Source organism: Gluconobacter sp. DsW_056, from assembly GCF_002153595.1.
GTDB lineage: Bacteria > Pseudomonadota > Alphaproteobacteria > Acetobacterales > Acetobacteraceae > Gluconobacter > Gluconobacter albidus.
The window spans coordinates 1-57303 of the sequence record NZ_JOPF01000006.1 but is presented as its reverse complement, the minus strand read 5'-3'; the positions used below and the strand labels follow the sequence as shown (position 1 = coordinate 57303).

51 protein-coding genes, 3 tRNA genes and 1 pseudogene (1 of these 55 only partly in view) are annotated in these 57303 nt (G+C 62.5%); 31 read left to right on the top strand and 24 right to left on the bottom strand.

Annotated features, from left to right (window positions below):
* Together parE and HK22_RS05415 are read right to left on the bottom strand one after the other, a co-directional pair.
* Positions 1-52 carry the 5' portion of a DNA topoisomerase IV subunit B gene (gene parE, locus HK22_RS05420; protein WP_086648589.1) on the bottom strand. Its footprint begins 1964 nt before the window's first position, so 52 of the gene's 2016 nt are visible here — the first part of the coding sequence; it begins with the start codon at positions 50-52; its stop codon lies beyond the left edge, outside the window.
* Between the two features lie 80 nt (positions 53-132).
* Positions 133-693, bottom strand: coding sequence for a hypothetical protein (locus HK22_RS05415; RefSeq protein WP_062030726.1), 561 nt, complete (start codon positions 691-693; stop codon positions 133-135).
* 216 nt (positions 694-909) lie between these two features.
* Between HK22_RS05415 and HK22_RS05410 the strand changes: the two genes are divergently transcribed.
* Entirely contained in the window at positions 910-1551 is a 642-nt protein-coding gene (locus tag HK22_RS05410) for an Ig-like domain-containing protein (protein ID WP_233142424.1), read from the top strand.
* A 137-nt stretch (positions 1552-1688) separates the two neighbouring features.
* Here the strand turns inward: HK22_RS05410 and HK22_RS05405 are convergent, their stop codons facing one another.
* From HK22_RS05405 to gltX, 9 genes are all read right to left on the bottom strand, one after another.
* Positions 1689-2849 (bottom strand): OmpA family protein, encoded by a 1161-nt coding sequence (locus HK22_RS05405; RefSeq protein WP_062108378.1) that lies wholly within the window; start codon positions 2847-2849, stop codon positions 1689-1691.
* Positions 2850-3004: 155 nt separating this feature from the next.
* Positions 3005-3346 carry a DUF1491 family protein gene (locus tag HK22_RS05400; protein ID WP_062030730.1) on the bottom strand — a complete coding sequence of 114 codons (342 nt, stop codon included), beginning with the start codon at positions 3344-3346 and terminating at the stop codon, positions 3005-3007.
* A 25-nt stretch (positions 3347-3371) separates the two neighbouring features.
* Positions 3372-5144: a S41 family peptidase gene (locus tag HK22_RS05395; protein ID WP_086648634.1), complete on the bottom strand. Its 1773-nt coding sequence runs from the start codon at positions 5142-5144 to the stop codon at positions 3372-3374.
* A gap of 176 nt (positions 5145-5320) precedes the next feature.
* Complete coding sequence (gene topA / locus HK22_RS05390; protein ID WP_086648588.1) at positions 5321-8017, bottom strand: type I DNA topoisomerase; 2697 nt, start codon at positions 8015-8017, stop codon at positions 5321-5323.
* A gap of 25 nt (positions 8018-8042) precedes the next feature.
* Complete coding sequence (gene dprA, locus HK22_RS05385) at positions 8043-9227, bottom strand: DNA-processing protein DprA (RefSeq protein ID WP_086648587.1); 1185 nt, start codon at positions 9225-9227, stop codon at positions 8043-8045.
* Positions 9228-9273: 46 nt separating this feature from the next.
* Positions 9274-9906, bottom strand: a complete 633-nt coding sequence (gene plsY, locus HK22_RS05380) for a glycerol-3-phosphate 1-O-acyltransferase PlsY (RefSeq protein WP_077803725.1) — start codon at positions 9904-9906, stop codon at positions 9274-9276.
* Complete coding sequence (locus HK22_RS05375) at positions 9903-11189, bottom strand: dihydroorotase family protein (protein ID WP_086648586.1); 1287 nt, start codon at positions 11187-11189, stop codon at positions 9903-9905. Before HK22_RS05375 ends, plsY begins: the two co-directional genes overlap by 4 nt.
* Positions 11186-12127, bottom strand: coding sequence for an aspartate carbamoyltransferase catalytic subunit (locus tag HK22_RS05370; protein WP_086648633.1), 942 nt, complete (start codon positions 12125-12127; stop codon positions 11186-11188). Before HK22_RS05370 ends, HK22_RS05375 begins: the two co-directional genes overlap by 4 nt.
* Positions 12120-13538: a glutamate--tRNA ligase gene (gene gltX / locus HK22_RS05365; protein ID WP_086648585.1), complete on the bottom strand. Its 1419-nt coding sequence runs from the start codon at positions 13536-13538 to the stop codon at positions 12120-12122. Before gltX ends, HK22_RS05370 begins: the two co-directional genes overlap by 8 nt.
* 178 nt (positions 13539-13716) lie before the next feature.
* On the opposite strand from gltX, the gene HK22_RS05360 reads away from it, so the two are divergent.
* The 4 genes from HK22_RS05360 to HK22_RS05345 all read left to right on the top strand — a co-directional run bounded on the left by HK22_RS05360 (position 13717) and on the right by HK22_RS05345 (position 17872).
* Entirely contained in the window at positions 13717-14304 is a 588-nt protein-coding gene (locus tag HK22_RS05360) for a cupin (protein WP_086648632.1), read from the top strand.
* Positions 14301-15026, top strand: a complete 726-nt coding sequence (locus tag HK22_RS05355) for an NADPH-dependent F420 reductase (protein WP_086648584.1) — start codon at positions 14301-14303, stop codon at positions 15024-15026. The genes HK22_RS05360 and HK22_RS05355 overlap by 4 nt, the downstream gene beginning before the upstream one ends.
* A gap of 72 nt (positions 15027-15098) precedes the next feature.
* Positions 15099-17297: a ComEC/Rec2 family competence protein gene (locus tag HK22_RS05350; RefSeq protein WP_233142422.1), complete on the top strand. Its 2199-nt coding sequence runs from the start codon at positions 15099-15101 to the stop codon at positions 17295-17297.
* A gap of 65 nt (positions 17298-17362) precedes the next feature.
* Complete coding sequence (locus HK22_RS05345) at positions 17363-17872, top strand: hypothetical protein (RefSeq protein WP_086648583.1); 510 nt, start codon at positions 17363-17365, stop codon at positions 17870-17872.
* Between the two features lie 8 nt (positions 17873-17880).
* On the opposite strand, the gene nth is transcribed toward HK22_RS05345, so the two are convergent.
* Positions 17881-18579 carry an endonuclease III gene (nth, locus tag HK22_RS05340; protein ID WP_198945485.1) on the bottom strand — a complete coding sequence of 233 codons (699 nt, stop codon included), beginning with the start codon at positions 18577-18579 and terminating at the stop codon, positions 17881-17883.
* Between the two features lie 198 nt (positions 18580-18777).
* Here nth and HK22_RS05335 point away from each other — a divergent pair, with 198 nt between their 5' ends.
* Both HK22_RS05335 and HK22_RS05330 read left to right on the top strand, forming a co-directional pair.
* Entirely contained in the window at positions 18778-20595 is a 1818-nt protein-coding gene (locus HK22_RS05335; RefSeq protein ID WP_086648629.1) for an ABC transporter ATP-binding protein, read from the top strand.
* A 133-nt stretch (positions 20596-20728) separates the two neighbouring features.
* Positions 20729-22108 (top strand): amidohydrolase family protein, encoded by a 1380-nt coding sequence (locus HK22_RS05330; RefSeq protein WP_086648582.1) that lies wholly within the window; start codon positions 20729-20731, stop codon positions 22106-22108.
* On the opposite strand, the gene HK22_RS05325 is transcribed toward HK22_RS05330, so the two are convergent.
* From HK22_RS05325 to rph, 3 genes are all read right to left on the bottom strand, one after another.
* Positions 22109-23332 (bottom strand): cation:proton antiporter, encoded by a 1224-nt coding sequence (locus tag HK22_RS05325; protein WP_086648581.1) that lies wholly within the window; start codon positions 23330-23332, stop codon positions 22109-22111.
* 172 nt (positions 23333-23504) lie between these two features.
* Positions 23505-24101, bottom strand: a complete 597-nt coding sequence (gene rdgB, locus HK22_RS05320) for an RdgB/HAM1 family non-canonical purine NTP pyrophosphatase (RefSeq protein ID WP_086648628.1) — start codon at positions 24099-24101, stop codon at positions 23505-23507.
* Positions 24101-24823, bottom strand: a complete 723-nt coding sequence (rph, locus tag HK22_RS05315) for a ribonuclease PH (protein WP_086648580.1) — start codon at positions 24821-24823, stop codon at positions 24101-24103. The genes rdgB and rph overlap by 1 nt, the downstream gene beginning before the upstream one ends.
* Positions 24824-24906: 83 nt before the next feature.
* Here rph and hrcA point away from each other — a divergent pair, with 83 nt between their 5' ends.
* The 8 genes from hrcA (at position 24907) to HK22_RS05270 (ending at position 34407) form a co-directional block, all read left to right on the top strand.
* Positions 24907-25977, top strand: a complete 1071-nt coding sequence (gene hrcA / locus HK22_RS05310) for a heat-inducible transcriptional repressor HrcA (protein WP_077803731.1) — start codon at positions 24907-24909, stop codon at positions 25975-25977.
* Between the two features lie 107 nt (positions 25978-26084).
* Positions 26085-28748 (top strand): penicillin-binding protein 1A, encoded by a 2664-nt coding sequence (locus HK22_RS05305; protein ID WP_086648579.1) that lies wholly within the window; start codon positions 26085-26087, stop codon positions 28746-28748.
* A 39-nt stretch (positions 28749-28787) separates the two neighbouring features.
* A protein-coding gene (prfB, locus tag HK22_RS05295) for a peptide chain release factor 2 (RefSeq protein ID WP_099253242.1) occupies positions 28788-29919 on the top strand; the annotation gives its coding sequence in 2 pieces (ribosomal slippage) (positions 28788-28856 and positions 28858-29919; 1131 coding nt in all).
* 390 nt (positions 29920-30309) lie between these two features.
* Positions 30310-30978, top strand: coding sequence for an energy transducer TonB (locus tag HK22_RS05290; protein WP_062028224.1), 669 nt, complete (start codon positions 30310-30312; stop codon positions 30976-30978).
* A 140-nt stretch (positions 30979-31118) separates the two neighbouring features.
* The gene (locus HK22_RS05285; RefSeq protein ID WP_082780146.1) at positions 31119-32225 is read left to right on the top strand and encodes a MotA/TolQ/ExbB proton channel family protein; all 1107 of its coding nucleotides are present in this window, start codon (positions 31119-31121) and stop codon (positions 32223-32225) included.
* A gap of 4 nt (positions 32226-32229) precedes the next feature.
* Positions 32230-32655 (top strand): biopolymer transporter ExbD, encoded by a 426-nt coding sequence (locus tag HK22_RS05280; RefSeq protein ID WP_062028222.1) that lies wholly within the window; start codon positions 32230-32232, stop codon positions 32653-32655.
* Between the two features lie 72 nt (positions 32656-32727).
* Positions 32728-33162: a biopolymer transporter ExbD gene (locus HK22_RS05275; RefSeq protein WP_062028219.1), complete on the top strand. Its 435-nt coding sequence runs from the start codon at positions 32728-32730 to the stop codon at positions 33160-33162.
* A 3-nt stretch (positions 33163-33165) separates the two neighbouring features.
* The gene (locus tag HK22_RS05270; protein ID WP_062108358.1) at positions 33166-34407 is read left to right on the top strand and encodes a lipopolysaccharide assembly protein LapB; all 1242 of its coding nucleotides are present in this window, start codon (positions 33166-33168) and stop codon (positions 34405-34407) included.
* 54 nt (positions 34408-34461) lie between these two features.
* Here the strand turns inward: HK22_RS05270 and flgH are convergent, their stop codons facing one another.
* Positions 34462-35208 (bottom strand): flagellar basal body L-ring protein FlgH, encoded by a 747-nt coding sequence (flgH, locus tag HK22_RS05265; protein WP_086648626.1) that lies wholly within the window; start codon positions 35206-35208, stop codon positions 34462-34464.
* Positions 35209-35451: 243 nt separating this feature from the next.
* Between flgH and HK22_RS05255 the strand changes: the two genes are divergently transcribed.
* From HK22_RS05255 to HK22_RS05245, 3 genes are read left to right on the top strand one after another with little or no spacing between them, the layout of a single operon-like run.
* Complete coding sequence (locus tag HK22_RS05255) at positions 35452-36414, top strand: GDP-mannose 4,6-dehydratase (RefSeq protein ID WP_233142420.1); 963 nt, start codon at positions 35452-35454, stop codon at positions 36412-36414.
* A gap of 53 nt (positions 36415-36467) precedes the next feature.
* Positions 36468-36650, top strand: coding sequence for a DUF4089 domain-containing protein (locus HK22_RS05250; RefSeq protein ID WP_228125549.1), 183 nt, complete (start codon positions 36468-36470; stop codon positions 36648-36650).
* Positions 36647-37981, top strand: a complete 1335-nt coding sequence (locus tag HK22_RS05245; RefSeq protein ID WP_062108356.1) for an AtzE family amidohydrolase — start codon at positions 36647-36649, stop codon at positions 37979-37981. Before HK22_RS05250 ends, HK22_RS05245 begins: the two co-directional genes overlap by 4 nt.
* 1 nt (position 37982) lies before the next feature.
* Here the strand turns inward: HK22_RS05245 and HK22_RS05240 are convergent, their stop codons facing one another.
* Genes HK22_RS05240 through HK22_RS05230 form a run of 3 tightly spaced genes read right to left on the bottom strand, consistent with a single transcriptional unit; the run spans position 37983 to position 41726 of the window.
* The gene (locus tag HK22_RS05240; protein ID WP_086648577.1) at positions 37983-39245 is read right to left on the bottom strand and encodes a cation:dicarboxylate symporter family transporter; all 1263 of its coding nucleotides are present in this window, start codon (positions 39243-39245) and stop codon (positions 37983-37985) included.
* The gene (locus HK22_RS05235; protein WP_198945484.1) at positions 39239-40831 is read right to left on the bottom strand and encodes a gamma-glutamyltransferase family protein; all 1593 of its coding nucleotides are present in this window, start codon (positions 40829-40831) and stop codon (positions 39239-39241) included. The genes HK22_RS05240 and HK22_RS05235 overlap by 7 nt, the downstream gene beginning before the upstream one ends.
* A 10-nt stretch (positions 40832-40841) precedes the next feature.
* Positions 40842-41726 (bottom strand): LysR family transcriptional regulator, encoded by an 885-nt coding sequence (locus tag HK22_RS05230; RefSeq protein ID WP_077804019.1) that lies wholly within the window; start codon positions 41724-41726, stop codon positions 40842-40844.
* A gap of 102 nt (positions 41727-41828) precedes the next feature.
* Between HK22_RS05230 and HK22_RS05225 the strand changes: the two genes are divergently transcribed.
* Together HK22_RS05225 and HK22_RS05220 are read left to right on the top strand one after the other, a co-directional pair.
* A complete protein-coding gene (locus HK22_RS05225) occupies positions 41829-43064 on the top strand; it encodes an allantoate amidohydrolase (RefSeq protein WP_086648576.1) in 1236 nt (411 codons plus the stop codon).
* The gene (locus HK22_RS05220; RefSeq protein WP_086648575.1) at positions 43061-44293 is read left to right on the top strand and encodes an alanine--glyoxylate aminotransferase family protein; all 1233 of its coding nucleotides are present in this window, start codon (positions 43061-43063) and stop codon (positions 44291-44293) included. The genes HK22_RS05225 and HK22_RS05220 overlap by 4 nt, the downstream gene beginning before the upstream one ends.
* A gap of 52 nt (positions 44294-44345) precedes the next feature.
* Here HK22_RS05220 and HK22_RS05215 read toward each other — a convergent pair.
* Positions 44346-44513: pseudogene (locus tag HK22_RS05215) on the bottom strand (plasmid stabilization protein); the annotation flags it as partial.
* 170 nt (positions 44514-44683) lie between these two features.
* On the opposite strand from HK22_RS05215, the gene HK22_RS05210 reads away from it, so the two are divergent.
* From HK22_RS05210 to HK22_RS05190, 5 genes are all read left to right on the top strand, one after another.
* Entirely contained in the window at positions 44684-45610 is a 927-nt protein-coding gene (locus HK22_RS05210) for a glyoxylate/hydroxypyruvate reductase A (RefSeq protein WP_086648574.1), read from the top strand.
* A gap of 79 nt (positions 45611-45689) precedes the next feature.
* Positions 45690-45765 (top strand) — tRNA-Thr (locus HK22_RS05205).
* 243 nt (positions 45766-46008) lie between these two features.
* On the top strand, positions 46009-47493 hold the full coding sequence (locus HK22_RS05200) for a paraquat-inducible protein A (RefSeq protein ID WP_062028201.1): 1485 nt from the start codon (positions 46009-46011) through the stop codon (positions 47491-47493).
* Positions 47490-49172, top strand: coding sequence for an intermembrane transport protein PqiB (locus HK22_RS05195; RefSeq protein WP_086648573.1), 1683 nt, complete (start codon positions 47490-47492; stop codon positions 49170-49172). Before HK22_RS05200 ends, HK22_RS05195 begins: the two co-directional genes overlap by 4 nt.
* Positions 49173-49175: 3 nt before the next feature.
* On the top strand, positions 49176-49793 hold the full coding sequence (locus HK22_RS05190; protein WP_086648572.1) for a membrane integrity-associated transporter subunit PqiC: 618 nt from the start codon (positions 49176-49178) through the stop codon (positions 49791-49793).
* An 83-nt stretch (positions 49794-49876) separates the two neighbouring features.
* On the opposite strand, the gene nusG is transcribed toward HK22_RS05190, so the two are convergent.
* The 3 genes from nusG to HK22_RS05175 form a co-directional block, all read right to left on the bottom strand.
* On the bottom strand, positions 49877-50407 hold the full coding sequence (gene nusG, locus HK22_RS05185; protein WP_062028195.1) for a transcription termination/antitermination protein NusG: 531 nt from the start codon (positions 50405-50407) through the stop codon (positions 49877-49879).
* A 9-nt stretch (positions 50408-50416) separates the two neighbouring features.
* Positions 50417-50671, bottom strand: coding sequence for a preprotein translocase subunit SecE (gene secE, locus HK22_RS15185; protein ID WP_208611655.1), 255 nt, complete (start codon positions 50669-50671; stop codon positions 50417-50419).
* Positions 50672-50733: 62 nt separating this feature from the next.
* Positions 50734-50810 (bottom strand) — tRNA-Trp (locus HK22_RS05175).
* A gap of 171 nt (positions 50811-50981) precedes the next feature.
* Between HK22_RS05175 and HK22_RS05170 the strand changes: the two genes are divergently transcribed.
* Positions 50982-51055 (top strand) — tRNA-Gly (locus HK22_RS05170).
* Positions 51056-51083: 28 nt separating this feature from the next.
* Here HK22_RS05170 and HK22_RS05165 read toward each other — a convergent pair.
* Positions 51084-51620: a hypothetical protein gene (locus tag HK22_RS05165; RefSeq protein WP_086648571.1), complete on the bottom strand. Its 537-nt coding sequence runs from the start codon at positions 51618-51620 to the stop codon at positions 51084-51086.
* A 351-nt stretch (positions 51621-51971) separates the two neighbouring features.
* Here HK22_RS05165 and atpH point away from each other — a divergent pair, with 351 nt between their 5' ends.
* The 5 genes from atpH to atpC are packed head-to-tail and all read left to right on the top strand — an operon-like array spanning position 51972 to position 56886.
* Positions 51972-52544: an ATP synthase F1 subunit delta gene (gene atpH / locus HK22_RS05160; RefSeq protein WP_086648570.1), complete on the top strand. Its 573-nt coding sequence runs from the start codon at positions 51972-51974 to the stop codon at positions 52542-52544.
* Positions 52544-54079 carry a F0F1 ATP synthase subunit alpha gene (gene atpA, locus HK22_RS05155; protein ID WP_062028188.1) on the top strand — a complete coding sequence of 512 codons (1536 nt, stop codon included), beginning with the start codon at positions 52544-52546 and terminating at the stop codon, positions 54077-54079. The genes atpH and atpA overlap by 1 nt, the downstream gene beginning before the upstream one ends.
* 9 nt (positions 54080-54088) lie before the next feature.
* Positions 54089-54979 (top strand): F0F1 ATP synthase subunit gamma, encoded by an 891-nt coding sequence (locus tag HK22_RS05150; protein ID WP_086648569.1) that lies wholly within the window; start codon positions 54089-54091, stop codon positions 54977-54979.
* Positions 54980-55001: 22 nt separating this feature from the next.
* Positions 55002-56465: a F0F1 ATP synthase subunit beta gene (gene atpD, locus HK22_RS05145; RefSeq protein ID WP_062028184.1), complete on the top strand. Its 1464-nt coding sequence runs from the start codon at positions 55002-55004 to the stop codon at positions 56463-56465.
* A gap of 4 nt (positions 56466-56469) precedes the next feature.
* Positions 56470-56886 (top strand): ATP synthase F1 subunit epsilon, encoded by a 417-nt coding sequence (atpC, locus tag HK22_RS05140; protein WP_086648568.1) that lies wholly within the window; start codon positions 56470-56472, stop codon positions 56884-56886.
* Positions 56887-57303: the final 417 nt, after the last annotated feature.

The following is a 57303-nucleotide window of genomic DNA, read 5'->3' as shown; positions in this document are numbered from 1 at the left end:
ACGTTCCGGTCTTGGGTTTGCCTGTCTTGCCTGACTCGAACAGATCGCTCATGTCTGCGTTGTCGCCGCCCCGCTACGGAACGTCAAGCAAACGCTTCGGGGCAGGGCGACCGCCGGCTTCAGAACAGGCTCTCAGGCGCGGTTCGTACGGCGTGTTGCGGTATTTTTCGTCACGCCCTTGCGGGAATGGCGATCCACTGTCGCAGGGGCTTCACAGCTCTCATAGGAGGCAGGCTGGGCCACATCCTTGGCTTCGGCGTAATGGGCCAGGTCGGCAGAGCTTTCGAGAGCATTGATCTCGTCGAACATCGCCTCGCGCTGCTGACAGAACACCGTGCCGGATTTCAGTCCGCCGAGCGACTGGATGTCGGCAAGCTGCGTGATGTAGTCGTCATGCTCGACCTGCGCGCGACGGCCATAGGTCGTGCGGAAATAGCTGTTCAGGCGCTCGTCCGCATTCAGCAGGGCAGGACGGAACTTGTTGACGAAGGCATTGTAGCGGTCCTGCGCCTTGCACGACAGCGCCGTCACCATCAGTTCGGACTTCAGGCCGGCCACATCGAAAGCCTCATGGGCAGGCGAGTTGCCGCAGTCCGCAGCGCGGGCGGACAGGGGATGGACGGCAGCAAGCGTAGCGCAGGAAAGCCCGGCAGCAAGCAGGCCCTTGACGGAACGACGGAAGATCGACGGCATTGACAGACTCCACAAGACCGGATCGACCGGCCACAACCACTGGAACAGACTACCTGCGGTCGACCCCCGGCGAAAGCTGATTCTGCGTCTGAGGAACGTGCGGCAAGCCCTTCATCCGAAACATGATTTCATGGCAGAAAAGGGGCGCCATGCCTCTCGGCGCCAATTTATCGGCCCTGCGGCACAAAATACCGTCAAAAAGGCCGGAGCATCAGGATGCAGCCTTTCGCGCCGTGCCGTCCTGCTCTACATGCGAACGTCTGTCTGCTGCGGAAACGCGGCCTGTCCTGTCACGATGCGTTGGAGTTGACCGTGCGTCTGCGAGGTTCTGCCATTACCCTGGGTTCGGCACTTGCCGTGTCCCTGCTTCTCTCCGGCTGTGCCCAGCAGCCGATCGTTCAGCGTTCCGTGGCTCCGAATCCTTTCGGTTACCAGCGGGCATCCGCCGTCTGCCACGTCTCCGCCGTCAAGAAGGCTGCCGATGGCACGATGAGTGTGGACATGACGGTCCGCAGCGATGACGGACTGTGCTCCATCGCCATCCAGAAGCCGATGGGAGGCAATTATGCGTCCTTCGGCGTCAATCCCCCGCCGACACATGGCAAGGCTTTCCTCTACAATTATGACGGCAAGACCTACGTGGACTACACGCCCGCCACGGCTTATGCCGGAACGGATTCGTTCACGGCCGAGCTGATCCCCGGTGGCGGTCAGAAGCGCGAGCATCTGACGATCCACGCCACGGTCGATGCAACCGGTGTGGTTGTCGCAAAGCCGCCCGCAGTCGTTGCCCCCACACCGACGAAGGCCACAGCAAAGAAGACCCCCGTCCGTCACACGACGCGCCGTAAGAAATAAGAGATCCATTTCTGGATGGACCGGAACAGGGCGGGGAGAATTCTCTCCGCCCTTTTTCATGCCTGACAGACACAAAAAAACCGGCGGCTCCACAGGAAGCCGCCGGTTGACTGGAAAGCAGGACCTGTTCGCAGGTCTTACTTGAAGTCGATTTCCACGCGCCGGTTCTGCGGCTCGCGCGTATTGGCTGCCGTGACCACCAGCGGATGACTCTCGCCAAAACCCTGTGTCGTGATCATGCCCGCAGCCACGCCGTCCCGGACCAGCTCTTCCTTGACGGCGCTGGCACGACGCTGGGACAGCGCCATGTTGTAGGCTTCGCCCCGATGTCCCGGATGGGCCGCCGAACTGTCGGTATAGCCACTGACTTCGATATGGGTGACCTGAACGGACGTGGAATTGCGGGCCGCTGCCGCGACCACAGCCTTCGCCCGTGCGCTCAGCGTGGCCGAATCCCAGTCGAAGAACACCAGATAGGTGCGGGTGGGCGCCGGTCCCGGAATCGGCATTGGCGCTTCAACAGGCTTCGGCGGCGGCGGAGCCGGATTGAACTCGTAACGCAGACCCAGCATCAGCGAATGGTTGAAGTCTGTTCTTGTGTCGCGGTTGCCGCTGGACACGCCGAATTCCTTCGTCTTGTCCCAGCCCCCATAAATCCCGGTCGCCGTGGCATGGTGCCCGTTCGGCCCCATCAGCGTGTAAAAGCGGTATTCCGCTGTGGCCGACAGACCCACGACCCAGGGAACGGGAAAGGATAGGCCGAAAATGCCCTGATAGGCAAAGTTTCCGGCCGTGCCGCCCACATGCTGGTCGAAGGCACCGTTCGGAGCATGAACATAGGTGTTCATCGCCTGCCAGCCATAGCCGATACCAGCGCCGAAATACGGGAAGACCCAGGACTTGCCGATATCCATGTCGAACAGCGCATTGGCCATGACGCCATAGCCCTGCTGACGCCCGCCGACAGAAGACGGGAAGGTGCTGGAGCGGAACTGCTGCAGACGGTTGTTGCGGTAGTTGCCCTCGACCTCAACACGGAATCCGTTCCCGAGGCCGTATCCCAGACTGCCGATTCCGGTCACGCCAGCCTGATAGTGGTCACGTCCACTCGGAAAGACAGGTGACAGGCGTGCTGTCTGGTCCTGGTTGAAGCTCGCGCCGCCCTCACCTGCAACATACAGCCCTTTGACGGGCTGTGCGGTTGCGGCTTCCATGACAAGCCCGGTGACAAGCATCGAAACGCCTGCAGTGAACCCGGCACGGGTCAGCCAGGTCCTGACAACGGATCGGTGCGTCATGTCCATTTTTCTCCAACCAGCCAAATCTGCCAACCTTACCGTGTGTGTTCTTGCCGAAAGCTCGGACGATGGCAACGCATCACACGGCACAATGCCGCATCATGCAGTTTTCTTTATGGCAGGTTCGCCATGTGCTGTGTCTTCACTCCCACAGTTTACGCCTCTTCGTCCAGATCGAGCCTGCGCGATCCGAGGGTCCGCTCAATGGGCTGGGAAACATCGCGCATCTCAAGCTCGATGATCCACAGATCAGGATCATACTGTTTCTGCCGCTCCAGATAGGCGTCCACGCTGGCGGCATCAGTGGCATCCACGCGGGTCCAGCCCGATCCGTCCTCCCGCAGCACGCCGGTCCCGCCCGAACGGTCCGTCAGGACGATCAGGACCGCACCGGCATCCTCGTCTCCCTTTTTCAGAACCATGGCAGAGGTTCCATCCGAGGAAATACGGCGCAGGACAGCTCGTATCCAAAGCCCTGTTTTCAATCGTGCGCCCATGACCGTTTCCGTTCGTCCTGCAAGGTTAGTGGAGGGGCGCGCTGTTCTCGTCGGGAACAGACTCCAGAGCCGCCTTGTAAGCGGCAGGGGAAGACAGCAGCGCCTTTGCTGCGTCCATATCGGCGTCCGAGCCGATGGCGGCCGGACAGTGCTTGCGGATCTCGAGGATTTTCGCGACCGGGACCGGATAGCGTGCGGCCCGTGCCATCTGTACGGCCTCGCCCTGAAGGCTGTTTCCCGCTTTCAGGGCGGAAAGCTGCGCCTGAAGCGCCTCCGCCCCAAGGGACGTGCAGATCTGCGGCATCACGCCCAGCCCCTGGATTGGCCAGCCCAGCGGAGCCTGGTTGCGACTCCACGTCACGAACAGTTCGCCGCCATTCGGCATCTGGCCGATCACCTGCACGAGCCCCTTGCCCAGCGTCTCGCTCCCGATCACGACGGCGCGCCGGTGATCCGCCAGTGCGGAAGCGAGAATCTCGGCCGCGCTGGCCGTCCGTCCGTCCACGAGGACGACCACGGGGGTTCCGTTGGTCATGTCCCCGCCCTGAACGGCCCAGATATGGTTGGCCAGAGGATTCCGGCCCTGCGTGGTGACGGCGACGCCATGATCCAGCAGGAGGGCCGCAGTGGTCACGGCCTGTTGCAGGACGCCACCGCGATCGCCGCGCAGATCGAGAATGATGCCCGCAGCCTTGCCTTTCCCCGGCGCTGGAGTGGGGGCGTCCGGGGTCGGTTCGTCCACGACCTGGTCGATATACTGGCTGATTTCCTCGGCCGTCTGGGTCGAGAAGGACGAGACACGCAGAACGGTGAAGGGGCCCTCGGTGGATGCAAACACGGTTTCCGGTGGAACCTGCACCCGTTGCAGCCTGTAGGCCGTGGGACGGTGTCCCTTCGCCGCGATCCCCAGCGTGACGGAGCTGTGCTCGTCTCCCTCCAGCCAGTCCTGAACAGTTGCGGCATCCTGACCATGCGTGGAGCGTCCATTGACGGAGACCAGATGCTCGCCCGTATCAACACCCGCTTCCCAGGCGGGACCGTTGGCGTTGACGGCCGTAATCACGATGGTTCGTCCACTTTGCCCGAGGCTCAGCCCTACCGTTCCCGTGCTGCCCGTGCGCCGTGTCCGGTCCGACGTCGCGGGAGAGGGGCCAAGATAGCGGGAATAGGGGTCGAGATGATTGAACAGCTCGTCAAAGAACCCCTGCAACAGCGCATCTGACCCCGCGTCCCGCAATGTGGAGGAATGCTGCCAGGCCGCCTGCATCGCTGCGGTAACCAGATCCGCCCAGGCGGAGTGACTGCCCGCAGCAGGCAGGGCCCGGCTGAAGAGCACTGTCTGCCCCTGAAGAACGCTCAGTGTCGCAGGGAGGGGCGCATCGACGGGTTTTTCAGCTGCGGTGGCCGTTCCGGGGGCATGGACGGCCGCAGGCGCCGCGGTCGTGGGCTGTGTGACCGTGACGGACAGGGTCGGGTCGATGGCGGTCAGGCCATCCAGTCCCCAGACGCAGAAATCCCGCGCGGAATGGGCTTCCAGCGTTCGCGGCTCCAGAAAACCGAGAGCTGCGATCAGAACGTCCCGCGTGATGGATGTCGAAAAAACGGGAGGTGCTGGTGCAGCAGGAGGCACGGCCGTTGCCGTGGCGGGAGCAGGGGTGGCTTCGACAGGACGGGCGGCATCCGGTCCGGCCCCGGTTGGTGCCTGAGCTTCCGCCCGACGGCTGTGGAGGGCAAGGACGAAGATGCAGAACACCAGACACAGCGCCACACGACATGCCGCCTTGCGGCTGCGCGGCATGAAAAAGGTCACAGGGCGGGCGGCATGACGCAAGACGGGGTCCTTGGAGACGGGACGGCAAAAGAAGGCTGCTCCCGTAACGCGACCACGCCACAAACTTCAGCCACGGTAAAGACTTGCCAGATCAAATCTGGGGTCGGCAGTGCCATCTGGCAACACTGCCGACCAATCTGTTTTCAGTCTTCCGACGACGTGTCGGAAACAGTCTTACGCTTCCGCGGCGTTGTGGTTTTCGTCTTTGTGGCAGATTTGGCCGGGATACGCTTCGTTACCGTCTTCAGAGCGGCCTCGCCTTCTTCCGAAGACGCAACGGCTTTCTTGGCCTTTGCCGTTTTCGGAGCCGCTTTTTTCGCGGAAGTTTTTTTTGCGCCGCCTTTCAGGGGTTTGCCCTTTTCCGCCAGAAGCGCCACCGCTTCATCGAGCGTGACCTCCTCCATGTCCTGCCCCTTCGGCAGGTTGGCGATCAGCTGACCATGCTGGGCGTAGGGGCCGAACCGCCCCTTGCGGATCATGACCGCTTCGCCGTCCTTGGGGTGTGGTCCCAGATTGCGGATGGAGGCGAGCTTTTTTGCCAGCGAATCCACGGCCCGGTTCAGCCCGACGGTCAGGACGTCGTCGTCCTTGTCGAGCGTGCCATAGATGGCCCCCATCTTCACATAGGGTCCGAACCGCCCGAGGCCGGCCTCGATCTTTTCGCCCGTTTCGGGGTGAAGGCCGACCAGACGGGGCAGGGACAGCAGGCCCAGCGCCTGTTCCATGGTCATGGTGTTGCCGTCGAGGCCTTTGGGAATGGTCGTCCGCTTGGGCTTGGCCTTCTTGTCCTCGGGATTGGGTTCGCCGCGCTGGATGTAGAGCCCGTACGGCCCGCGACGGATCGAGATATCCTCGCCGGTGTCCGGGTCCTGTCCCAGAACTTTCGGGCCGTCATTCAGTCCTTCGGTATCGCCTTCCTCGGCCACCAGACGGCGGGTGAACTGGCAGGTCGGATAATTCGAACAGCCGATGAAGGCGCCGAACTTGCCAAGCCGCAGGCCCAGCCGCCCAGTTCCGCAGGACGTGCAGACGCGCGGATCGCCGCCATCAGGGCGGGGCGGGAAGAAATGCGGCCCGAGGTCCTCGTCCAGAGCGTCGATGACGTCCGAGATCTTCAGGTCCTTGGTCTGCGCCACGGCAGCGGAGAAATCATGCCAGAACGCTGCCATGACGTCGTGCCAGTCGGCACGGCCGCCCGAAATGTCGTCAAGCTGTTCTTCAAGTGAGGCCGTGAAGCCCGAATCCACATAGCGCTCGAAGAAGGACGTCAGGAACGCCGTGACCAGCCGTCCACGGTCTTCGGGAATAAAGCGCCGTGCATCCAGCCGCACGTAATTGCGGTCCCGCAGCACGCCCAGAATGGAGGCATAGGTTGAAGGACGGCCAATGCCGATCTCTTCCATTTTCTTGACGAGCGAGGCTTCCGAATAACGCGGAGGCGGCTGGGTGAAATGCTGTTCGGCATCCACGGCGCTGGTCGTCAGGCGATCGCCTTCCTTCATCGGTGGCAGGAGCTTACCGTCTTCGTCCTCGACCTTGGTGTCGTCCCGGCCTTCGATATAGAGCTTGAGAAAGCCGTCGAATGCGATGGTCGAGCCCGTGGCGCGCAGAAGCGTCTGACCGCTGGCATCAGCCAGCGTCACTGCGACCTGATCCAGTTCCGCCGACTGCATCTGCGAGGCGACGGAGCGCTTCCAGATCAGGTCGTACAGCTTTTTCTGTTCGGGTGTCAGCGCATGAGCGACGTCCTGGGGCGTCAGGAAAACATCCGTCGGGCGGATGGCCTCATGGGCCTCCTGCGCATTCTTGGCCTTGGTGGAATAGGCCCGCGGGGAATCCGGCACATAGTCGCCCCCGAACGCCTTGCCGATATGCCCGCGGATGGATCCGATGGCTTCCTTTGCCATCGTCACACCGTCGGTTCGCATATAGGTGATCAGACCGGTGGTTTCGCCGCGCAGATCCACACCTTCGTAAAGCTGCTGCGCCGTGCGCATCGTCGTTTGTGCGCTCATGCCGAGCTTGCGGGAGGCCTCCTGCTGGAGGGTCGACGTCGTGAAGGGGGGCGGCGGATTGCGCTTGGTGCGCTTGCGCTCGACAGAGCGGACCGTGAACTGGCCGCCCAGAACCGTATCGCGCGCTCCGAATGCCAACTGTTCGTTGTTCAGGTCGAACTGGTCGAGTTTTTCACCCTTCAGATGCGTCAGACGGGCCTGAAAAGCGGCCTTGCCGGGCGTCGTGAAGCCGCCGGTGACGGTCCAGTATTCCTTGGGGCGGAAAACCTCGATTTCGGCTTCGCGCTCACAGATCAGACGCAGCGCCACTGACTGCACACGCCCGGCACTCCGGCTGCCCGGCAGCTTGCGCCACAGGACGGGAGACAGCGTGAAGCCCACCAGATAATCCAGCGCGCGGCGGGCCAGATAGGCGTCAATCAGCGGGCGGTCCAGCTCACGCGGGGCCGCCATCGCCGCCGTGACGGCCGATTTGGTGATTTCGTTGAAGGTGACGCGATGGACGTCCACGTTCTTCAGAAGCTTCTTTTCTTCCAGAACGCTGCGGACATGCCACGAAATCGCTTCGCCTTCGCGATCCGGGTCAGTGGCGAGATAGAGGTTTTTCGCCCCCTTCAGCGCCTTTGTGATGGCGGAGATCTGCTTTGCGCCGCGTTCATCCGTCTGCCAGCTCATGGCAAAGTTCTCGTCCGGGCGCACGCTTCCGTCCTTGGGCGGCAGATCCCGCACATGTCCGAATGAAGCGAGCACGGTATATCCGCTTCCCAGATACTTGTTGATCGTCTTGGCCTTTGCCGGGCTCTCGACCACCACAACGTCCGTCATCGCCACTCCGGTATTCCGCGTCACTTCAGTTCGGCAGCAACGCCACGCGTCCGCCGGGCACAAACTCCACAACCCCGCCGAGCTCCAGCTCGGCCAGCGTCGCAAGCACTGCCGACACGGAGAACTGGCAGCGGCGCACCACATCGTCAACTGCTACAGGCGTCACGGAGAGAAGAGGCCGCACGCTCTGCTGCACCAGATCGGGGTCAATCCAGCCGGCATCGGGGATGTCGCCCCATGCGGACGATGGTTCGGAAAACCCGGTCAAAGGCGGGGTGTGGCCTGCTGAACGCTGCCAGGGCACGGGGTCGCGTGCGGGAAGTTCCAGCGGCAAGGCCTGAAGAATATCGTTAATATTTTCTGTCAGGGTCGCCTGGCTCGTTTTCAGCAGATGATTGCCGCCCCGTGACCGCGGATCGAGCGGCGAACCCGGCACGACCAGAAGTTCGCGGCTGTAGGACTGGGCCAGATCAGCCGTGATCAGCGTGCCGGAGTCCAGCGCGGCCTCAATGATGAGGCAGCCCAGCGAAATCCCGGCAATCAGGCGGTTTCGTCGTGGGAAATGGCGGGCCAGCGGCACGGTTCCCAGCAGGGCTTCCGTCACCAGACAGCCCTTTTCGGCAATCTGCTCCTGAAGGGATGCATTCTCCGGCGGATAGACATGATCCAGCCCTCCGGCGATTGCGGCCACCGTCAGGCCCGGATAAAGGGCAGCGGCATGCGCGGCCGAGTCGATGCCCCGCGCCAGCCCTGAAACCACGCAGATTCCGGCATGGGCCATTTCGGCCGCAAGGCTTTCGGCAATCCGGATTCCCGCAGCCGAAGCATTGCGTGCTCCCACAACCCCCACGGACCGCATCGACAGTTTGTCGACATTCCCGAGCGTGAACAGGACAGGAGGCGCATCCGGCACCCGCGACAGCAGGAGCGGATAGTCCGCATCCCCCCGCAGCAGCATTTTCCCACCCAGTTTTTCAAGGCGCTCCAGTTCGTCTGCCATGCGGGAGACGGACGGAATGGCAGGATCATCCTGACGTCCCGCCTTGCGCATCCGTCCCGGCAGGGCCGCCAGAGCGGCTCCCGCGCTGCCATACTGCGTCATCAGTCGCGCAAAGTTGACCGGACCGACGCCCGGCGTCTGCGACAGGCGTAGCGTGTCGATTCGGTTTGTGGTGGATATGACGGGAGAGGGGGCTGCGGAAGCTGTCATAAGGTCTTTCTCCTTAAGGCAGATTCCTTAACAGGCACTTAAAATCTTAGGAACGAGGCGCTTGGTCCACGTTCACGCGCGGCTCTTGGCCCGTTAGAAGGCGCGCAATATTGCTCCAGTGCCGGGCCCAGATCAGCAGCGAGACGAGCAGCGTCGCCACAGGAATGGGGGAGTGCAGCGTGCGTCCGGACAGCAGCACCATCAGCACCGGCGCGAGCAGAAACGCCGCCAGAGCGCCGGCTGAGGAAATCCGGCTCAGGCGTGCGACCAGCAGCCAGACCACACAGCAGCCCAGCCCGACCGGCCAGGACAGGACCCAGATCGTTCCGAGCCCTGTCGCGACGCCTTTGCCGCCCCTGAAGCCGAGCCAGACCGGAAAACAGTGCCCGAGAACGACGGCGACGGTTGCCACAGCCATGGTCATCTCGCCCGCACCGGGGAAGAAAAACCGTGCGATCAGGACCGCTGCAGCTCCCTTGAGCGCATCCAGCAGCAGCGTGGCCGCAGCCAGACCGCGTCGTCCCGTGCGCAGGACGTTGGTTGCGCCGATATTGCCCGAACCGATCTTGCGGATGTCCCCGCCGCCAGAAAGCGCCGTCAGCAGAAGCCCGAACGGGATGCTTCCGATGACGTAGGACACGAGAAACAGCAGAATGAGCTGTGCCTGAAAACCGCTCAAGACCGTGCCTCCGCCAGTCCGTCAGCGGTGAAGACTTCCACGCCCCGCTTGAACGTCCGCAGGACACGGCCTTTCAGATTCCGGCCGTCAAACGGTGTGTTCTGTGCGCGTCCCGGCAGGTCTCCGGCGACCACTGTCCATGATCCTTCCGGATCGAACAGGCACAGATCGGCATCGCTCCCGATGGCCAGCGTTCCGGCATCAAGGCCCAGCAGGGCAGCCGGAGCGGACGTCACCAGCCGCAACGCATCCACAAGCGGCAGTCCCGCGCCCAGTGTCACACCCAGCAGCGTGACCAGTCCGGTGCCCCCGGCGCGGGCCTGTGCAAAAGGAAGCCGCTTGTCATCCGCATCCGCCGGAGCATGGTCCGAGGCTACGGCGTCAATCGTTCCGTCCGCCAGCGCGGCACAGACGGCCTGCCGGTCGGCGTCGTTGCGCAGGGGGGGCGAGAGTTTCGCGTAGGTGCGGAAGTCGCCGATATCGTCTTCGGTCATGGCAAAATAGGGCGGCGCCGTATCGCAGGTCACGCGTACGCCCCGGCTCTTGGCCGCACGGATCAGGTCCAATCCCTCTGCCGTCGAGACATGCGCGAAATGCAGCCGCGCCCCGGTCATGGCCGCCAGACGCAGATCGCGGGCGATCATGATGGCCTCGGCTTCGGCCGGAACCTGCGGCAGACCCATTCGCACCGCGCGGGCTCCGGCCGTGGCACACGCGCCTTTGGCCAGAGACGGATCTTCCGGATGCTGCACCACGATGGCGTCGAGAAAGCGCGAATAGGACAGCAGGTTGCGCATCTGCTTGGCGTCTGAAATCGCGCGGGTTCCGTCCGTGAACGCCACGGCTCCGGCGTTACGCAACAGCCCGAGTTCGGCCATTTCGCCGCCCTCGCAGCCGCGCGTCAGCGCGCCGTAAGGATGGATCGAGACCATACCCGTCTCTTCGCCCCGGACCCGCAGCAGATGCACGAGGGCCGGATTGTCGATCGGTGGCGAGGTGTTGGGCAGGACCGCCATGGTGGTAATGCCACCCGCGACGGCAGCCCGCGCCCCGGAAGACACGCTCTCACGGTATTCCGACCCCGGCTCCCCGAGTGCGACGCGCATGTCCACCAGGCCGGGACACAGCACGGCTCCTGCGCCATCAATGATCTGCGCGCCTTCGGGAACCGACCCGTCTTCGCAGGCGACGATCTTCCCCTGGCGCACCACAAGTCGCCCGGTCTCATCGCGGCCCGAAGCCGGGTCGATCAGTCGGACATTTTCAAAAACGATATCGCTCATACCGGCATCCGTGCCCGGGACAGACGGTCCAGAACCGCCATCCGCACAGCCACGCCCATCTCAACCTGTTCGGAAATCACGCTCTGATCCGAATCCGCCACGTCCGAAGCGATTTCTACCCCGCGGTTCATCGGGCCCGGATGCATGACGAGCGCGCCAGGATTGGCCAGCGCCAGACGGCGGCGGTCCAGCCCGAAGAAGTGGAAATATTCCCGCGCACTTGGCACCAGACCCGCCCCCATGCGCTCTTTCTGCAGGCGCAGGGACATGACGACATCCGCGCCATCCAGCGCCTTGTCCATGTCGGAATACAGCGCGACATTGCCGAGCCCGGCCATAGCCCCCGGAAGCAGCGTCGGTGGCCCGACCAGCCGCACCCGGTTTCCGAATGCCGTCAGCAGATGGATGTTGGAGCGTGCCACCCGGCTGTGCCCGACATCCCCGCAGATGGCGACCGTAAGGCCCTCAAGGCGGCCGAAATGCCGGCGGATGGTCAGCGCATCCAGCAGCGCCTGTGTCGGATGTTCATGCGTGCCGTCGCCCGCATTGACGACGCTGGCTTCGACTTTCTGCGACAGCAGGGCGGGCGCGCCGGACTGCGCGTGTCGGATGACCAGCAGGTCACAACGCATGGCGTTGAGCGTCGCCGCTGTATCCAGCAGCGTCTCGCCCTTGTTCACCGAACTTGTGGCGACGGACATGTTGATGACGTCCGCGCCAAGCCGCTTGCCCGCGAGTTCGAAACTCGTGCGGGTGCGGGTGCTGTCTTCGTAGAACAGATTGATGACCGTCCGCCCCCGCAGCGCATCACGCGGCGCGGAGCGCGAACGGCTCAGCAGCGCATAGCTCTCCGCCAGATCGAGGAACGGCACGAGCTGTTCGGCAGACAGCCCCTCGATTCCCAGGAGATGCCGGGGGACGGAGGGCCGCTCAGCCATCGGTGGACGCGGAGGCGAGAACGGCAGCAATGCGGGCCAGAACCTCGTCCTGTCCCAGCGCCGCGAGCGTCAGATCAATACCCGGAGACGTCGTGGAGCCGGTCATGGCCGCGCGCAGCGGCTGGGCCACGGAGCCGAGCTTGATCTCATGTTTTTCAGCATAGGCGCGCAGCGTCGCATCGACGGTTTCGGGCGTGAAATCCGAAAGCGCGGCCAGATCCTTGCCTACGCCCTGCAGAACCTTGCGCCCGTCCTCGCCCAGCAGCTTATCGGCCTTGGGGGTGAAGGTCAGGGGAAGGGTAAAGCCTGCGAAAGCGGCGTTGTCCGCCAGTTCCACGAGCGTTTTTGCGCGCTCCTTGAGGCCCGGCATCATCGCAAGAATGCGTGCGCGGGTGCGCTCATCGGTGACAACGCCGTCGCGGCCCTGAAGGCGCTGCATGACGTCATCCGTCAGGCGCGCATCATCGGCGACGCGCATCCAGATTCCGTTCAGATGCGCCAGCTTGACGTAATCCATCCGGGACGGGGAGCGGCCCACGCCATCCAGATCGAACAGCTTGATCTGCTCTTCGCGGGACAGGACTTCGGCATCGCCATGACCCCAGCCCAGACGCAGCAGGTAGTTGCACAGGGCTTCCGGCAGATAGCCTTCCTCGCGGAAATCCACGACCGACTGTGCGCCATGGCGCTTGGACAGCTTGGCGCCGTCGGGGCCGTGGATCAGCGGCAGATGCGCGAAATGCGGCAGGTTCCAGCCCATGGCGCGATAGATCATGGCCTGACGGAACGTGTTCGTCAGATGATCGTCACCCCGCATGACATGGGTGATGTCCATATCGTGATCGTCGACGACCACGGCGTGCAGATACGTGGGCGTGCCGTCCGAGCGCAGCAGGATCAGGTCGTCCATTTCGGAATTTGCGACCCGGACTTCGCCCTGCACCAGATCCTTGATGATCGTCTCGCCGTCACGCGGGGCCTTCAGACGCACGACATAGGGTGCACCGGCGGGCGCTTCGGACGGATCGCGGTCCCGCCATGTGCCGTCGTAACGGGGCGGGCGCTTCTCGGCCATGGCCTTCTCGCGCATGGCGGTCAGTTCTTCGGGGGTGCAGAAGCACTTGTAGGCCTGACCCTTTTCCAGAAGCTCAAGCGCCACTTCCGTATGGCGGTCCTGCCGGGCGGACTGGAAAACCGGTTCCGCATCCGCCTCGATTCCCATCCAGGCCAGACCGTCAAAGATCACGTCCACGGCTTTTTGAGTGGAGCGTTCCTTGTCGGTGTCCTCGATCCTCAGGAGGAATTCGCCGCCGTGATGACGGGCAAAGAGGAAATTGAACAGGGCGGCGCGGGCGTTGCCGACATGCAGCAGACCCGTCGGGGAGGGGGCAAATCGCGTACGGATGGTCATGCCGCCGTCATATCACGCTCTGACCCACGCTTCCATCCGCCAGCACGAGCGGGTCTGCGGCGTTTCGTCACGCAGCATCGCTTTACAAAAAGCTAAGGTTCTTCAAGCGCGTGTGATTTCCAGCCGCCTCCCGAAGCGGCCTATTGTGACGTTCAATAGTCCGGGTGGTGCCTTTCCAATGAACAGACGAGATTTCAATGCCCTGCTGGCAGGGCTGGGTCTGACCTTCGGAGAGGGGAAGATCCATCACGCCAGTGCCACGACCTCCCGTGTGGATGTCTTTACGCTGCGCGCCAATGACTGGGTTCCGAACAATCCGGAGTTGCCTGTCATCGTCTATCGCAATGCGCTCGAAGCCGGGCCGGATCGCGAGGCGGTGTATGAAGGCCTGTTCAGCCGGAACGGCTGGCCGCCGCAGTGGCGCAACGGTGTCTATCCGTTTCATCACTATCATAGTCTCGGTCATGAAGTTCTGGGCTTTTCCAACGGTTCCGCGCGCCTGATGCTGGGAGGGCCGAATGCCCGGACGGTCGAGGTGCGCGGTGGCGACATCGCAGTGCTTCCGGCCGGAACGGGGCACTGCAATCTCGGATCGGACACGGAGTTCACCGTCATCGGCGCCTATCCGCCCAACCAGTCTTTCGACATCCTTCGCGCCGCCCCCACGGCGGAGCAGAGTGCCCGTATTCACGGCCTGCCCTTCCCGAAAACCGATCCGGTTCAGGGCGCAGCAGGTGTTCTCGCACGGGAGTGGCACCCATCATGACGGGTTTTCCTCTCAGGCGCCGTCCTTTCCTTGCAGCGCTCGCGGGGCTGGCCACGGTCAGCAGCGCCAGTGCTGTCGAGGCGACGAGCCAGAAAATGCGGATCGGCATTATCGGCACAGGCCATGTCGGCACAACGCTGGCTGAACTCTGGGTCCATGCGGGTTATCCCGTCATGGTGTCGTCGCGTTCCCTGAGCGAGGCGCAGTCTCTGGCCACGTCGCTGGGCCCGCTCGCCACGGCCGGAACCCCGGCGCAGGCAGCAGCCTATGGCGATGTGGTGGTTCTTGCCGTCCCCTATGGCGCTATTCCGCAGCTTGGCCCGCAGCTCAGCCGGACACTGCTGGACAAGGTTCTGCTCGATCCGTCCAACCCCTATCCCTGGCGGGATGGGGCGATTGCGGACACGGCGCAGCGGGACGGGGCAGGGGTGACGACACAGCGTTATTTCCCTTCGGCGCATGTGGTGCGGGCGTTCAACTCCATCGACATGACCACGCTGCGTTCGGAGGCGCATCGCGCTTCGTCGCTTCTGGCGGTTCCCGTGGCGGGGGATGATGCGCAGGCCGTGTCGCAGGTGACGACGCTGGTGAAGGCGGCCGGATTCGATCCTGTCGTGACCGGCAATCTTGCAACCGCAAGGCTGTTTCAGCCGGGAAGCACGGGGTTTGAACTGGAGCGGGATGCTGCCGGTCTGAAACAGGCGCTGCACCTTCCGCAGTAGATTGGGCCGCAGGAGGCGCTGACCTTAATCGGGGAGGCGCGTCCTGCGGAAAAATCCGTTACGGTTCTGTTTGTGAAGACAGAACCCCTTTCCGTCCCGGACCTCGATCCGCGCGAACTTCTGGTGCGCGAGGAACGCCTGGATTCCTTGCAGCCGCCGCCTGCCGTGATCCGGTCTGTTCTGGATCAGGGGCGGCAGATGATCTGCTGGCTCCCGGTTGCTGTCGGGCTTGGGAGCGTGACCTACCTTGCCCTGCCGTTCGAGCCTTCCATTCTGTCCGTCATGCTTGTCACCCTCCTGTTTGGCCTGTCGGGAACCGGGTGTCTGTGGTGGGGCTGGCAGCGGCTTTTTCCGCGCCTTCTGGGATTTGCGCTTCTGGCCGTCGTGACCGGTTTTGGCGATCTGGCGTTACAGGCCCGAATGCAGCCGCCCATGCCGGTTCTGCCGACCCATGCCACCGTTCTGACCGGTCGCGTGCAGTCTCTGGAAATTCTGCCGCCCCGCAATGATGACGAGGATGACGGTCATCGTGTTACTCTGGCCGATGCAGTGTTCGAGACGCCCGTGGATGCCGGAATGGCACCGCTGCACCGCACGTTGCATATTCGTCTGCGCGACGATGACGACCTTTTGCCGGAGCCGGGAAGCACGATCAGCCTGCGTACGATGCTGCGACCGCCCCCCCCGCCGTCATGGCCGGGCGGGCGTGACCTTCAGCGCGAGGCATGGTTTTCGGGACTGGCGGGAAGCGGTTACGCGCTGGCGCCGGCCAGTCTTACAGGCGCGGCGGTTCGGACATCATGGATCGAGACCCTGCGCGAAACCGTCGCCTTTCGCACGGCGGCCGTGCTGTCCGACCAGACCGCCGCCATTGCCGCCACGCTTCTGGCGGGTGAAGCCGGGGGCATCGACCAGCAGACGCGGGAGGCATTTTCCGCATCCGGGCTGGCGCATCTTCTTGCCGTTGCGGGGCTGCATCTGGGGCTGGTGATGGCCGCCGTCATTGTGACGTTGCGCTGCGGTCTGGCGTCTATCGAATATATTGCCCTGCGCTGGCCCTGCCGGCAGATCGCAGCTGTTTCCGGACTGCTGGCCGGAGCGGGGTATGTGCTGCTGACGGGCGCGCATCTGCCCAGCCTGCGGGCGCTGGGGATGGCGAGCCTCGTGACGCTGGCCATCGTGACCGGGCGGCGCGTCCTGTCCATGCGGTCTCTGTCCATCGTGGCGCTGCTGATCCTGCTGGTCTCGCCGGTTTCGGTTGTGGATGTGTCGTTCCAGATGTCGTTCGCCGCCGTGATGGGGCTGATTGCGGGGTATGGCGTGCTGCGCGAGCCGCTCATGCGGCTGCGCGGGGAGGGGGAATGGTACAGGGTTGTGGCGTCCTATGGCGCGGCCCTGACGCTGACGAGCCTTCTTGCCGGGCTGGCGACCCTGCCGGTCAGCATGGCGCATTTTGGCGCGCTTCAGCCGTGGTTCGTGCTGGCCAATCTGGTGGCCGTGCCGCTGGCGGCTGTCTGGATCATGCCGGTCGGGCTTCTGGCGCTTGTCGCCATGCCGTTTCATGCCGAAGCGCCGTTTCTGAAGCTCATGGGTGTGGGCATCCGCATCGTGCAGGTGCTGGCGGAGCGGGTGGCGGCGTTTCCGATGGCGCATCAGCCTGTTCCGGCCATGCCGGACTGGGGACTGCTGCTCGTGATGTGTGGGCTGTGTTTTCTGTGCCTTTGGAAAGGCCGGGTCTGTCTGGCTGGTCTGCTACCTGTGGCGATCGGGGTGGCGTCGATCTGGCTGGCGCCGAAGCCTGATATTTTCGTCTCGGCGGATGCGGGGCTGATGGCGGTGCGCCGTCCGGACGTCCTGCTGGTTGGTCCGCATTCCGGTCTGGAACGCCGCACGCTGGAAGACTGGCAGCAGGCTCTGGCGCTTCCGGTGGCGCCTCTGCCGCCGGACTGTCTGGCTGGTTTATGCCGGATCAGCGTCGAGGCGCAGACTGTCCTGCTGCGTCCCCGTGATTCATCGGATGGCGCCATTCTTCCGGACGCGCGGCAATGCGACGGGGTGAGCCTGTTCATCAGTGCGTCTCCCGCCCGCAAAGGCTGCGCGGATGTGCCGTCCATCGACCGGTTTTCGGTCTGGCGCGACGGGGCTTATGCCGTGTTCGCCGGGCGTGCCCTTACGATTGTTTCGGACCGGAGCTGGCGGGGGAGCCGGCTCTGGGTTCCACCCGTGGGCTGGCACGGCATGCCCAATCTGCCTCTGGCTCAGTCCGAATAGGGCGTGTCTCAACGTTTTGGAAAGCAATCGCCCTGTAGGATCGTCGCACAAGGAGATCCGTTATCGTGGCGCAAAAAACCGCAGGGGCCATTCTGTTTGGCCTGTCACTGACAGCCGTCGGGCCGCTCCATGCCGCGCCCGTTGCGGTCTGGGAGGGGCTGACACTGGGCATGAGCGTCCCGGAAGCGCAGATCAGCCATCCGCAGCTGATGGCGCTGCCCTCTCCGGTGCCGCGCCCCGGTTTTGCGCGCTACGTCATGCAGGGGCCGTTCATCGGCTCCTGCCTCTCGACGGTGGATGTGAATTTTCTGGGCGGCCGTCTGGCATCTGTCGAAGTTCATGCCCTGACGGACACGGATTCCGGTGATGTCCGCATCTGTGCCGAGGAATGGGGCCGTGCCATCCGTCAGAAATACGGTCAGCCCCTGTTTGAGGTGCGCGCGCCGATGACGGAAAACATCACCTGGAATGCAAACGGCTTTTCCGTGACGACCCATATGCGCGTCCTCAACAGCATCGTGCTCTATTCCGTCTCCTATCAGGCCCCGCGCCGCACAGCCGCCCAGATTTTCTGAAGGGGTGTCTAGCGCGCGGCGGCTTTCCGGGGCGCGGGTGCCGCCATGCGTTTGTCCGGATACCGGCACCATGTCGTGGCCGGGCAGCGCCAGCATTCGGGCGCGCGGGCCTTGCAGACATAACGCCCGTGCAGAATCAGCCAGTGATGCGCCGGGCGGAGCATGTCTTTCGGGATGCGGGCGACCAGCCCGTCCTCGACCTGTCGCACGGTTTTGCCGGGGGCCAGGCCGGTACGGTTGCCGATGCGGAAAATATGGGTATCGACCGCCATCGTATCCGCGCCGAATGCGACATTCATCACGACATTCGCCGTCTTGCGCCCGACACCGGCCAGCGCTTCGAGCGAGGCCCGGTCGGATGGTACCTGTCCGCCGTGACGCTCCAGCAACTGATGGCAGAGCAGGTCCACGTTATGCGCTTTCGCCCGCCACAGGCCGATGGTGCGGATGTGCCGCGCAATGCCCTCTTCGCCGATGGCCGCCATGGAGGCCGGGTCGGGGGCTTCCTCGAACAGGCCTTTCGTCGCCTTGTTGACGGATTTGTCCGTCGCCTGTGCCGACAGCACGACGCTTACCAGAAGTTCGAACGGATTGCGGAACACCAGTTCGCTTTCCGCATCCGGATTGGCTTCGGCAAGCGCTGTAATGAAGGCTTTTGCGGCCGCCTTGCTCATGGCCCGCTTCGCGGTTGCGGGGGCATCGGTCATGACGGGCACTCCAGTAGGGTGTGTTGCCGGGGGTGTGTTGCGTCTGGTCCGGACACACAGCAAGATACGGCAAAGTTCTGAAAATTCCATGCCATCACACCCCATGTCATTACACCGTGGCCTGTTCTGCATGACATCGCAGACCGGCAGACGGCGGAGCACCCTGTGTCTGATACCGTTTCCGATACCTCTTTTCCCATGAGCCGCCAGCAGCAGGAGGGCCGCAAGCAGGAGGTGTCCTTCACGGACGTCCTGTCTTTCGTCTGCAGCCGCTGGTGTGACCATCCTCTTCTGCTGGCGAAGACTCTTGGTGGCGTTGCCCTCGCCACGCTGGCCGATGTCTGCACGCCCATTCTCGCGGGCCGTCTGGTGGAGGATATTTCCCGCCATGCCGCCGGTCCCGCTGTAGAGAAAACCTCGGAACTGCTGCATCTGCGCGACGATGCGGGGCTGATGGTCGCGGGGCTGATCGTCCTCGGGCTGGTCGGGCTGTTCGGACGGCGCTCCTCCTTCATCGGGATTTCGTATCTCACGCTCGCCATCATGCACCGCGTCGCCAATCAGGCGTTCGATCGGGTGCAGCGCTTCTCGACGGACTGGCATGCCAACAACTTCGCCGGCTCGACCGTCCGCAAGCTGACGCGCGGCATGTGGGCCATTGATACGCTGGACGACACGCTCCTGCTTCTGATCGCGCCGGAAGTGCTGGTTCTGGGCGGGACGACGGCGGTGCTTATGGTCCGCTCACCGCTGATGGGGTCGATTCTGGCGGTTTCGGTGGTGCTGTTCGCCACGCTCTCCATCATGCTGACCCTGCGCTATGTCGCGCCGACCGCCCGTGCGTCCAATGAATGGGACACGAAAATGGGCGCGGCCATGGCGGATGCCGTGACCTGCAATCCGGTCGTCAAGGCATTCGGTGCGGAAAACCGCGAGGATGCCCGGCTCGACAGCATCATCCGTGGCTGGCGTCAGCGCACTCTGAAAACCTGGGTACGCGGCACCAACAGCGCCAATCTTCAGGCGCTGGCCTCGCTCGCCATGCGAATGCTGCTGATCGGGCTGGCCGTCTGGCTGTGGTGGGACGGCAAGGCCGGTCCGGGTGACGTGGCCTATGTGCTGACGATGATGTTCCTCGTGCAGGGGTATCTGCGCGATCTGGGACAGCAGGTCAGTCAGGTGCAGCGTTCGGTCAATGAGATGGAGGAACTCGTGGCGATTTTCCGTCGCGATCCCGCCATCCAGGACGCAAACGATGCGCAGACGGCCCGTTTCACAACAGGGGCCATTCACTTCGAGCATGTAGACTTCCAGTATCCGGGGCAGGTCAAACCGCTTTACAACGACCTGAGCATCGACATCGCGCCGGGGTCCCGCGTGGCGCTTGTCGGGCCGAGCGGCTCGGGCAAGACGACCCTGACCAAGCTGCTCCAGCGGCTTTATGACGTGAACGGCGGTCGGATCGTGGTGGACGGGCAGGATATCGCCCATGTTACGCAGGAGTCCCTGCGCGCGCATATCGCCATCGTTCCGCAGGAACCGGTGCTGTTTCATCGCACACTTGCGGAAAACATCGCCTATGCGCGCCCCGATGCGAGCCGTGCCGAGATCGAAGACGCCGCCCGTCTGGCCAATGCGGCGCCGTTCATCGAGCGGTTGCCCGAGAGGTACGAAACCATGGTTGGAGAGCGTGGCGTGAAGCTCTCGGGCGGCGAGCGCCAGCGTGTTGCCATCGCCCGCGCCTTTCTGGCCGATGCACCCATCCTGATTTTCGACGAAGCGACGTCCAGCCTCGATTCCGAGTCCGAATCCCTTGTGCAGGACGCGATGCGTCGCCTGATGCAGAACCGGACCGTGATTGTCGTGGCGCATCGTCTCTCGACCGTCATGGAACTGGACCGCATCCTCGTGTTCAGTCAGGGCGCGCTGAAAGAAGACGGAACGCATGCCGAACTGATTACGCGCGAGGGCGGGATTTACCGCCGCCTGTTCGAGCTTCAGTCGCTGGAGGGCTGAAGCCGGAAGGAAAGGGTCTGCTTTTCGGCATCTTTCCCGGTCTGGAGGCGTTTCGTCCTTCATGCATGTTTCCGCCCGGAGCACAGGATGTCCGATAAAGAAGCTCGGCGGGAGCCAGACAGGAGACCGCCGCATGACCATCCGTTCCGCCTTCACTGCCCTGCTGCTCGCAACGCCTGCCGCTTTCGGCATCGGACATGCGCTGGCCGAACCGGTCGCGTTCGACCACGCGCGGCTGATTGACGGAACCGGGGCCTCGGCGCAGCCGGACGCCACGGTGGTCATCGACAATGGTGTGATTCTTTCGGTCGGCATCCCGGCTCCCGCCGATGCGCGGCATGTGGACCTGACGGGCAAGACGCTGATGCCCGCTCTTATCAGCGATCATGTTCATGTCGGCCTCGTGAAAGGCACAGGGGCCAGTCGTGATAACTATACCCACGCTAATATTCTTGCCGCCCTAAAGCAGTACTCTGATTATGGTGTCCTAAGCGTTGCATCGCTGGGCATGAACCGCTCTCCGCTGTTCGATACGCTGCGTCAGGAGCAGCATGAGGGCCGCAATCCGGGGGCAGACCTTTATGGTGTAGATCAGGGGATCGGCGCATTCGCTGGTGCTCCTCCTGCTGCGATGGTCAAGGGTGTTGGCTCCGATCAGGTTTTTCGTCCAACCACGCCTGAAGAAACCCGCAAGGATGTGGACCAGATGATTGCGGAGCACACGGATCTGGTGAAGGTCTGGGTGGACGATTTCCGGAATGATATTCCTGATGGCAAGACATATCCGATGATGCCCCCCGCCATTTATCAGGCGGCTATCGACGAAGCGCACCAGCATGACACGCGGGTTGCGGTCCATATCCACGATCTCGCCGTCGCTAAGGCCATCGTGGCGGCGAAAGCTGACATTCTTGCGCATGGCGTGCGGGATCAGCCGGTGGATCATGATCTGATCGCGGCGATGCTCCGTCAGGGCACATGGTATATTGCGACGCTGGATCTGGACGAGGCGAATTATCTCTATGCCGAGCAGCCGGAGCTGCTCTCCAATCCGTTCGTTCTGGCGGGTATGGACCCGGCCCTGCGCCGTCAGTTTACGGACCCGAAATGGCGCGCCGAGACACTGGCCAAGCCTCTGACCAAGGCTTCGCATTACGCACTGTCGGTGAATCAGAAAAACCTTGCCGTGCTGTATCGGGCCGGGGTGAAGATTGGTTTTGGCACGGATTCCGGGGCCTCCCCGACCCGTGTTCCCGGCTTTGCCGAGCATCGTGAGCTGTATCTGACGGTGCAGGCCGGGCTGTCCCCCGTGCAGGCCATCAGTCTGGCCACGGGCAATGCCGCGGCCCTGCTGCATCTGTCAGACCGGGGTGTGATTGCTCCCGGCCGCCGGGCGGATCTGCTGATCGTGGATGGCAATGCGGATGAAAACATCGCCGCCGTGGATCAGATTGATCAGGTCTGGCAGCGGGGCGCGCTTGTCAGTCATGGACCCGTGCGTTCGAAGGACTGATTACGCTACGGTCTCGGGGCGCGAACGCCCTGAGACGAGCCGGAACATCGGCCCGGTCAGCGTCGTTGAGATTACGGCCAGAACCATCAGCGAGGCGAAGGCAAATTCCGAAATCATGCCATGCGCGTGCAGGATGGTCGCCGCCACGATTTCCATCAGCCCCTTGCACTGCAACAGGGAGCCGATGCCCAGCGCCTGACGGTGCGTCAGGCCCGGAGCCGGCGGGAAAATCCAGACGGCAAGGATTTTCGTGACGATCGCAATGACGACCAGCAGCAGGGATGCCAGAACGGACGGCCAGGTCAGCGCATCGCCGTCGATCCGCAATCCGCTATGGCCAAAGAACATCGGGGCCAGCCAGATCAGCGAGAACGTCCCCACAGCTTCGACCGGCAGGCGACGGACCCAGCGCGGTGGCATGAGCGCACCTGCGAAATAGGCACCGATCAGCTCATGCAGCCCCAGTTCGTGACTCGCCCAGGACCCGGCGGCCAGATAGGCCGGAACAGCGGCCCAGATCACCCAGATCGGCGGGTTTTTCAGGTTTCGCGTGGCCCAGCTGCTCAGGAGCGCCATGCCGACCAGAAGCAGGACGGCCAGTCCTTCAAATCCGGTCCAGCCATGCAGCGCATCCGATCCGCGTGCCGCGAACTGGAGGATGGCCAGCCCGATCCAGAGGGCCGCATCGTCCACGACCGCGAGTTTGAGGGCAAGCTGTCCGACGGGGCGGTACACAGGCTCCAGTTCGCGCACGATGCCGATCAGAACCGGCAGCGCACTGACGGAAATGCACAGCCCGATCGACATGGCGCCGATCCAGCCATCCCCGTGCGGGGCCTGCCAGCCATGCAAAGGCAGGAAGAACAGCTTGACCAGAATGGTGCCGATGACGAACGGAACGCCCAGCGCCACGAGTGCTCCGCCCAGCAGGCGACCCAGCGTCGGGGAGGGGAGGTTTTCGGCTTCGGGAGAATGAGTGGGGTTCTGCCACATTTCCAGCCCGGCAGTGAACGCCAGAACCAGAACGGCCAGCCAGCCGATATAATCGCCGTAAAGCGAGGGAATACCGACTTTTGACGCTGGAAAATGCAGGACCGCCAGAAGAATGCCGACCAGAATGGGCAGGATGGCAATCGGAATGGAGCGTCTGAGCAGCTGCCACAGTCCCCACGGAACGAGGACAAATATAAATGCATCCGCCAACAGTGCTGTCACATTCCCCATGACGATCCCTTTTTTGTTTCAGGTCCGTTCAGGGTAACATGGATCAAAAAAATTGGGGTAATTTTTTATTTCCATGTAATGAATAATTCTATGTTTCTTTTTTCAAATAACTCTCTTTGAGGAGAATGAAAACCCGGAATTTTCTTTTGAAAAGACCGGGTTTTTCCAGTCATCAGGCGATGAAATTCTTCAGGAATTGCTCCAGCGCCCGGCCGCGATGACTGAGGGCATTTTTCTCGGCCTCCGTCATTTCCGCAAAGGTCCGATTTCCGCCTTCCGGTACGAACATCGGATCATAACCGTGTCCATGGGCGCCCCGTGGAGGCCAGACGACCGTACCGTGACATTCACCCTGCACGGTCCGCGTTTCGCCATCCGGCCAGGCCAGACACAGGGCCGCGACGAAAAAGGCCCGGTGATCGGCACTGTCGCCCATCTCCCTATGTACGCGGTCCATTGCGATCTGCATGTCTTTGGTCGGGCCGCCCCAGCGCGCGGAATAGACGCCCGGACGGTTGTCCAGCGCCGCGACGCAGAAGCCGGAATCATCGGCCAGCGCGGGCAGTCCGGAGGCCCTGGCCGCGGCTAGGGCCTTGATGGCGGCGTTGCCTGTGAAGGTCTCTTCCGTCTCTTCGGGTTCCGGGAGGTTCAGTTCGGCTGCCGAGATGACGGTGATCCCGCTCTCGGCCAGCAGGGTGGAAAATTCGCGCAGCTTGCCGGCATTATGGCTGGCCAGAACGATTTTCGAACCGCGGGACAATGTCCGCATCATGCAGTCTCCAGTACGTGATTCTGGGCGTCGAACAGTCGGGCCGTGCCGAGCTTCGCCAGTCTGAGGAGTTCGAAAAATTCGCTCTCCTGAAACGGCTTGTCCTCGGCGGTCCCCTGAATTTCGATGATGCCACCATCCGCCGTCAGAACGAAATTCGTATCGGCCTGCGCGCTGCTGTCTTCAATATAGTCCAGATCCAGCACGGCTCCGGCCTCTGTCAGCCCGCACGAGACTGCCGCGACCTGAGCCGTGAGAGCCTGTGAGCGCTTGATTGTCTTCAGCGCGATCGCCAGCGCCACCCAGGCGCCCGTGATGGAGGCGCAGCGCGTGCCGCCATCCGCGTTCAGGACGTCGCAGTCGAGCGTGATGGTCCGCTCTCCCAGCTTTTTCAGATCCACACAGGCCCGGAGCGAGCGTGCGATCAGCCGCTGGATTTCCTGCGTGCGGCCGGACTGCTTGCCTTTGGCCGCCTCGCGCTGGCCGCGATTATGCGTCGCCCGGGGGAGCATTCCGTATTCGGCCGTGATCCAGCCCTGCCCCCTGTTGCGCAGGAACGCCGGAACACGCTCCTCGACCGTGGCCGTGCACAGGACTTCCGTGCCGCCCACACGGATGAGTGCGGAGCCTTCGGCATGGCGGGCAAAGCCTGTTTCGATTGAAACAATGCGGTTTTCGTCCGGCGCCCGCCCGGATGGACGCTTGCGTGCGGTGTCAGTCATGTCAAAAAAGATCCCGTGGAAGAATATGTCCCGCCTCTAGCGCGTTTGACGCAGACCCATCCAGCCCCGACAGTGGGTTTACCATGATGCGACCACAGCCTCCCCTGTTCCGCCCTTCCATCCCGATGCCGCACGGTCTGGGAGATCGTGAAGCCGCGATTTTGCGTGAAATCGTTGAGGAATATGTCGAAACGGGTGAGCCCATCGGCAGCCAGACGCTGGCCCAGCGCCTGCAACCGGCGCTGTCTTCGGCCACGATCCGCAATGTCATGGCGGATCTGGCGCGGGCCGGGCTGCTGTTCAGCCCGCATGTTTCAGCCGGGCGTCTGCCGACCGAAAAGGGCGTGCGCCTGTTTGTGGATGGCCTGCTCCAGTTCGGCACCCTGACGGAAGAAGACCGCGCCAGCATCGACAGCCGGCTCGATATTCACGGGCGGTCCTATCAGGATATCCTGTCTGAAGCGTCGTCCCTTCTGTCGGGCCTGTCTTCCGCTGCCGGACTGGTGCTCGCGCCGAAATCGGATGCCGCGCTCAAGCATATCGAGTTCGTAGCACTTGGTCCGGGGCGGGTTCTGGTCATTCTGGTGGGTTCGGACGGGCAGGTGGAGAACCGCATCATCGAGACCCCGCCCGGCGTGCCGCCTTCCGCTCTTGTCGAGGCCGGAAACTACCTGAACGCCCGTCTTGGTGACCTGACGCTCGGCACGCTGCGCGAGCGGGTCCGGAGCGAAATGGATGCCAGCCGCCATGAACTCGATGCCCTGACGGCCAGTGTGATCGAAAGCGGTCTTGCGACGTGGGACGCCGATGGAGGGACGCTGTTCGTGAAAGGGCAGGGGAAGCTGCTGGCCGACATCACGGAAATCGAGCGCCTGACGACGATCCGCATGCTGTTCGACCATCTGGAGACACAGGAGACCATGCTTCAACTGCTGCAACTGGCGGATGCGTCCGAAGGGGTGCGGATCTATATCGGGCGTGAAAGCGGGATGTTCGGGATGTCGGGCGTGTCTATGATCGTGGCGCCTGCCCGCAACGAAGCCCAGAAAATCGTGGGGGCGATTGGCGTGATCGGCCCGACCCGTCTGAATTACGGGCGGATCGTGCCTGTTGTGGACTACACCGCGCGGATGGTGGGTCGCCTGCTTGGCTGAGGGCTTCTGAACGTTTCGGAATAATGGTCCAGGGGTTACGCCTCTTTCATGAAATGACCTTTTTAGACGGGGCGACGAAAGGGGCGGAATAATGCTATGCAGGGGGCATGACGCGACGCTCTTTCCGCTCCCGTAGCCACCAGGGTTCTGGTAACCCTCAAGGTCCGGGCGCCACGCCACCACGCCCTCCCCGTTTCCGCCGCTACCGGCAGTCCCTGGCGATCATCGCCGGTGTGGGGCTTGTAGGCGTGGCCGGGGCGGGCGTTCTGGGCTGGACGACCTATGCCAAGCTGGTGGCGGATCTGCCCAGCGTGGACAGCCTGCGCGCCTATCAGCCGCCCACCGTCAGCCGCATCTATGCTGCCGATGACCGTCTGATGGCCGAGCTGGCGAACGAACGCCGGATCTTCGTGCCGATCAACGCCATCCCCGAGCGCGTGAAGAATGCCTTCATCGCTACGGAAGACCATAATTTCTACACCCATGGCGGTGTGGATTTCATGGCGATCGGCCGTGCGGGCCTGACGGACATTTTTGCGCGTCATGGCCGCCGTCCGCTGGGTGCTTCGACCATCACCCAGCAGGTGGCGAAGGTCATGCTGCTCAACAGCAACGTCGTGAGCCTCGATCGCAAGATCAAGGAAGCCCTGCTCGCCATGAAAATGGAGCAGGTGCTGTCCAAGGACAAAATTCTCGAAATCTACCTGAACGGCATCTATCTCGGGAACGGTGCCTATGGTGTCGCCGCGGCCGCGCAGAGCTATTTCAACAAGCCGCTCGACCAGCTCGACGATGCCGAAGCCGCCTCTCTGGCAGCACTTCCCAAATCGCCCACGAACTACAATCCGTTCCTGCATCCGCAGGCCGCGATGGGCCGTCGCAACCTTGTGCTGGACCTGATGGTTGAAGCAGGCGTTCTGACCCGTGAGCAGGCCGATCAGGAAAAGCAGGAGCCGCTGGTCCCGCAGCAGAAGCAGCGCTTTGGGCCTTTGCCGGATTCCGAATGGTTCGGCGAGGAAGTCCGCCGTCAGCTTATCGCCCAGTATGGTCAGGACCGCGCGGCGCAGGGTGGTCTGGAGGTCCATACCAGTCTCGACCAGAACCTTCAGACCACCGAGACGCGCCTGCTGCATGAAGGGCTGATGAATTACGACCGCGCCCATAGTGGCTGGCGGGGGCCGTTGCGCAACCTGTCGGACATTCAGGATGATGGCTGGGAGAGCGCGCTCGATCATGTCACGCCGCCCGGCGGGATGCTGCGCGAGTGGCGTCTGGCGGTTGTGCTGCCGGGTGGCACGCATGTCGGCTGGATCGAGGAAGGCAGCCCCCGCAAAGGCGCGCTTCTTGCGACCGACATCAGCTGGGCGCGCCGGGCGCATCCGCTGCGTGCCGGGGATGTCATCATGATCGAACCGCAGGAAGGCGGTTCGGCGGCCCTGCGCCAGATCCCGCAGGTCGAAGGTGCGGCGGTGACGCTGGATGTGCATACGGGCCGCGTTCTGGCGATGGTCGGCGGCTGGTCGTTCCATGAAAGCCAGTTCAACCGCGCCACGCAGGCGCTGCGTCAGCCGGGGTCGTCGTTCAAGCCGTTTGTCTATCTGGCCGCGATGGAACAGGGGATTTCCCCGTCCGAACGTTTCGACGATTCGCCCATTTCCTATGGCGACTGGCATCCGCAGAACTACGAGCATGACAACTGGGGCCCGACGACGCTGCATGACGCGCTGCGCGAAAGCCGCAACCTCGTCACGATCCGTGTCGCCGCCCATCTCGGCATGAAGGCGGTCGCCGATACGGCCATCCGCGCCGGGCTCGTGGCGGAAATGCCGCATGTTCTGCCCGCAGCGCTGGGCGCCGTCGAAACCACCGTCATGCGCGAGGCTGCGGCCTACGCCACGATCGCCAATGGCGGCCATATCGTCACGCCGACCCTCGTGGACGACATTCAGGACCGTGCCGGGAGCGTGTTGTGGCAGGCGGGGGGGCTGAAGCTCGGCACCGCCATGCAGGCACCGCCCAGCGAGCAGCCCGCTCCCACGGATGGCAGCCCGCAGAACGGCACCCCGACGGACGGTACGATGCCGCCCGCCGCGCCCGTTCCCGCCCCGGTCATGCCCGTACCCGGCAGCGTGTCCGTCCCGTCTCTAACCGATACGCGCCCGACGCTTGCCAGCGAGCAGAGCACGTTCCAGATCGTGAAAATGATGCAGGACGTGATCGCCCGGGGCACCGGCCGTATGGCGGGCGTTGGCATCGACCGTCCCGTCGCGGGCAAGACCGGCACCAGTCAGGACTTCCATGATGCCTGGTTTGCCGGGTTTTCCCCCGATATCGTCACGGTGGTCTGGGTTGGTTTCGACACACCCCAGACGCTGGGTCGCAATTCTGATGGTGGCCGTATTGCCGGGCCGATCTGGAACAAGATCATGAAGGTCGCTCTGGCCAGCCGTCCGAAGCTCGACTTCCGGGTGCCGGACGGTATTACGCTGGCCAGCTACGACACGGGACGCATTTCGGCCGTCGATGGCTTCAAGACCGATCAGGTTCCGGGTGCGTCCGTTGAGCTGCATGGCTTCGGCGCGGGAACCGAGGCTCTGACCGCCGCCGATACGGGCGCGGACAGCGTGATTTCGGATTCCGAAAGCGGCATGGCCCAGATGCCGGACCAACCCGGAAGCGGCACACCTGGAACCGGGTCGTTCGCAGCGCCGGGACAGGCCCAGAAACCTGCTCCGTCCGATGGTGACATTGGCGTGGGCGGCCTATACTAAGGCCACCAGAACAGACCCCCCTTATGAGTGGAGGACACTATGTCGGCCGAAACCGAGGCCCTTTCCGTCCAGATCAAGCAGTCGGTGGCACTGCTGAGGAGGCATCTTTGACTGGGATGTCGCAACAACACGCCTCGCGGAACTGAACCACCGCGTTGAAGACCCCGACCTTTGGAACGATGCGGAAGCTGCCCAGAAGCTGATGCGCGAGCGCACGACGCTCGCCAACCAGATCGAAGGCGTCCAGCAGATCGAAGCCGAGGTCGAAGGCACCCTCGAACTGGTCGAACTGGCGGAAATGGAAGGGGATGACAGTCTCGTTCAGGATGCCGTGCAGACCCTGCGGACCATCGCCGAGGACGTCCGCAAGCGCGAAATCGAAAGTCTGCTCTCGGGCGAGGCGGACAGCAATGACTGTTACGTCGAGGTGAATGCGGGCGCCGGCGGCACGGAAGCCCAGGACTGGGCTGAGATGCTCCTGCGCATGTACACGCGCTGGGCGGAGCAGCACGGCTACAAGGTCACGTTCATCGAAGGCAGTGAAGGCGAGCAGGCTGGCATCAAGTCCGCCACGATCCAGGTGAGTGGTGCGAACGCCTATGGCTGGCTCAAGACCGAGGCCGGCGTGCACCGTCTGGTCCGGATCTCACCATTCGATGCGGCGGCCCGTCGCCAGACGTCGTTCGCGTCGGTCTGGGTCTATCCGGTCGTGGATGATTCGATCGAGATCGACATCAACGATTCGGACCTGCGTGTCGATACGTTCCGGGCCTCGGGCGCGGGTGGACAGCACGTCAACAAGACGGATTCGGCCATCCGGATCACCCATATCCCGACCGGGATCGTGGTGGCCTGTCAGACCGACCGTTCGCAGCACCGCAACCGCGCCAAGGCGATGGAAATGCTGCGGGCCCGGATGTACGAGGCGGAGTTGCAGAAACGCGAAGCCGCCGCCGCCCAGACGGAAGCCTCCAAGACAGATATCGGCTGGGGACACCAGATCCGGTCCTACGTTCTGGCGCCCTATCAGCTCGTCAAGGACCTGCGGACGGGTGTGGAGAAGGGAAATCCGGGCGCGGTGCTCGATGGTGCCCTGGACGACTTCATGTCGGCCTCGCTGGCGCAGAGCGTCGGAGCGACCCGCTCGGAAGCCAGCGCTTCGGCCCAGTAAGCCCTGTTTAGGCCCTGCCGCCCTTGAGACGGATTCGCCAAGGCGCCGGAACAGTCCACTGTTCCGGCGCCTTTTTTCTTGAATCTGTCATAACGCAGCGGATTGAAGTTGCGTTTCAGTGGTTTCAGAAGATATTTTTATTTGTTTCGATACAGCTTTAGCCGCAGAATATGTCGGCAATATGAAAAAATCGTTTCGATAAAGGCAATCACCGGCTTGACAGCATGGGGGTTAGACTGCCCAATCAGCATATCGGGTATGTTCCCACGGCATATGACGCATTTCATGTGGCCGCATCGGGAAAGCCTGATGGCAACACAGAAATCGGGGCACCGCACCCGGCAGATGTGGACCAATGCCGGTGTCAGTGAGGGGTAAGAAGGTTTCGACATGAAGAGCTACGCCGCACAGCAGCGCAAGCCGACAGACTACATTGTCGCGATCGTCGTGGCCGTGCTGGCTATGGGCGCTGTGATCTATGCGCTCATGAGTGGTGCTGTGAGCAAGCTGGTCCAGGAAAAGCCGCCTATCAAGACGGAAGTAATCAAGGAACAGCCCAAGCCACCGCCACCACCGCCACCGCCGCCGCCGCCGCAGATGGAGCAGCCGCCGCCGCCGTTTATTCCGCCGCCGAAGATCTCCGTGCCGCCGCCGCCCAAGGCGATCCAGCGCGTGACCCACGCCAAGCCGCCGCATCCGGTGCCGCCCAGCCCGACCCCGTCGCCAGAGCCCGTTCCGGCTCCGCCGCAGGGCCCGCCAGCTGACGCAGTGCCAGATCATCAGGCAGGCGCGCGGCCGATCAACGGTGCACAGGCTGTCTATCCGGACGAGGCCATGGAAGAAAACCGCGAAGGTCATGTGACCGCATCGTGTGACATTCTTCCGACAGGCAAGACGGCGAACTGCACCATCACCAGTTCAAGCGGTGGTCATGAGTTCGTGGAAAGTGCGCTCGACTTCCTTCGTCGGGCCCGTTACCAGCCCGCCGTTGTCAATGGCGTTCCGGTAATTGAACATCACCACGTCCTGCACATCGACTTCACGATGGGCGACGACTGATCTTTCGACTGCCATCAAACAGAATTGCCCTGTCAGAATCTTCAGAACCTGACAGGGCTCAGAAAAGGGCCGGTCTCCATATGGCCGACACCCCACTAAAAGCTCCGGAAACGGGCATCGATAACGAGGATATGGAGTTCATGACCAGACTGTTCCGCCTTCCTGCCCTTGCCGTTCCGACGAAGGCGCGTGCCGTCCGGGCCAGCGCACTGGCTCTGACGCTGGCCCTGGCTTCCGGTGCAGTTGCACCGGCCGTCGCTTTCGCCCAGCCGGCTCCTGCCGACCAGAGCGCTCCCGCAGCGGCTCCGGTTGACCCCTCCGCCAATCCGGCAACCCCGACGACGTCCGCCGATCCGGCCGGCGCCCCGGCTGCTGCCGCTCCGAACGATGCGGGCGCTCCTGCTGCTCCCGCCACCGCTCCGACCGACAGCGCCGCTCCGGCAACGGCTCCGGCCGACCAGTCCCCCGCAGCGGCTGCAACGCCGGGCGAGAGCGCAACCGCGACGCCCGAAGCTCCTGCTCCGCAGGGCAACCCGTATGGCCTCGGCGCTCTGTGGGCCAATGGTGACGCGATTGCCCGTGGCGTTCTGATCATCATGGTGATCATGTCCGCTGGCACCTGGATCATCATGGTCATGAAATTCCTGGAGCAGGGCCGTCTGTTCGCCGCCTCCAAGGAAGCTGCCCGCGAGTTCTGGACCAAGCCGTCCGTTCAGCAGGGTGCTGCATCCCTGAAGGCGTCTTCTCCGTTCCGCTATATCGCTGAGACGGGCATCGTTGCCGCCGAGCATCACGAAGGGTCCATGCGTGACTCGATCGACCTGCCGTCCTGGACCGAAATGTCCATCTCGCGCTCGGTCGACACCATCAACACCCGTATGCAGGGCGGTCTCGCCTTCCTCGGTACGGTGGGTTCCACGTCGCCGTTCGTCGGTCTGTTCGGTACGGTCTGGGGTATCTATCACGCTCTGACGGCCATCGGCATCTCTGGTCAGGCGTCCATCGACAAGGTTGCAGGCCCGGTTGGTGAATCCCTCATCATGACGGCCATCGGTCTTGCCACCGCTGTCCCGGCCGTGCTGGGTTACAATCTGCTCGTTCGCCGCAACAAGGGTGCCATGGATCGCGTCCGCAACTTCGCGGCCGACATCCAGTCCGTTCTGATCGGCGGCTTCCGTCACGGCGTCAGCCCGGAACAGGGCAGCATGGCTGTTCCGACCACCATCACCACCAGCGAGCGGATCTGATCCTATGGGAATGAACGTCGGAGGAGGCGGCGGTGACGACGAGGTGGTGTCGGCAATCAACACCACCCCCCTCGTCGACGTCATGCTGGTGTTGCTGATCATCTTTCTGATCACCATCCCGGTCGCCACACACTCGGTGAAGGTCAAGCTGCCGGTCGATGCGAATACGCCTACCCAGACCAGGAAGGGCAACATCGTTCTGGCAGTAAATTCAAACGGCCAGGTGTTCTGGGACACGACGCCGGTTGCGAACCACACTGACCTGCTGAACCGTCTCGTTGAGGTGGCAAAGCAGAAGCCCCAGCCGCAGATCCAGATCCGCGGTGATCAGGCTGCCAAGTATCTGGCAGTCGGCCAGGTGGTCGCGACCTGCCAGGAAGCTGGCATCGCCCACGTGGACTTCATTACCGAGCAGCCTCACTCGAACTGAGGTCGTGTCGGGCCGTTCCGGACAGGACGGCCCGACAAAGCTTTCACGTCACCTTTTTGGAGAACCGCCGTCATGGGCATGAGCGTCGGATCTGACAGCACGCACGAAGACGAAGGCATTGTCGATATCAACACCACGCCGTTGATCGACGTGATGCTGGTGCTGCTGATCATGCTGATCATCACCATTCCGCTTCAGACACACTCGGTGGCGATCGATCTGCCTCAGGGCAATCCTCCCCCATCGACCGAACAACCCAAACTCGTGACCGTCAGCATCGGCTACGACAACAGCATTTCCTGGAACAACGAGCCGATTACGTCAGAGGCTTCTCTCCAGGCTCATTTTCAGGCCGCAGCAGCACTGCCGGACCAGCCTGAAATGCATATCCACCCGGATCGTCTTGCGGACTACAAGACCGTGGCGCATGTTATGGCGGATGCACAGCGTCTCGGCATGACCAAGCTGGGAATTGTCGGTCTGGATCAGTTCATGGAAGGACAGTAATTCGTGTCTTTGTCCCTTTACCGCCGTCTGAGCGCCCGTAATCTTCTGCTGGCCGGTGTCTTTGGTATTGCCGCACTTGCCGGCTCCGCCCACGCCGATGATGTCCTCGGTCAGGCCGTTGGCAAGGATCTGCAGCAGGCCCAGAGTGCTCTGGCATCCAAGAACTATGCCAAGGCCATGGAAGCCGTCGACGCCGCGGACGCGGTCAAGGGCAAGACCGATTACGAAGCCTACACCACGGCCCAGATGCGCGCCGCGATCGCTGCACAGTCCGGGAACACGGACGCCGCGATCAAGGCCTATGACGTTCTGATCAATAGCTCGCGTACGCCGAAGGCTGCGAAGGGGCAGATGCTGATGGCACAGGCCACCATGGCCTACAGCGCCAAGCAGTACGCCCGCGCCATTCCGGCGACCGAGCGTTATCTGAAGGAATACGGCGCCGACCCGCGCATGCAGACCATGCTGATCCAGTGCTACTATCTGCAGCAGGACTGGAAAGGCACGGCCAAAGCCGCGCAGGAACAGGTTGATGCCACGATCAAGGCTGGCAAGGTGCCGGCCGAAAACCAGCTTCAGATGCTGGCGACGGCCTACACGAACCTGAAGGATGCGGATGCCAAGACGCATGCTTATGTTCTGCTGGCCAAGTATTATTCGAAGCCTGATTACTGGTCGATGCTGATCCATGATCTGGTCGCGAATCCGAACCTTTCGCCGCCGCTCATCTTCTATGTCGAGCGTCTGCGTCTGGTGACCGGTGTGCTGAAGGATCCGTCTGATTATCAGGACATGGCGGAGCGTGCGGTGCAGATGGGTCTGCCCCAGCTTGCGCTGAACCTGCTGAATCAGGGCTATGCGAATCACTCGCTCGGCAACGGTCCGACCGCAGCCGCTGATGCGAAATTCCACGCCTTCGTTGCGCAGCAGGCTGCGACGAGCCGGAGCCAGCTTGCTGCTGCTGCTACGCAGGCCGCCTCTGCGCCGAATGCAGGACCGGCTCTGACCGCTGGCTACAATCAGGTTCTGAACGGACAGGTTGATGCGGGTCTGGCCCTGATGAAGACCGGTCTGGCAAAGAATCCGCGCTATCCCGATCTGGCTCAGGTCGAATACGGAATGGCGCAGATGGACGGCGGCCAGAAGGCCGAAGCCATCAAGACCTTTGAGTCCGTTTCCGGAAACGGACCGGCCCGTGATGTGGCTGAACTCTGGTCGCTGCTGCTGTCGCGGCCTGCCAAGTAAGGCGTTCTTTTCGACTATAAAAAAGCCGGGGTTCTTCCCCGGCTTTTTTTTTGTTCAGAACGGCAGGACCGTGTCCATGAACTGCTGTCCGTAGCGGGGTGTCTGAAGCTGCGTGAGGGTTCCGCGTCCACCGTAGGAGATCCGTGCTTCGGCCATCCGGTCATGCGTGACGGTATTGTCGGCGGTGATGTCCTGCGGACGGACAATGCCGCTCACGCCCAGTTCCCGAAGCTCGCTGTTGACCCGGACTTCCTGTTTTCCCATCACGACAAAATTGCCGTTGGGCAGGACCTGGGTGATGGTCCCGGCCAGACGCAGGGTAACAGTTTCGTTGCGGGTGATCTTGCCAGTTGCACTGGAATCGCTGCTGCTGGCCGTATTCAGGCTGTCCGCACCGGTGATCGAACTGATGATCTTGCCCTTGATGCCGAACAGGTTGGGAATGCCGAACTTTTCGTCAGCGGCCCTGTCGGCCGTTGTTCCGTTGTTGAAGGCCGCATTGTCGGTAATGTCCACGATGATCGTGACCAGATCCCCGACCTGGGAGGCGCGCTGATCCTTGAAGAAGGCCTTGCTGCCGGATCGCCACAGGCTGGCTGCCTCGTCGGGAGGAGGCTGAAGAGCGGGCATCGGCATGCTGACCGGCCGATACGAGGCAGCCAGCGTCGGATTGGTGATGGATGTCATGCGGGGGGGGCGCCCGATTTCGGACATCTGGGCGAGCGAATTGCAGGCTGACAGGACCGGTAAAAGGCCAAGAAGCCCCAGAGTGTGCACAGAATGTCGAAGAGGATGCCGCATGGGAAAGTTGAGATCCGTCAGTTCCGTATGATCCCCAGCAAACACGATAACGGTAAAAAACCTGTTAAGACGCCCGGCTTGCCGTACCTTGAAAAGGCTTGATGGACGCTGATCGTCCGCCAGACGGGCCCTGCTTCCGATGCGGCCTTGCCCTGTTCGCGGATGTGGCCGAAAAGAGTCCGGTCTGGGATGACATTCGGCCAGTCTGGGCCATTCTGCCGGGAGAATACCCCATGCCGACTGTTGCTGTCTTTTCTGTTGCGGGTCGTTCGTTCGCTCATGGCTCCTGACATGGGGTTGCGGATTCTGCTGACGGGTGGGCAGGGATTTGTCGGGCAACACCTCAAAGCCCGGCTTCAGGACCGTCTGCCTGGGCATGTGCTGCTGGAAGATCCCATGGATATCCGGGACCGGGCTGCGGTCGAACGTTTTGTCCGCAGCGAAAAACCCGATGCCTGTCTGCATCTGGCGGCCGTCTCTTCGGTTGCGCGCGCCGAGGCTGGAACGGATGACGCCTGGACCGTCAATCTGGACGGGACGCTCGTTCTGGCCGAGACCTTCGAGACTTATGCCCCGCAGGCCAGTTTTGTGTTCGTCTCGACCGCCGAGATCTACGGCGCGAGTTTTTCGTCAGGGCAGCCGCTCGATGAAACGGCCGTTATCGCGCCGGTCAATGCCTATGCGTCCAGCAAGGCAGCTGCGGACCTGGCGATTGGCAATCTGAGTCAGGAAGGGTTGCACGGCGTGCGTCTGCGCTCTTTCACACAGGCCGGAACGGGGCAGGATGAAGGGGCGATTCTACCGTTTCTTGCGGCACAGGTTGCGCGGATCGAGGCCGGCCAGCAGGCGCCGGTCATTACCGTTGGCCAACCGGATGCCGGGTTTGACATCACCGATGTGCGTGATGCCTGCGACGCCTGTATCAGTGCGCTCGTTCCGCCTCGTCCGCTGCCAAATGGCACCGTTCTGAATATCTGCTCCGGCGTGACGCGGACCGTCCGTTCGATAGCGGAGGATCTTCTGGACGTTGCGGGTGTTTCGGCCACGCTCAGGGTGGATCCGGCTCTTGCGTCACCGTCCGGTCTTGCGTCCATGCAGGGCAATCCGGCAGCGGCACGTGAGGCACTGGGCTGGTCCACGCGGATTGCCTGGAGCGAGACGCTGGTTACGGTTCTCAATGACTGGCGGTATCGTATCACGGTCTGAAACCCTGCGGCGTAATCGGCACCTCTCATTTTCTTCGCAAAACCGGAGTTCGTATGATGACAGATCCCCATGACACTGAAATCGCGGTGCTCGCCACTGCGAACGGGCTGGTCATTCCGGTCGAGTTCCATGCAGGCGTGCGCAGCAATCTGGATCTTCTGCGCAGTTATGGTGCGCTGATCGAAGGGCTGGAACTGCCTGATCGCCTCGAGCCCGCATTCCGGTACGAGCCATGAGCGGCCTTCAGCAGCGCAGCGTCGCGCTCGCCGCCAGCGTTCGCAAGGGCGAGATTTCCGCCCGTGAACTCGCGCTGAAGGTTCTGGCCGATATCGAAAGCCGGGATGGGGCCTATGGCTGCGTCACGCGCCTTCTGATGCAGCGTGCGCTGGAGGCTGCCGAACGGGTGGACCGTCTGGTGCTTCAGGGGCAGGACCCCGGACCGCTCGCGGGTGTGCCTTTCGGCATCAAGGATCTGTTCGATGTCCGTGGAGAGATCACGACGGCGGGGTCCAGGGTCCTCGCCAATGATCCGCCCGCCACGCAGGATGCGGTTCTGGTCGCGCATATGATCGCGGCCGGGGCCATCCCCGTTGCCCTGACGAACATGGACGAATTCGCCTACGGGTTCGCCACGATCAATGCGCATTACGGCAATACCCGCAATCCTCATGCGCCGGACCGCCTGGCGGGAGGCTCCTCGGGTGGTTCGGCGGCGGGTGTGGCGGCGCGGCTGTTTTCCATCGGGCTGGGGTCCGATACGAATGGCTCAATCCGTGTTCCGTCCTCGCTTTGCGGTATCTGGGGCCTTCGGGCGACGCAGGGGCTCCTGTCGACCGAAGGCAGTTACCCGTTCGTGCCGAGTCTCGATACGGTCGGCCCCTTTGCGGACAGTGCAGGCGGGCTGAAAGCCTGTTTTGAGGCCCTCAGCGCAAAGGCGCTTCCGGCTGTGGAAGCGGACAGCCTGCGGATTGCCCGGCTTGGCGGCTGGTTCGGTGAAAACATGTCTCCTCCGATGCAGACGGCCATCGACAGGCTCTCGATGGCGCTGGGGGCGACGGATGTGGTCGAACTGCCGGAGGTGGCGCGGGCCCGGGCAGCAGCTTTTGTCATCAGTGCGTCCGAAGGGGCAGGGCAGCATCTCGGGCGGCTGCGGACGCGGGCCGCGGAATACGATCCCGCTGTGCGCGACCGCCTTCTGGCCGGTGCGCTTCTGCCCTCCACGCTCGTTTTTCAGGCCCATCGCCTGCGGCACTGGTTCCGGGACCGGATGCATGAGGCGTTTGCAAAGACCGACATCCTGCTGGCTCCGGCGCTTGTCGGGGAAGCGCCGCGCTTCGATCAGCCCGAAATCGAGATCGGTGGCAGGATGGTCTCCGCCCGCGCCAATCTGGGACTGTATACGCAGCCGCTGACGCTGGCTGGTTTCCCGGTTCTGACGGTTCCGATGGCGGTTCCGGGCCTGCCGCTCGGCGCGCAGCTCATCGCGCGTCCGGGGCGCGAGGACCAGCTTTTTGCGTTGGCGGAAAAGCTGGAAACGGACGGGCTGGCCGAAGCGCGTCTGGTCTGACTCAGGGCTGTTTCAGCGCCTCGGCCATGGCGGCATGGTCGAGGCGTTTTTCCCACGCGGCGATCAGGACCGGGGCCACGCAGTTACCGGCGAAATTGCCTACAGCCCGGGCGATCCCCACAAACCAGTCCACGGCCAGCAGCATGACCAGACTGCCGGGTGGAATGGAGGGAACGCTGGCCAGCGTCGCCGCCAGAACAACGATCGCAAAGCCCGGAATTCCGTGGGCGCCCTTGGACGTGATCAGTGCCGTCACCAGCAGGGTTGCGATCTGCCAGACCGTCAGATGCGTCCCGGTGGCATTGGCCAGAAAAATGACGGACAGGCCCAGATAGATCGACAGCGCATCCAGATTGAGCGAATAGCCCGCAGGCACCACAATTCCGACGACCTGACGTTCGACGCCCAGCTTTTCGAGCTTGGTCATGAGGCTGGGCAGAACCGAATCGGACGCTGTAGTCGTGGCGACAATCAGCAGTTCTTCACGGAAATATCGTGCAAATCGCAGCGGGTTTACACCTGCGATCCGAAGGGCTCCCCCGAGCGCGCAGACGACAAATGCGCCGACCAGCAGGAAATACAGGATCGTAAATCCGGCCAGATGGCCGATTGTTCCGAGGCCATATCGTGCCGTGGTCGTCACCATTGCTCCGAAGACGCCCAGCGGAGCCACGCGGATGATAAGGCCCATCATGCGTGAAAACAGGTCAGACACGCTTTCGATCAGCCGGACCAGCGGCAGGCCCCGGTCTCCCATGCCGCTCAGGCAGCATCCGACAAGAATCGCGAAAACAAGGATCTGAAGCACATTGCCCTGCGCAAAGGCTTCGGCCGGGGTGTGCGGGACGAGCGAGAGCAGGAAGCCGCTGAAGCCTTCCGCGCGCAGGTTCTGGGCATGGCCGCCATAGGACGCGATCATCCGGGCGTCGCTCGCGGTGGGAACGAAGCCCACGCCCTGTCCGATTCCCAGCCCCATCGCCACCACGACCGCCACGACAAGCGCCACGGTGGTCATGAGTTCGAAATAGAGCATCGCGCATCCGCCAAGACGCCCTACCGTCTTCAGGGAGCCCGCGCCCAGAATGCCGAGCGTGACGATACAGAACAGCAGCGGTCCGACCGCCATGATGATGAGGCGCATGAACAGCGCTGTCATCCAGCCCACGTCATCCGCAAGGAAAGGGCAGAACAGCCCGGCGCCAAGGCCCAGAACCGTCGCCAGCACGACCTGTGCGAACAGGCTTTCCGCAAAATACTTTACCATGCTGCAACAGCTCCGTCGCTCCGGGGGTCGGTCGCACCTTCGAGCCGTCCGTTCTCATGACGGACGAGCGCACCGGCGTGACCCATGATGATGGACTGTTCTTCAAGCGCCTCGACGACGTGCCCGGCCGTTTCAAGCTGCGACATCACATCCGGGCTGAAGCCGGGCTCCACCTTGAGCGACAGGCTCTCTTCCCCCCATGTTCGTCCGAGCAGCCAGCGGGGTCGGCGGATGGCCTCCTGAAGCGGAACGCCGTGGCGGACGTGACGGCTGAAGACCGCCGCCTGTGTCTGGGGCTGCCCTTCGCCGCCCATGGTGCCGTAAACCATCGTGCGTCCGTCGCGGAGCCGGGCCGCGGCCGGATTGAGCGTATGAAACGGCTTGGCGCCGGGTCGCAGGATGTTCCAGCCCGAATGGGCCAGACGGAAAGACGAGCCGCGATTCTGCCAGAACAATCCGCTCTGCGGCAGCATCACGCCGGAGCCGAACTCGAAATACAGGCTCTGGATCATGCTGACGGCCACGCCATTGCGGTCGATCGCGCCCATCCAGGTCGTGTCGCCCCACTGCGTCTGTTCCGTCCAGGGCATGGCATGGGTCATGGAAATCCGGGCGGTCATCGCCTCCAGCCGTGCCGGATCGGCGAGCAGGCTCCGCGCCAGCGCCTCGGAATGTTCGCTGCCATCCGTGTAATGGTTGCGATAGAGAAATGCCTGTTTGGTCGCCTCGACCAGTCCGTGGATGTGCGAAAAGCTCTCCGGTCCGTCGTCGCGGCTCAGATGATCCGACAGGGCGAGGATCAGGAGTGACGCCACGCCCTGTGTGGGAGGCGCGGTGTTGTAGAGGGTGCCGTCACTCGTCTGGGCCTGAAGCGGTTCCTTGACCTCCGTCCGATGGGCCAGAAGATCCAGCGACCGGACCGGGCTGCCCGCCGCCGCCAGATCCGCCGCCAGACTGCGGGCGAGCGGGCCGTTATAGAAGCTCCGCAAGCCGTCCCGGTTGAGCATCCGCAGCGTCTGGGCCAGTTCCGGCGATTTGCGGATGCTTCCTGCCGTCCAGGGTTTGCCTTCAGGGAAGCAGATCCGCGCCAGTGTCGGGTCCGACATCAGTTCGTCCTGTTTCTGCGCGAGCAGGGCGCCTTCGCTTTCGGAAACCACGCGGCCATGTTCGGCGTAATGGATGGCGTCGCGGAGCAGACGGTCCAGCGGCAGGGGGTCGCGCAGTTCGGCGCTCAGTTCCAGCGCGGTTTCCCAGCCCGAAACCGTGCCCGCCACCGTATTGGCTGCAAGGCCGCCGCGCCAGGGAATGACGGTGTGCCCGGCTTCGGTATAGATCGCGTGTTCGGCACCCATCGCCAGCGCTCCGCAGGCGTCAATCGCCACGGTGCGGCCGTCCGGATGGCAGATCAGCCAGAACGCATCGCCGCCCAGCCCCGTCATGTGCGGATACACGACGGCCAGCGTGGATGCCGTGGCGACCACGGCCTCGATGGCCGTGCCGCCTTCGCGCAGAACATCCAGCCCCGCCTGACTGGCCAGATGGTGGGGCGACGTCACCATTCCGCTAAGAGCGTTGGGTGTGAGCATGGTTTCGTCCTTAAACTGGGAGGAGTTCGGGCTGAAGGCGCGGGACATGCGCGCACAGCGTCCGGATCAGCAGGTCTTCGGGGCCCTGCGCGGTCTGATGGCGGGTGGAGGCGATGAATTCCACCTGAGGCATGTCCGGCAGAAGGCCCGGGGCGCAATGCGGCAGATGTTCCACGTTTCGCAGAAACGCAGGCTGCGGGGTGACGCCATATCCCGCCCGGACAGCGGCCAGAAGCGCCCCGAGGCTGCCGCTGGTAAAGGCCAGATGCCATGCCCTTCCGCTCTTGTTGAGCGTCTCGATCGCCAGTCTGCGCGTTACGCTGCCATCGGGAAATGTGACGAGCGGAATGGACTGTTCGGCCGGAAATTCGGTACCGGCGGGGGCATACCAGCGCATGTCTTCGGTCCAGAGTTTCTGGCCGCGTGTTTCGGTCGTGCGCCGCATTCCGCACCAGACATCCAGCTCCCCCTGTTCCAGAAGATGCGCCAGATGAGCCGACAGCCCCACGGTCAGCGTGATCTGGAGGGAGGGGTGGGAGGCGCGGAATGTGCCGAGAATTTCGGGAAAGCGCGTCAGGAGCAGGTCTTCCGTCACACCCAGCCGGATCGTCCCGCGCGGCGCTTCCTGCCGGAAGCGGGACAGGATGCTGTCCTCGCACTGCAGAAGCTGCCGGGCCAGACCGATCAGCGCCATGCCGTCTTCGGTCAGACGCACGCTTTTGGTGCTGCGGGCCAGCAGGCGCGTGCCAAGCTGCTCCTCCAGCCGGCTGACATGCTGGCTGATGGTGGACTGGCTCACCCCCTGGCTCTGCGCGGCTGACGTGAAATGCAGCGTCTCCGCGACGGCGAGAAAGGATTGCAGATGGAACGGATCGAGATGCATCTGATCTTTCATGCCAATATGTGGGACCATATTTATTGGCAGGTCAACTTGATCTGATTCCGTTATGAGCGCAAAGTTCCCCCGCTTGACCTATCACCCCGGACAGGAGCCCCCATGACAGCCCACGGAGCCCGCGCCGTAGAGCGGTGCCGTATTCTCGCGGATGGTCCTTTCAGCGAGACGCCGGGCAGTCTGTTCCGATTCTGGCTCGGCCCTGCCTATCAGCGCACCCTCACACAGGTCGCAGAATGGATGGAAGAGGCCGGTCTGGGTACCCGTCTGGATGCTGCCGGCAGCCTTGTCGGACGCTACGAGGGGCTCGTGCCCGACGCTCCGGCCCTGATGATCGGCTCGCATCTCGATACCGTACGCAATGGCGGCGCGTTTGATGGCAATCTGGGCGTCATGCTGGGGATCGAGCTTGTTTCCGCCCTGAAGGAAGAGGGCATTCGCCTGCCATTCGCCATCGAAGTCATGGGGTTCGGGGATGAAGAGGGGTCCCGTTTTGCCGCCCCCATGATCTGCTCCCGCGCCATGGCCGGGCTGATCGGCTCCATTCCCGAAGGCATGACGGATTCGTCCGGCGTGACCATGGCCGAAGCCATGATCCGTTATGGTCTCGACCCCGCCCGCCTGAGTGAAGCCGTTCGCCGCCCGGATGAGTTGATCGCTTATATTGAGCCTCATATCGAACAGGGCCCGACGATCGAGAGCGTGGACGGAGAAATTGGCGTCGTCACCGCCATTGCCGCCCAGACCCGCCACCGGGTGACCGTCACCGGCCAGTCCGACCATGCGGGTACGACGCCCATGACCATGCGTCAGGACGCCCTGACGGCGGTGGCCGAAATGATCCTCGCCGTTGAACGTAATGGCCGGTCCGGAGGGGGCACGCAGGTCGCCACGGTCGGTCAGGTTGAGGTCGTGCCCAATACATCGAACGTCATCCCCGGCGAAGTTCGCTTCTCGCTCGACATGCGGGCTGAAACCGACGCGGCTCGGGATGCGATGGTGGAGGCCATCCGCGCGGATCTGCATGCCATCGCCGCCAGCCGTGGTGTCGGCATCACGTTCGACACGCCGCAGGTCCTGCCTGCCGCTGCCTGCGCGCCCGAACTTGTGGAGGGCCTGTCCCGGGCCGTGACGACCGTGACCGGCTGTCCGGCCCAGCGCGTTCTCAGCGGTGCGGGGCATGATGCCATGGCCATGGTCGATCTGTGTCCGATGGGCATGCTGTTCATTCGCAGCCCCGGCGGCCTCAGCCATCACCCCGATGAAACTGTTCGTGTGGGAGACGTCGAGCTCGCCCACCGCGCCCTGCTTGCCTTCGTCAAGGAGTTCCAGTCATGAGCCAGCCCTCACCTTACGCACAACTCGACCCGCCTTCCCGCCTGCTGATGGGGGCGGGGCCAACCAACGTCCATCCGCGCATCCTGCGCGCCATGTCCTATGACGTGATCGGGCAGATGGATCCGGAAATGACCGCCTATATGGACGAGGTCATGGCCCTGTACCGCGAGGTCTTCCGCACGAAGAACCACTGGACGCTGCTCGTGAACGGCTCGGCCCGGTCGGCCATCGAAGCCGCTCTGGTGTCGCTGGTTTCGCCGGGCATGAAGGTCGTCATTCCGCGTTTTGGCCGCTTCGGCCTGCTGCTGACGGAAATCGTCCATCGCTGTGGCGGCATTCCGTGCACGGTGGATGTGGAGTGGGGGGAAGTTGTCGATCCGGCCCGCATCGAAGCCGCCATCATCGAACACAAGCCGGGTCTGGTCGCCTGCGTGCATGGTGACACGTCCACCACCACTGCCCAGCCGCTCGAAGAGATCGGCCGGATCTGCCGCAAACATGACGTGCTGTTTTATGTGGATGCCACTGCCACCCTCGGCGGCATGACGTTCGAGACCGACGCCTGGAATATCGACGTCGCTACGGCAGGACTTCAGAAATGCCTGAATGGCCCTCCGGGTTCCGCGCCGATCACGCTGTCGGATCGTGCCGTCGCCGCCATTCTCAGGCGCCGTCACGACGAAGCGGGGATTGCCACCGGTCAGCCTCAGGGTGAGGGGCCGGTCATCCAGTCGAATTATTTCGATCTGGCGATGCTGATGAACTACTGGTCTCCGGCCCGGATGAACCATCATACCGAAGCGACCTCCATGCTCTACGCCGCGCGCGAGACGGCGCGTCTGGTCGTGGAAGAGGGCGTGGAGGCGCGCGTCGCGCGTCATGTCAGGGCAGGGCACGCCATGGTCGCCGGGCTGCGGGCCATGGGGCTGAAGGTCTATGGTGACGACACCACCCGCATGAGCAACGTCACTGGCGTCTGGGTGCCGGACGGCGTGGACAATGCCCGCATCCGCGAACTGATGCGAGACGATTTCGGCATCGAAATCGTCTCGTCCTTCGGACCGCTGACCGGGAAAATCTGGCGCATCGGGGCAATGGGTCTCAACGCCCGCAAGGACAAGGTGCTTCTCACGCTGGCCGCGCTCGATTCTGTTCTGGCCGGCGAAGGCGTGACGCTGAATCGTGGTGCGGGCGTGGATGCCGCCCGTGCTGCCTGGGACGCGGCCTGAGCAATTTTCGGGCCGGAAACTCTATCCGGAAGCTCTATTTCGGATGATTCTTCCGGCCTGAACCACTTTTCTTTCCGCCGCCGTCGTCCTTGTTGACCGTGGCCCAGGCGCGGCGCTCCGCTTCCTTTTCGGAGATGCCGCGCTTTTCGTAGCTCTCCTCGATATGCTCCGCTTTGCGTTTCTGTTTGTCGGTATAGGCTGACTTGTCCCCACGAGGCATGATCCTGCCCTCCTGCATGAGATCCGGCCTTCTCTACGCCCGAACCCGGCACGCGTTCCCCGGTTCTGTGTCCCTACACAAACAGGTGTGAGGGCAGGGGAGCGGGCTTGATCCGAATCCCGCATGGCGCGACCATCTCCGGACATATTTCCGGTCGGAGAACACGCAGAATGTCGCTCGTCTTCCATCAAACGCCCGAACGCGCCGCCATCTGGCGAGAGAAGTTCGCCAGCGCCCGACCGGACATGCCGTTTCATGTCTGGCCTGAAACCGGCCCGAAAGAGGATGTCCGCTATCTCGTGGCGTGGAAGACGCCGGACGATCTCGCCACGCTTTTTCCCAATCTCGAGGTTTTGTTTTCGCTGGGCGCGGGAATCGACCAGCTTAACCTGGCCAATATTCCCCCCGGTGTGCAGATCATCCGCATGGTGGAGAACAGTCTGGTTGAGGGCATGATCGAATATGTCCTGTGGGCGGTTTTCTCCTGCCACCGTGACATGTTCCGCTATGCCCGGCAGCAGCGTGAGCATGTCTGGAACGGTTCGCACAACCGGCCTGCGAGGCTCTATCGCGTCGGTGTCATGGGAATGGGAGAACTGGGCAGCCCCGTTCTGGAGAAGCTCGTCGCCCTCGGATATGACTGCCGGGGCTGGAGCCGCAGCCGCCGGGAGGTCGCGGGCGTGACATCCTTTGCCGGAGAAGCGGAGCTGGACGAGTTTCTGGCGCAGACCGACATTCTGGTCTGCCTTGTCCCGCTTACGGAAGCTACACGCGGCATCCTCAACAGCAACCTGTTCGAAAAACTGCCGAAAGGCGCGTGCATCATCAACTGCGGACGCGGCGGCCATCTGGTGCAGGACGATCTGATCCCGGCTCTCGACAGTGGTCAGCTGTCACAAGCGGTTCTCGATGTCGCCACGCCCGAACCGTTGCCCGCCGAACACCCGTTCTGGGATCATTCCCGCATTTTCCTGACACCGCATATCGCCAGCGCCGCACAGTCGGACAGTGCGGCCGAGGTCGTTCTGGCCAATCTGCGCCGCTACGAAGCCGGCGAGTCCATGACCGGCGTCATCGACACAGGACACGGTTACTGAAGATGCGGGCCGGTTTTTGCATTTTCCGGCTTGCCAACCCCGAAGGGCTCGGTTAGAACGCGGCCACCTTGATGGGTGCGCCGGTGTAGCTCAGCTGGTAGAGCACGTCATTCGTAATGATGGGGTCGGGAGTTCGAATCTCTTCACCGGCACCATCAAGGTCTTCTCAAAATTCCGGATCGCAAAGTCCACTGTCCATATTCAGGACGGGGCCGGAATTTTGATGTTCCGAACCCGGATCTTCACATTTTTTCAAAATATTGCCGATACGATCGGCTTCCTTATGGGCAATCCGCCTGCGATGGGATTACGGTAAGTGTCGATTTCCCGATGCAGAGGACTGCCCGGAGGAGGGCAGACTGTCAAAAGACGGCTCCCTGCGCTAGGTTAGGAGCCCGATGTCTGACCGTTTCCATAAACGGCTGTGGCGCAATGCCGTCAGCTTCTCCCGCAGTCAGGAGCCCCACGCCTCCATCCACGCGGTGGAAGGCCTGCGTGAATGCCCGACCTGCGGCCTTTTCCAGCATGTTCCGCGCCTCAAGCCTGGTCATCTGGCGGAGTGTCTGCGCTGCGGTTGCCAGCTTGCGCGCCGTCGCAAGACATCCCTGATCGGCGCCCCGGCCGCCTTCTGCATCACATCAGCCGCGCTTTACGCCACTCTTCTCATCAGCTCTCTCATGACGCTGAATGTCTATGGGCGCGAAAATACCGTCTCCCTCATGAGCGGTCCGATCGAACTCGGGCATCAGGGGTACGGCATGATTGGCGTTCTCGTTGGTCTGGTGACAGTCCTGATGCCCGGCGTCATCATCGCCCTGATGGCGGCCATCCTGTATGGAGCCTCCCGTCCGCAGATGCCGGACTGGACCCCGCGTCTTCTCACCTGGTACGACCGCCTGCGTGGCTGGTCGATGGTGGAAGTCTATGTCCTCGGCGTGCTCGTGGCTTACACCAAGCTCGTTGACCTTGCGCTCGTCATCCTTCAGCCTGGTGTTTACCTTCTGGGTGGTCTGATGCTCAGCATGGCCGCCGTGGATTCCACGTTCGATGCCGAGCGGATCTGGCGCAGCCGCGACATCCGCCCTACGCTTGAAGGCCATCACGGACACCGTCTGGATGTCGCGCATCTGGATGCCCGCAACGGCGTTGTTCCGCCCGTGGAAAACATGCTCTCCTGCCATGCCTGTGATCTGGTGCTGGCCTTCGATCATGCCGTGCCGCAGGAGCAGGACATGGGTGACTGCCCGCGATGCGGACAGATCCTGCGCCGCCGCAAACCACAGAGCCTCATCTCGGCCACCTGTCTTCTGGTGGCAGGTGTCGTGTTCTACCTGCCGGCCAATCTCCTGCCGGTCATGACCTATACCAAGGTGGGGCAGGGAGCCCCCAGCACCATCATCAGCGGTGTGATCGAGTTGTGGCAGGCGGGAATGATCCCGCTTTCCCTTCTGGTGCTTTTTGCCAGTATCACCGTGCCGGTCCTCAAGATCGTTGCCCTGACCATCATGATCATAGGCACCCGGCTCGGTTCCCGCTGGCACCTGCGCAATCTCTCGAAGCTTTACCGGCTCGTCGTCATCATCGGCCGCTGGTCGATGATCGACGTCTTCATGATTTCCATCCTCGTTGCCGTCGTGCATTTCGGTTTTCTGGCCAATGTCACGGCCGATCCGGGGATGGTATGCTTTGCTCTGGTCGTGATCCTGACCATTTTCGCGGCAGAGCTTTTTGATCCCCGCAGCATGTGGGATGCAGCCGGTCTCAATGGCGTGGTCGCACCTCCTCTGGCGGATGGGACGCCCCCTGAGACAGAGTCTCCGACCGCGCCTGTTCCGCAACTGCCTTCTTCTGACCCAAACGACATGGAGCCTGAACGCGCGTGAGCGATTCCCGAAACAACCGGGGGGAGCAGCCGGTCTCGCCCAAGGAAGCCCCGGTGCGCCGCACCCGTTTCTCTCTCATTCTGCTGATTCCCGTGGTGGCCATTCTCATCGCCGGATGGCTGGCGTGGGAGCATTTCGCCACGCGTGGTCCCGAAATCACCATCACGTTTGAAACGGCGGATGGCCTTACACCTGGCCAGACGCAGGTGAAAAACAAGGCCGTGACGCTTGGCACTGTGCAGGACATCACCCTGAGCGACGACATGAAACATGTTGACGTGACGGTGCAGATGAACGCCAACAGCGCCCATATCCTCACCGACCACACCCGTTTCTGGGTTGTGCGCCCGCGCATCAACGGCGCCAGCATCACCGGCCTCGATACGCTGTTCTCGGGAGCCTATATCGCTCTGGATCCAGGGACGGATGACGGCCACTACCAGAAATTCTTCAAGGGACTGGAATCGCCGCCCGGCGTCCGTTCGGACCAGCCGGGCGAGACGTTTTGGCTGGTGTCTCCCTCACTGGGCTCGCTCGGCCCGGGCTCGCCGGTCTTCTTCCGCGATCTTCAGGTGGGTGAGGTGCTCGGCTACACGATGCCGCCGGGTGGCAGAGGGCCGATCGTCATTCAGGCTTTCGTCAAGGCGCCTTACGATCACTATCTGCGGACAGACAGCCGTTTCTGGAACGTCTCGGGCGTTCAGGTCGGTCTTGGTGCGGGAGGGCTGAAGGTCCAGCTCAAATCGCTTCAGGCCCTGTTCTCCGGCGGCATTGCCTTTGGTCTGCCCGAGCAGCGCCTTGCCATCGACGTGCCCAATGCTCCTGCCAATTCCGTCTTCAAGCTCTATGCCAGCGAGGCCGATGCCGATAACGCCCGATATCACAAGCGGCTGCGGGTCGTGACCTACATCAACTCCTCCGTCAAAGGTCTGACGAACGGCAGTCAGGTGACGATGTTCGGTCTTCAGATTGGCACCGTCACGGATGTCCGTCTCCTCCTTCAGGGGCCGACGAAGCTGCCTCGTGTCCGCGTGGATATGGAGCTTGAGCCCGAGCGTATGCTGTCGAACTGGGATGAGCGGGTTGAGAACAGCAGGGATGCGCCGGTTGAGAAATATCTTCAGGCTTTCGTGGCCGAAGGGATGCGCGCCTCGGTCCAGAGTGCCAGCTTCCTGACGGGCGAATCAATGATTGCCCTGCAATTCGTCAAGAGCGCGCCCGTCACCACTCTGACCTATGAAGGCGATGTCGCCGTTCTCCCAAGCCAGGCTGGCGGCATGGACGGGATCATGGAATCCGTCTCCACCATCACCGACAAGATCGCGGCAATGCCGCTGACCGAAATCGGTGGGCACGTGAACGATCTTCTGGCGCATGCGGATGGCCGTCTGAACAGTCCTGAAGTCACGCAGTCCCTCGCGGCTCTGCGCGATTCGCTCCAGAACCTGAACAGACTGACGAAAACCGCCAACCAGAACCTGCCGGAACTGATGAAGAGCCTTCAGAGTACGATGAACAGTGCGCAATCGGTTCTGGGGTCTTATGGCGGCGACACGGATTTCCACCGCAGCCTCCAGGGCATGATCGTCCAGTTGACCCAGATGTCGCGCTCCCTGCGCTTCCTCACGGATTATCTGGACCACCATCCCTCCGCTCTCATCACCGGCCGCAGGAACTGAGCCATGACACAGTCTTCGATGCCCCGCCTTCGTCTCCTGTCCCTGATGGGTGCTCTGGGAATGACGGGCTTTCTCACGGCCTGCAGCAGCGATCCGACGCTCTATACGCTGGCGCCCATGCCCGGAGTGGCACAGGCAGGCGGTCCTGTCGTAGTCGAGGTCCGGACGCCCGTTGTCAGCGCACGGCTCGATCGCGACACGATCGTAAGGGCTAATTCGGATTACCAGACGCGGCTCGCAACCGGCACAAGCTGGAGCGAGGCGCTTCCGGACATGGTGGGTCACACGCTGACGGGTGATTTGGCCCAGCGCCTGCCGGGTACGACTGTTTTTGCCGAGAATGACGCGGTGAGCACGACGCCGTCAGCCTATGTCGAGCTGACCCTTCGTAATTTCGAAGCCGATTCGGCAGGCCATGCTCTCGTGACGGGTACGCTGTCGGTTCATCCGGCGGGGAAGATGATTGGTCCTGTGCTGACATCGCCTGTTGTCTGGCAGTCGCAGGACGTCGTGGCATCCAGCACGACAAAGCTGACTGCGACCCTCAGTCAGGGGGTAGCTGCGATTGCCGATCAGGCCGCCGAAAAGCTGCGTCTCCTTCCGCCCCCCCTCACGAACTGACGAGGCTTAGCAGAAGTCACAAACAAAAAAGGCTCCCGGAATGGGAGCCTTTTTTGTTGGAAGAACCGGCAGGAAGAAAAGCGTCAGAGCTTCTCAACCTGCGTGAAGTCGAGGTCCACAGGGGTCGAGCGACCGAAGATGGAAACGCTGACCTTGAGGCGCTGACGTTCGTCGTCGACATCCTCGATCATGCCGGTGAAGGACGTGAACGGACCATCGGCAACGCGGATCTGCTCGCCAATCTCGAAAGAAAGGCTCGAACGGGGGCGTTCGACGCCTTCCTGTGCCTGCTTCATGATCCGGTCGGCTTCAGCAGCCGTAATGGGGGTCGGACGGTTGCGGGTTCCGAGGAAGCCCGTGACCTTGGGAGTGTCCTTGACGAGATGCCAGGCTTCGTCCGTCAGTTCCATCTTAACGAGGACATAACCCGGAAAGAACTTGCGCTCCGCATTGACCTTACGGCCGCGGCGCATTTCCGTCACGTCTTCGGAAGGGACAAGGATCTGTTCGAAATGGTCCGAAAGGCCCTTCTGTGCCGCCTGTTCCTGAATGTGACTCGCGATCTTTTTCTCGAATCCGGAATAGACGTGAACAACATACCAACGCTTCGCCATGGTGCGAACCTAGCCTCCGACGCCAAAAAGTCCGCGGACGCCAAGGCCGATCAGCTGGTCCACGATGAAGAAGAAGATGCAGGTCACGGTTACCATGACCAGCACGGCACCTGACGTGATCAGGGTGTTGCGACGGGTCGGCCACGTGACGCGCTTCGCTTCGGCGCGGACGTCACGGACGTAAGCGACCAGATTGAAGCCGGATCCGTTCTTTTGAGGCGCTGTCTTCCGCGACTCGTCTTTCGGGGTACTGACCGACACCATCGTCCTCGAATCAAGTGAAAGTCCCGCTCCCGGTGTCGGGGGGGACATCCGGCGAGAAGGAGTGGCAGGGGCGGAGGGTCTCGAACTCTCAACCTCCGGTTTTGGAGACCGGCGCTCTAGCCAATTGAGCTACACCCCTATCGTCGTGCAGGGCGTCTTGCGAACGTCATGCCAGCGACAGTGGCCGCAAAAGAGAATGTTCAGGACTAAAAGTCAAGTGCCCTGAAGATCTTTGTTGTGGAATTTCCATTTTGGATTTTCCCCTCTTGCGGGTTCGGCAGGAGATGGAGTAAGGACACTCCCAATCAGGGCGGGCGTAGCATAGTGGTAATGCAGTAGCCTTCCAAGCTTCTTAGGAGGGTTCGATTCCCTTCGCCCGCTCCAGATTTCCTTAAAATCCAGCTTTTCTATTTCACTGCCACTGGCAGGGAATATGAGATGGCGCGGCATCTCCGAACTGGAGAACCTGAAGCGCTACGGCTGCGTCGCCGACATTTCCTGACAGATGACCCTTGGGGTCGGAACCGTGAGCGATCGGCGCCACGTCCTCGCTGAGCAGGATGTCGCCCGGATTCAGCTCGACGCTGGTTCCGTCCATGGCCTTGACGAAATAGATCCCCGAAAGCGGCACGATCCACTGGACCTGATGGCTTTCGTTCCACCCCCCTTTCCAGTGCGGAGGCTGAACGCGCAGCGTCACGCTCGCCGGCCCGTCATGGGGGCTGCTGAACATGATTTTGTCACCACCTGGTGTGATCGAGTCTTCATGGAAGGTCGACATCTTGCACTTGGTCAGATGCGTGGTGCCCTGCGGATCGGTCCAGTTGTCCCAGTAGGAGATGGTGGGAAAGGAAGGTTTGTCTTCGATGGGAGCCGCGTGGGCCGCTGTGTCCAGCGCGGAAACCGACAGGGCGCTGAGCAGGAGAAAAAAGCGCTTCTGGATGGACATCGAATCTCCGTTGTTTCGTATTGGGGTTTTGTGTCGCGGGTTTTCGCGGAGAGGCCGCGGGTCGGACGAAAATTATCCGGAAAGCTGCCGTGAAACGCCCGTCATGCCAGTTCGGGCGCATAAAACGCAAACCCGGGCCACGATCCTCATGTCTGACAGGCCTATTTGCGATCCTCTTGGTTGCGCAGGGCTGGGACAGCGTGCTAGAGGCGGCGCCAAGTGGAGGACCGGGTTTCAGACGAATCCTGCGCAGGGACGTGTATGCCCGGTCCGGACAGTTTTGATGCAAGGAACCGGATAAGCCGGTTCCGGCCGCACTCTGCGGCGGATTTAGTGAGACGGAACACGCGTGTGACGGTGACACAGGTGCCGCAGGTTGGACAGACAGGGGGCTTGGCCCAGCGCTACGCCCGTGCGCTTTATGATCTTGCTTCGGAGCAGGGAAATCTTCCCGATGTTCTGGGTGAAGTGAAGGCGCTGCGTACCGCCATTTCCGAAAGCGACGACCTGCGGAAATTCCTGGCTGACGCCCGGATGGACATCCGCCAGGGTCAGACGGTTTCGAATGTCCTGATGTCGAAGCTCGGCTTTGGAGACGTCCTGCGCCGGTTCGTCGGCGTCATCGCCGAAAACCGTCGCCTGCCTGATCTTGCATCCATTCTGGACGGTGTTCTGGCGCTTGATTCCGCCCTGCGTGGCGAAGTCGTGGCCGAAGTCCGCTCCGCACAGCCTCTTAACGACACGCAGCGCAGCCAGCTTCAGGCCCGACTGGCCGAAGCCGGCTACAGCCGCGTGTCCATGACCGAACATACGGACGCTGCCCTCCTTGGTGGCATGACCGTACGGATCGGTTCCACACTCTTTGATACTTCGATCGCCGGGCGCCTGACCCGCCTGCAGAACGCCATGAAGGGAGCCGCGTGATGGATATCCGTCCCGCCGAGATTTCGGACATCCTCAAGCAGCAGATCGCGTCTTTCGACCAGGTCGAGACCGTTTCCGAAACGGGAACGGTCCTGTCCATCGGCGACGGCATCGCCCGTGTCTACGGCCTGAACAACGTCATGGCCGGTGAAATGGTCGAGTTCGAAGGAACCGGCCTCAAGGGCATGGCTCTGAACCTCGAAGCCGACAATGTCGGTGTGGTTCTGTTCGGCGACGGCGACGGCATCCGCGAGGGCGACACCGTCCTGCGTACGAAGTCCGTGGTTGAAGTTCCGGTCGGCAAGGGCCTGCTCGGACGCGTGGTTGACGGTCTGGGTAACCCGATCGACGGCCGTGGCCCGCTGACGGACGTTGAATACCGCCGCGCCGAAGTGAAAGCTCCGGGCATCATGCCGCGCCAGTCGGTCAGCGAGCCGATGCAGACGGGCATCAAGGCCATCGACGCTCTCGTTCCCATCGGACGTGGCCAGCGTGAGCTGATCATCGGTGACCGCCAGACGGGCAAGACCGCGATCCTGATCGACACCATCGTCGCCCAGAAGCCGGTCAATGCCGAAGGTGACCCGAAGAAGTCCCTGTACTGCATCTACGTCGCCATCGGTCAGAAGCGTTCCACGGTGGCCAACCTGGTCCGCACGCTGACCGAGCATGGCGCGATGGAATACTCCATCGTTGTTGCCGCTACGGCCTCCGATGCGGCTCCGATGCAGTATCTCGCACCGTACACGGCCTGCGCCATGGGTGAGTACTTCCGTGACAACGGCATGCACGCTCTTGTCTGCTACGACGATCTGTCCAAGCAGGCTGTGGCGTACCGTCAGATGTCCCTGCTGCTGCGTCGTCCGCCGGCGCGTGAAGCGTTCCCGGGTGACGTGTTCTACCTGCACTCCCGTCTTCTGGAGCGTGCGGCCAAGATGTCCGACGCCAATGGTGGCGGCTCTCTGACGGCCCTGCCGGTCATTGAGACACAGGCTGGCGATACGGCTGCCTACATCCCGACCAACGTGATCTCCATCACCGACGGTCAGATCTTCCTTGAGACGGATCTGTTCTACAAGGGTATCCGCCCGGCCGTGAACGTCGGTGGTTCGGTGTCCCGCGTGGGTTCCGCAGCCCAGATCAAGGCGATGAAGCAGGTTGCCGGCAAGATCAAGCTGGAGCTGGCACAGTATCGTGAAATGGCTGCATTCTCGCAGTTTGCTTCCGACCTGGACGCCGCAACCCGCAAGCAGCTTGATCGTGGTGCCCGTCTGGTCGAGCTGCTGAAGCAGCCCGAGACGTCCCCGCTGCCCGTCGAAGAGCAGGTTGTTGTTCTTTATGCCGGTACGCGTGGCTACGTTGATCCGATCGCCGTGGACAAGGTTGTGGCCTACGAAGCCGCTCTCCTGTCCGAGCTGCGCGGTGCGGGCTCTGACATCCTGACGGCCATTCGCAATGACCGCCAGATCAAGCCGGAGACGGAAGGCAAGCTCAAGGAGCTGCTCGAAGCATTCGGCAAGCGCTTTTCGGCCTGAGGATAGCCCATGGCTTCGCTGAAGGAACTGCGTGGACGGATCACGGGCGTCAAATCGACGCGCAAGATCACGAACGCGATGAAAATGGTTGCAGCCTCCAAGCTGCGACGCGCCCAGATGCAGGCCGAAGCGGCTCGCCCCTATGCTGACGCCATGCGTCGCATGATGGCAGAGCTGGCGACGGCGACCCGTGGTGAGGACGCGACAAGCCTGCCGCGCCTTCTCGCGGGAACGGGCAAGGACCGGACCCATCTCGTGGTGGTGCTGACCTCTGACCGTGGCCTTGCCGGCGGCTTCAACGCCAATATTGTCCGCAGTGCCCGTCAGCTGGTCGATACCTTGGTATCGGAAGGCAAGACGGTTCGCATCCTGCCGGTCGGTCGCAAGGGGGCAGATATCCTCGTGCGTCACTATCCGGACATGGTCGTTGACCGTCTGGCCGGAACCGAAGGCAAGGATGTCGGGTTCGACAAGGCTGCCGATATCGGAAGCCGGATCGTCACCATGCTGGAAGCGGATGAGATCGACCGCTGCACGCTGGTCTATAACCGCTTCCTCAATGCCATGACGCAGGTGCCGGTACAGGCGCCTCTGGTTCCGCTCGCGGTTCCCGAGAACGACAATGCCACTCCGGATGCCGACACGGCCCAGTATGAATTCGAGCCGGATGAGACGACGCTTCTGACGCAGCTTCTGCCGCGCAACCTTCAGGTCCAGATCTTCTCGGCCCTGCTGGAAAGTGCTGCTGGCGAGCAGGGCGCGCGCATGACCGCGATGGACAATGCCAGCCGTAACGCCAGCAAAGCCATCGACCGTCTGTCGCAGAAGTACAACCGTACGCGTCAGGCCAACATCACCAACGATCTGATCGAAATCATCTCCGGCGCAGAAGCCGTTTGAGATCACGCAGGAGACGAATCCGATGTCCGAAACCCTTACCCCTTCTGCCGGAGCTGCCAACAACGTGGTCGGCCGCGTCACCCAGGTGCGCGGCCCCGTCGTGGACGTGCAGTTCGAAGGCGATCTTCCCTTCATCCTGAACGCCCTGCACGTCCAGAACGGCGATCATACGCTGGTTCTGGAAGTTGCGCAGGAAATCGGCGAGCGCCAGGTCCGCTGCATCGCCATGGACACGACCGACGGTCTGGTCCGTGGCGCTGAAGTCCGTGACACGGGCACGCAGATCATGGTTCCGGTTGGCCCGGCAACGCTTGGCCGTATCCTGAACGTCGTTGGTGAGCCCATCGACGAGCGCGGCCCGATCAGCAGCGAACTGCGCTTCCCGATCCACCGTCCGGCCCCGGCTTTCGAAGACCAGGCCGCTGCGTCCGAAATCCTCGTGACCGGCATCAAGGTCGTCGATCTGCTTTGCCCGTACCTCAAGGGTGGTAAGATCGGCCTGTTCGGTGGCGCCGGCGTCGGCAAGACGGTCATCATTCAGGAACTCATCAACAACATCGCGAAAGCCCATGGCGGCGTGTCCGTCTTCGCCGGTGTTGGTGAGCGTACGCGTGAAGGTAACGACCTGTATTTCGAAATGCAGGACGCAGGCGTCATCAAGATCGCTGAAGATGGCTCGACCGAGGGGTCCAAGGTTGCGCTGGTCTATGGCCAGATGAACGAGCCGCCGGGAGCCCGTTCGCGCGTCGCCCTGACGGGCCTGTCGCTTGCAGAATACTTCCGTGATGAAGAAGGTCAGGACGTCCTGTTCTTCGTGGACAACATCTTCCGCTTCACGCAGGCCGGTTCCGAAGTCTCCGCACTTCTGGGCCGTATCCCCTCCGCAGTGGGTTACCAGCCGACGCTGGCCACCGAGATGGGCGCCCTGCAGGAGCGTATTACGTCCACGAAGAAGGGCTCCATCACGTCCGTTCAGGCCGTATATGTCCCGGCTGACGATCTGACCGATCCGGCGCCTGCCGCGACCTTCGCGCATCTTGATGCAACGACGGTTCTGAACCGTTCGATCGCGGAAATGGGCATCTATCCGGCTGTCGATCCGCTGGATTCGACATCCCGTTCGCTCGATCCGAAGATCGTTGGTGAAGAACACTATCAGGTCGCGCGCCAGGTTCAGCAGACGCTCCAGACCTACAAGGGCCTGCAGGACATCATTGCGATCCTTGGCATGGACGAACTCTCCGAAGACGACAAGAAGATCGTTGGTCGCGCCCGTCGCATCCAGCGCTTCCTGTCCCAGCCTTTCCACGTGGCCGAAGTCTTCACGGGCGCACCAGGCAAGCTGGTGTCGCTTGAAGATACGATCCGTTCCTTCAAGGCTGTTGTGGCTGGCGAGTACGATCACCTGCCGGAAGGCGCCTTCTACATGGTCGGTGACATCGACGAGGCCGTTGCGAAGGCCGAGAAGATGAAGCAGGAGGCCTGATCCGATGCCGCTTCGCATCGAGATCGTCAGCCCGGAAAAGCGCCTTGTCGAACGTGACGTCGACATGGCCGTGGTCCCGGGCATGGAAGGCGATATTGCAGCCATGCCGGACCGCGCACCGCTGATGCTTCAGCTGCGGGGCGGCGTTGTGGCCCTTTATCAGGGTGACAAGATCGTTGACCGTTACTTCGTGACGGGCGGTTTTGCCGATATGGGCGCTGATCACTGCACCATTCTGGCCGATTCCGCACAGCTCATGAGTGAGCTGTCCGTGGATGAGGCCAAGAGCCGTCTGCGGGATCTGGAAAGCCGATGGGCCGAAATCGGTCCGAACGACGTGGACATGCACGATCAGATCAGCCGTGAACTGCAATCGGTTCGCGCTGAACTGGAAGCTGTTCAGGAACATGGCCCGGCCTGAACGGTCTTTTCAGATCAGGTTTGCAAAAACCCGCTTCATCGTAAGGTGAAGCGGGTTTTTCTTTGCCATTTCTCCAGGGCTTTTCTTTCGCAGGCTTGCCCCCATGCCTGAAATGACTCCGTGCCCAACCATCAAGCATATTATCTGGCCGTGTATAGGAGTTCTTGGAAGGTGGGGAACTGGCTGCCTATCCTCAGAAATCTGGTAACTTTGCCTGAGGGCTATCCCGCAGGCGGGAAAAGGCTTTCTCCCCAACAACGCTATGCAAGGCGTAAGACGCGATAGGACGCACCTCGGGGCCCCGACAGATGTTGAACGGGCGCCAAACTGGGTAATTCAAAGAAAATGACCAAAAAAGCGCCCGAAAGGCGCTTTTTTCGGGTTTTTATTATTTCGGATTTTTAATGGATAATGGGG

Coding starts and splice junctions, on each gene's coding strand:
- HK22_RS05415 (WP_062030726.1), bottom strand. CDS start 693: ATGCCGTCGATCTTCCGTCGTTCCGTCAAGGGCCTGCTTGCTGCCGGG.
- HK22_RS05410 (WP_233142424.1), top strand. CDS start 910: ATGCAGCCTTTCGCGCCGTGCCGTCCTGCTCTACATGCGAACGTCTGT.
- HK22_RS05405 (WP_062108378.1), bottom strand. CDS start 2,849: ATGACGCACCGATCCGTTGTCAGGACCTGGCTGACCCGTGCCGGGTTC.
- HK22_RS05400 (WP_062030730.1), bottom strand. CDS start 3,346: ATGGGCGCACGATTGAAAACAGGGCTTTGGATACGAGCTGTCCTGCGC.
- HK22_RS05395 (WP_086648634.1), bottom strand. CDS start 5,144: ATGCCGCGCAGCCGCAAGGCGGCATGTCGTGTGGCGCTGTGTCTGGTG.
- topA (WP_086648588.1), bottom strand. CDS start 8,017: ATGACGGACGTTGTGGTGGTCGAGAGCCCGGCAAAGGCCAAGACGATC.
- dprA (WP_086648587.1), bottom strand. CDS start 9,227: ATGACAGCTTCCGCAGCCCCCTCTCCCGTCATATCCACCACAAACCGA.
- HK22_RS05375 (WP_086648586.1), bottom strand. CDS start 11,189: ATGAGCGATATCGTTTTTGAAAATGTCCGACTGATCGACCCGGCTTCG.
- HK22_RS05370 (WP_086648633.1), bottom strand. CDS start 12,127: ATGGCTGAGCGGCCCTCCGTCCCCCGGCATCTCCTGGGAATCGAGGGG.
- gltX (WP_086648585.1), bottom strand. CDS start 13,538: ATGACCATCCGTACGCGATTTGCCCCCTCCCCGACGGGTCTGCTGCAT.
- HK22_RS05360 (WP_086648632.1), top strand. CDS start 13,717: ATGAACAGACGAGATTTCAATGCCCTGCTGGCAGGGCTGGGTCTGACC.
- HK22_RS05355 (WP_086648584.1), top strand. CDS start 14,301: ATGACGGGTTTTCCTCTCAGGCGCCGTCCTTTCCTTGCAGCGCTCGCG.
- nth (WP_198945485.1), bottom strand. CDS start 18,579: ATGACCGATGCCCCCGCAACCGCGAAGCGGGCCATGAGCAAGGCGGCC.
- HK22_RS05335 (WP_086648629.1), top strand. CDS start 18,778: ATGAGCCGCCAGCAGCAGGAGGGCCGCAAGCAGGAGGTGTCCTTCACG.
- HK22_RS05330 (WP_086648582.1), top strand. CDS start 20,729: ATGACCATCCGTTCCGCCTTCACTGCCCTGCTGCTCGCAACGCCTGCC.
- HK22_RS05325 (WP_086648581.1), bottom strand. CDS start 23,332: ATGGGGAATGTGACAGCACTGTTGGCGGATGCATTTATATTTGTCCTC.
- rdgB (WP_086648628.1), bottom strand. CDS start 24,101: ATGCGGACATTGTCCCGCGGTTCGAAAATCGTTCTGGCCAGCCATAAT.
- rph (WP_086648580.1), bottom strand. CDS start 24,823: ATGACTGACACCGCACGCAAGCGTCCATCCGGGCGGGCGCCGGACGAA.
- hrcA (WP_077803731.1), top strand. CDS start 24,907: ATGATGCGACCACAGCCTCCCCTGTTCCGCCCTTCCATCCCGATGCCG.
- HK22_RS05305 (WP_086648579.1), top strand. CDS start 26,085: ATGACGCGACGCTCTTTCCGCTCCCGTAGCCACCAGGGTTCTGGTAAC.
- HK22_RS05290 (WP_062028224.1), top strand. CDS start 30,310: ATGAAGAGCTACGCCGCACAGCAGCGCAAGCCGACAGACTACATTGTC.
- HK22_RS05285 (WP_082780146.1), top strand. CDS start 31,119: ATGACCAGACTGTTCCGCCTTCCTGCCCTTGCCGTTCCGACGAAGGCG.
- HK22_RS05280 (WP_062028222.1), top strand. CDS start 32,230: ATGGGAATGAACGTCGGAGGAGGCGGCGGTGACGACGAGGTGGTGTCG.
- HK22_RS05275 (WP_062028219.1), top strand. CDS start 32,728: ATGGGCATGAGCGTCGGATCTGACAGCACGCACGAAGACGAAGGCATT.
- flgH (WP_086648626.1), bottom strand. CDS start 35,208: ATGCGGCATCCTCTTCGACATTCTGTGCACACTCTGGGGCTTCTTGGC.
- HK22_RS05250 (WP_228125549.1), top strand. CDS start 36,468: ATGATGACAGATCCCCATGACACTGAAATCGCGGTGCTCGCCACTGCG.
- HK22_RS05245 (WP_062108356.1), top strand. CDS start 36,647: ATGAGCGGCCTTCAGCAGCGCAGCGTCGCGCTCGCCGCCAGCGTTCGC.
- HK22_RS05240 (WP_086648577.1), bottom strand. CDS start 39,245: ATGGTAAAGTATTTTGCGGAAAGCCTGTTCGCACAGGTCGTGCTGGCG.
- HK22_RS05235 (WP_198945484.1), bottom strand. CDS start 40,831: ATGCTCACACCCAACGCTCTTAGCGGAATGGTGACGTCGCCCCACCAT.
- HK22_RS05230 (WP_077804019.1), bottom strand. CDS start 41,726: ATGAAAGATCAGATGCATCTCGATCCGTTCCATCTGCAATCCTTTCTC.
- HK22_RS05225 (WP_086648576.1), top strand. CDS start 41,829: ATGACAGCCCACGGAGCCCGCGCCGTAGAGCGGTGCCGTATTCTCGCG.
- HK22_RS05220 (WP_086648575.1), top strand. CDS start 43,061: ATGAGCCAGCCCTCACCTTACGCACAACTCGACCCGCCTTCCCGCCTG.
- HK22_RS05210 (WP_086648574.1), top strand. CDS start 44,684: ATGTCGCTCGTCTTCCATCAAACGCCCGAACGCGCCGCCATCTGGCGA.
- HK22_RS05200 (WP_062028201.1), top strand. CDS start 46,009: ATGTCTGACCGTTTCCATAAACGGCTGTGGCGCAATGCCGTCAGCTTC.
- HK22_RS05190 (WP_086648572.1), top strand. CDS start 49,176: ATGACACAGTCTTCGATGCCCCGCCTTCGTCTCCTGTCCCTGATGGGT.
- nusG (WP_062028195.1), bottom strand. CDS start 50,407: ATGGCGAAGCGTTGGTATGTTGTTCACGTCTATTCCGGATTCGAGAAA.
- secE (WP_208611655.1), bottom strand. CDS start 50,671: ATGGTGTCGGTCAGTACCCCGAAAGACGAGTCGCGGAAGACAGCGCCT.
- HK22_RS05165 (WP_086648571.1), bottom strand. CDS start 51,620: ATGTCCATCCAGAAGCGCTTTTTTCTCCTGCTCAGCGCCCTGTCGGTT.
- atpA (WP_062028188.1), top strand. CDS start 52,544: ATGGATATCCGTCCCGCCGAGATTTCGGACATCCTCAAGCAGCAGATC.
- HK22_RS05150 (WP_086648569.1), top strand. CDS start 54,089: ATGGCTTCGCTGAAGGAACTGCGTGGACGGATCACGGGCGTCAAATCG.
- atpD (WP_062028184.1), top strand. CDS start 55,002: ATGTCCGAAACCCTTACCCCTTCTGCCGGAGCTGCCAACAACGTGGTC.
- atpC (WP_086648568.1), top strand. CDS start 56,470: ATGCCGCTTCGCATCGAGATCGTCAGCCCGGAAAAGCGCCTTGTCGAA.